The organism is Rhodopseudomonas palustris, assembly GCF_013415845.1.
GTDB lineage: Bacteria > Pseudomonadota > Alphaproteobacteria > Rhizobiales > Xanthobacteraceae > Rhodopseudomonas > Rhodopseudomonas palustris_F.
The window spans coordinates 4,378,057-4,435,727 of sequence record NZ_CP058907.1; the positions used below are offsets into that span (position 1 = coordinate 4,378,057).

Genomic DNA, 57,671 nt, shown 5'->3' on the forward strand with positions numbered 1-57,671 from the left:
CGCCTCGAAGAGGCCAGCTCAGAGACGACCCGCGCGGTGCTCGATGCCAGCGAGCGGCTGACCACCAGCCTCAACTTCAAAACCGGCCATGTGCATGCCGAGTTCGTCGAACTGGCCGATCGCGTCCACGACATGATGAACGAGCGGCTCGACCGTATCACCACCGATTTCGAGCAGCGGTCTTCGACCATCATCGACGGCATTTCGGAGCGCACCGAGCAGGTGCAGGATTCGCTGAAGAACTCCGGCGACTCGCTGCTGCTCGAACTCGAGCTACGCAGCACCGATCTGGTCAACAAGATCGACGACGCCGGCCATCGCCTTGCCGATCAGATCCTGACCAGCGGCGACAAGGCGAGCGAAGCGCTCGACGTCACCGTCAACACGCTGGTCGCCAAGGTCGTGAGCCAGACCGAAGCGACCCACGACACGCTCAGCATCCAGATGAGCGCTTTCGACGACCTGGTGAAGCTGCAGGGCACTGAGCTCGCCGAGAAGTTCGCGCGCGACAGCGGCACGCTCGGCGCGCTGATCACCCGCCACATCTCCGAATTCGACCGCACAGTGAAGACGTTCGGCGGCGAGATCGTCGAGCGGATGGGCCAGCGCACCCAGGACATCAACGAGACCCTGAAGACCTACGTCGACAATTTCGATCAGCGCGTCGCCACCGGCTCGGGCGAAATCACCGCGCGGCTGGACGACCGTCTGCATCAGTTCGAAAGCCTGTTCGACACCCGCGTCGGCAGCCTCGACGGCGCGATCGACAACCGCCTCAAAGCGCTCGACGACACCGTCGGAAATCATCTCAACTCGCTCGAACGCATCCTCGACACCCGCACCGAAGCCGTCACCGGCAACATCGACGGCCGGATCGAGAAGCTCGCCTCGACGCTGTCGACCGGCGCCGCCAACGCGGTGGAAGCGATCGACTCGCGGATCGTGCAACTCAACACCACGTTGTCGACCGGCACCTCGAGCGCGGCGGACATCATCGACGGCCGCATCGCGACACTGACCACGACGCTGTCGACCGGCGCCGCGAACGCCGTCGAAGTGATCGACGACCGCATCACCACGCTCACCACCACGCTGTCGACCGGTACCGTGCAGGCGATCGAAGCGATCGACTCCCGGCTCACCCACCTCACCCACTCACTCACTGACGGCACCGCGCAGGCGATCGACGCGATCGACCGCCGCATCGGCGCGGTCACCGAGACCATCGACAGCCGCACCGCCAATCTCAGCACAACCGTCAGCGCACGCTTCCAGGAGATCCACGACGGCCTGGAAAACCGCGTCACTGCGGTCATCAACGACGTCGACCTCCGCGTGTCGCAGTTCGAGGATCTGCTCGGCTCGCGCATCGAAGCAGTCGCCGGCCGGTTCGAGAGCAGTGGCCGCGAGGCCAGCGAGATGCTGATGACGCGTGCCGAAGAGCTGTCGCAGGGCATCAAGACCAACGTCGCTGACGCCGAACGCACCCTCACCCACCTGGTGGTCAGCACCAGCGACACCATCCGCAGCAGCACTCAGTCGGCGCGGGAATCGATGCTGTCGGTGTCGAACGATGTCGGCGCCCAGCTGCAGGTCACCTCGGCGGAGATCGAACGCGCACTCACCACGGTCGGCACCACCGCGGCTGCCACCGTCGTGTCGAGCGCGACCGAGGCTCAGGCCAAGCTGACCATGGTGTCGAGCGAAGCCGTGATGCAGTTCCGCTCGCTGTCGGACGACATCGAACGCACGCTGTCGGCCGCCGGCACTGCCACCGTCGCCACCGTGCTGGCCGGGGCCCGCGAGGCTCAGACCACGCTGGTCGCGACCTCCACCGACGTCACCACCCAGGTTAAGTCGCTGGCGTCCGACATCGAGCGCACCCTCAGCGAAGTCGGCGGCCATGCGGCTGCGTCGCTGCTCGGCAGTGCCCGCGAGGCCCAGACCACGCTGACCTCGACCTCGACCGAAGTCGCCACTCAGGTGAAATCGCTCGCCTCGGAGATCGAGCGCAGCCTGACCGAGGCCGGCGGCAGCACCGCCGCGTCGGTGCTGAGCAGCGCCCGCGAGGCTCAGAACGCCCTCACCACCACGTCCGCCGACGTCGCCAATCAGGTGAAGTCGCTCGCCGTCGACATCGAACGCACCCTCACCGGCGCCGGCGACACCACCTCGGCCTCAGTGCTGGCGAGCGCCCGCGAAGCTCACGCCACGCTGGTGTCGGCATCGTCCGAAGTCACCGGCCAGATCCGCTCGCTGTCGACCGACATCGAACGCACGCTGTATGCGGCCGGCAACGCCACCGCCGAAGCCGTGCTCAGCGGAGCCCGGTCGGCGCAGTCCACCCTGGTCTCTGCCTCGGAAGAAGCCTCCGACAAGGTCAAGTCGCTCAGCGCCGACATCCAGCGCACGCTGGTCGAGGCGTCGTCGGAAGCTGCCAACCAAGTCACGACCCTCACCGCCGACGTCGAACGCCGGCTGTCCGCCTCCGGCACCAACACGATCGAGACCATCGTGGCTGGTGCGCGTGAAGCGCAGAACACCCTGGTGGCGACCTCGACCGAAGCCGCCAACCAGGTGAAGTCGCTGGCCAGCGACATCGAACGCACGCTGACCGCCGCCGGCAGCGCAACCGCCGGCACGCTGCTGGCAAGTGCGCGCGAGGTCCAAACCACCCTGGTGTCGACTTCGACCGAGTCGGCCGATCAGGTCCGGTCGATCGCCGCCGATGTCGAGCGCACGCTGGTGGCCGCCGGCCGCAGCACCGCCGACTCGATCCTGTCGAGTGCCCGCGAGGCGCAGACCTCGCTGGCCACCGCGTCGGGCGAAGCCGCCAACCACGTCAAGTCGCTGGCGATCGATGTCGAGCGCACGCTGACCAGCGTCGGTGCCGCGACCGCCTCGACCATCCTCGACAGCGCCCGCCAGGTGCAGTCGACGCTGACCACCAGCTCGGTCGATGCCGCCGGCCAGATCAAGGCGCTCTCTGCCGAGATCGAGCAGACGCTGTCGGCTGTGACCGCCAACACCACCGACCACATCCAGGTCAGTGCCTCGGCGGCCCAGGCCACCTTGGTGGCGATGTCCAACGAGGTCAGCGCCAAGATCAAGTCGACCTCGGCCGACGTCGAGCGTTCGGTGTTCGCAGCCAGCGGCAGCTTCGGCTCGACGATCACCGCCAAGAGCGAGGAGATCGTCGGCTACGTGCAGCAGCAGGCCGAGCGGCTGTCGCAGATCATCGACGGCAAGCGCGGCGTGCTGGTCGAAGCCATCGCCGGCAAGACCAACCAGCTCACCGTCGAGATCGACCGCGTCACCAGCGATGCGCTGACCGCCATCGAGTCTCGCGGCAAGACCTTCTCGAACTCGATCCTGACCAACGGCACCGAGGTCGCCCGCTCGATCACCGGCGCCGGCGATCTGGCCACCAACGCGATCAACAAATCGCTCAAGGACCTCGACCTCGCGTCGCGGTCGGCGATCGAACAGTCGCGGCAGGTCTCGATCACCGCGGTCACCGAGATGCAGGAGACCAGCAAGATCCTGCGCACCGACACGGTGGCGCTGTTCGAGCGGCTGCGTGAAGGCAACATCCTGCTGCAGGAAGTGCTCACCGGCGCCCACGAGAACCTCAACTCGCTGGAGCGCGCGCTGGTCACACGCGTGGCCGACTTCGTGACCACCATGAACGAGGTCAACGCCCGCAGCGGTGCCGCGACCCAGACGCTGGAAGACCAGCTCACCGGCTTCCACACCAAGACCGCTCGCGCGCTGGAAGATCTCGGGGCGCTGTCGGCGCAGTTCGAAGCGCACGGCCACGCATTGGCCGAGGCTGCCGACCTGCTCGAGCACAGCAACCGCCAGGCCTCGACCTCGGTCAGCGATCGCAAGGAAGCGCTGGAATCGCTGGTCACCACCCTCGATCTGCGCACCGCCGATCTCGACCAGCGGCTTGGCCGGTTCACCAGCCTGCTGGATGAATCGCTCGCCGCCGCCGAGGAGCGCGCCCGCGACGTCGCGCGGATCGTCGCCGAAACCGCCGGTGCCGGCTCTGCCAGCATCACGCAGCAGTTCGAAGCAGTGCGCAGCGCGGCCGAACAGGAGCGCCGTCTCACCGTCGAGGCGATGCATCAGGTGTACAAGCAGGGCACCCAGGAAGCCGACGCGCTGTTCAAGCAATCGGCCGATCGCTTCACCTCGATCGTCCAGGGCATCAAGCAGATGGCCGCCGAGATGCAGCACGAGCTCGAATCCACCCGCGAGGAGCTGCGCCGCGGCGTGCTCGAAATCCCGCAGGAGGCTGCCGAGAGCACCGCGCAGATGCGCAAGGTGATCGTCGACCAGATCGAGGCGCTCGCCGAGCTCAATCGCATCGTCGCCCGCCACGGCCGCGGCATGGACGTGGTGACGCCGAGCCGCGCCGCCACGGTGACCACCCGCGAGGAAGAGCCGGTGCTGGCCGCCGCCAGCGTCGGACGTGCCGAAACGGTCGCCGCCCGCCCGGCCCCGCGCAGCCGGGAATCCAGCGCCGCGACGCTGCCGCCGCCGGACCTCGGCATGCCGGCCGGCCCGCGCCGCACCGAAGCGCCGCCGGTCGCGCCCAGCAATGCCGACCAGGGCCGTGACGGCTGGCTGTCGGAGCTGCTGAACCGCGCCGACACCAGCGCCGAACGCGAGCCGCCGCGCGGCCGCGCCGCCCAGCAGGCCCAGGCTGCGATGAGCGGCAATCCGCTGGAGTCGCTGTCGCTCGACATCGGCCGGCTGATGGACCGCAACCTCGCGCTGGAAATGTGGGAGCGCTATCAGCGCGGTGAGGCGAAGTCCTTCACCAAGCGGCTGTACACGCCGGCCGGCCAGAAGGCGTTCGACGAAGTCGCCCGCAAGTATCGCAGCGAGCGCAGCTTCAAGCAGACCGTCGACCGCTATATCGCCGAGTTCGAGCGCCTGCTCGACGAGGTCGCCCGCGACGAGAACGCCCCGCAAGCCCTGCGCGGCCACCTCTCGTCCGAGACCGGGCTGGTCTACACCTTGCTCGCTCACGCGGCCGGACGGCTGGGCTGATCCGTCGGCCTCGCGGCGCGGCAGGTAGCGATAACGATCCAAGCGGAGGCCTTGCGCCTCCGCTTTTTCATTGCCCGATGCAAACAGCCCCCCGGGAGCAAACTGATCCCAGTTAAGCGCCCCGCAAAGGTGGCCGGCCGTCGCTACATCAGATTACCAGACGGCAGGTTTTTCCCGGCACGCACTCACGCGCCAGAAACCACGGCAGAATCTTTACCGCTCTGCAGGCGGATATCGGTCGATCTCAAGTATCGCTTCTCGCACGGCGATCGCTTAGTTTGTCTCGCAAAGTAATAGATCGACTCACCTCGGCACCACCACCCTCAGCCGAGGTGACCAAGCGACCCGCAGCATTCCCCGGTCGCTCGACATCGACGCGTTCGTCCGTTTCGGCGTTCTGTTGTTGATTTCTCAGAGGCCACCGATGCCCTGCTCCCGCCGCTTCATCCTGAAATCGACCGCCGCCTGTGTGGTCGCCTCCGCAATTCCCGGTTTCGCGAATAAGGCTACCGCTGCACCGGATCTCGCCCGGCTCGACGCGCTGGCCCAGGCCGAACTCGTCCGCAAACGCGAAGTCAGCGCACTCGAACTGGTCGACGCCGCCATCCACCGCATCGATCAGGTCAATCCGAAGCTCAACGCGATGGTAACCGCGATGTTCGACCGGGCGCGCAAGGCGGCCCGCAAGCCGCTGCCCAACGGTCCATTTGCCGGCGTGCCCAGCCTCGCGAAAGACGTCAACGACTACAAAGGCGTTCGCACCACCTTCGGCTCCCGCCTGTTCGCCGACAACATCTCGACCAAGACCGAGCCGCTGCTGGCCGCCTATGACCGCGCCGGCATCATCTTCGTCGGCAAGAGCAACACGCCGGAATATGGCTTCCTGCCGACCACCGAGCCTTTGCTGCTGGGGCCCTGCCGTAACCCCTGGAATACCGAGCATTCGACCGGCGGCTCATCCGGCGGCGCCGCAGCGGCCGTTGCTGCCGGCATGGTGCCGTTCGCGCACGCCAACGACATCGGCGGTTCGATCCGTATTCCGGCGTCGTGCTGCGGCGTTTTCGGTCTCAAGCCGAGCTTCGGCCGAATCGACCTCGGCTATGCCGACGTTTCGGGCGTGATGGTGGCCGATCACATGGAGACGCGCAGCGTGCGCGACAGCGCCATGGCGTTGTCGATCACCGAAGCCACCGGCCGCAAGGCGGCCTTCGCGCCGATCGGCTACGTTTCCGGCCCCGGCGGCAAGAAGCTGAAGATCGCGCTGACGATGGACAACGCCCTCGGGGCGGCGCCGGCAGCCGACGTCAAAGCGGCGATCGAGCGTAGCGCGAAGCTCTGCGCCGATCTCGGCCACGAGGTTATCCCGGCCGCGCATCCGCTGGCCGGCGATCACCAGATCATCGAAGCCTACATCGCTCTGTTCGCCACCGACGCGGCAGCCCTGGTCAAACTCGCCAGGAAGCGCGGGTTTGATCCTTCATCTGTGCTGGAGCCGTGGACGCTCGGCAACGCCGCCGTCTTTGAGAAGCTGCCGAAGGACGCGGTGCAGAAGGCGCTCGCCTATCGGCTGGAGATCGTCCGCCGACTCGATGCGTTCTTCGCCAAATACGATGCATGGCTCACCCCGGTGGTCGATCGCGCGCCGCCGAAACTTGGCGAACTCGCGCCCACCATCCCCTACGCGACATTGCGCGAGCGCTCGCTTGCCTACGCGTCCTACACGGCTCTGCATAACTTCGCCGGCACACCGGCGATGTCAGTGCCGTTGTTCTGGAATGATGCCGGCCTGCCGATCGGCAGCCAGTTCTCCGCCGCGCGCGGCGGCGAGAAGACCCTGCTGGAACTGGCGTATCAACTTGAGGCGGCGCAGCCCTGGGCCGCCAAATATCCGCCGGTGTTCGCCGGATAATTGCTTTCTGAATCTACTGCTGCGGCCGGTGTCGCTGCTCGACGCGGGCTGTGGCAAATGCTGCTCGGATGAGCGCAACAAAAGCCAGGACTTGCGTCAGGAACGGCTTACCCGGACGCAACTGCGCTCGTCCGCGCTATAATTTGGTTTTCGTTGGGCCTTTGATGAAACTGGCCGATTCCACTATCTCGTCTCACATCAAGACGCCCTTCAGCTTCTGGGCCACCTCAATCTAGGACGCACCATGCCTTCCGAACACCGCTCACCTCGCCTTGCCGTTCTGATCGATGCCGACAACGCGTCCGCAAAGATCGCGGACGGACTGTTCGAGGAGATCGCGAAGATCGGTGAAGCCAGCGTTCGCCGGATTTACGGCGACTTCTCCACCCCGCGCTCGAAGGGCTGGGCCGATATTCTGGCGAAACACGCCATCATCCCGCAGCAGCAGTTCGCCTACACCACCGGCAAGAACGCGTCCGACATCACGCTGGTGATCGACGCGATGGACCTGCTTCACAGCGGACGCTTCGAAGGGTTCTGCCTGGTCTCGTCTGACAGCGACTTCACCCGCCTCGCCTCCCGGATTCGCGAGCAAGGCGTCGACGTGTTCGGCTTCGGCGAACAGAAAACCCCGGAGAGTTTCCGGCAGGCATGCCGGCGCTTCGTCTACACCGAGAACTTGATCGCCGGAGCGACCGACAGCAAAGGCACTGCGTCACCTGCGAAACCGCTTCAACCGCCGAGCGCCGCCACGCCGATCATCGAGCGGGTGATCAAGCAGATGGAAAGCGAAGACGGCTGGGTGTCGCTCGGCGAAGTCGGCAAGCATCTTTCCAATCTGGCCTCCGACTTCGATCCGAGAACCTTCGGCTTCCGCAAGCTGAGCGACCTGGTGCGAAAGACCAACGCGTTCGAGTTGGAGCAGCAGAACGGCCACTCGATGCGGATTCGGCTGAAGCCGACCGGTGCACCGGCCGCCAAGACGACGTCTCCGAGGAAGCGTCCGGCGAGACAGGAGACGCGCCGCACCGGCGGTGTGGCGTCCTGACCGTCCAGCGCGACGATCACAGATCAGCTCGGGCGCAGGTCTTGGTCCCAGCAAGCGTCGGCCGGCCGCGAGAAGCGGCGGCCGCGACTTGAGACGTCAGCGACGGCCCGGATCCGAGCCCAAACTATTCACTCTCGTCATCGCAGGCTTATCCCGGCAGACGGCTTCCCTGGCCGATCGCAGGGGATCTTCCCGAACGCCCTTACTACTGCTGCCGACGACGCGGCGGGCGCGGCTGTTCGGCGCGGGCGGCGGCCGGCGGCGCCGCGGCGGGCTGTTCCTGCTGAGCGGTGTTGCTCGGGCCGAACAGCACCCGGGTCGGGTTGCGGTCGAAATTGTTCACCGCGCGGCTGATGTCGGCGAGCGTGCGGCGGCCGTCGAGGATCAGCGTGGCCGAGCGCTTGTCGAGATTGTCGGCGAGTTCGCGGAACGACTTCACTGCCTGAAACAGCTCGCCGCCATCCTTGCCGCCGGCCAGCGCGTCGATGCCCTGCATTACGCTGTCGGTCTTGGCGATCACGCCGTCGACCCGCGACATGATGCTGTCGATCTTGTCGGAGCTGCGCGCCAGGCTTGAGGTGAAAGTCTGCAGGTTCTCCAGCGACGTCTTCACCGACTCCTGGTTCTCCGACACCAGGCGGTTGACGTTGCGCAGCGTCGCCTTGATGGACTCGGAAATGTCCTGCAGCAGCTCGGGATCGGCGGTCAGCACCGGAGTGCCGTCGTCGTCGAGCGGTACCGGCGGCGCGGTCTCAGAGCCGCCCTTCAGCGAAATCGCCGCAACACCGGTCAGGCCCTGAAATTCCAGGCCGACCTGGGTGTCCTTGCGGATCGGAGCGGTGTTTTCGACCATCGCCAGCGCCACGACGCGGCGCGGATTGTCGAGCTTCACCGACACCACCTCGCCGACACGGACGCCGTTGAAATTGACGCTACCGCCGTTGCGCAAGCCCGATGCCGCCCCCTCGAACACCACCCGCAGCGGGCTGCGCGCCTTGGTGGTGTGCAGGCTCTGAAACCATAGCACGAACCCGAACGCTGCGGCGATCACCGCAAGGGTGAACGTCCCGATCAGGAAGTAATTCGCACGCGTTTCCATTCGCCTTTACTCCACACCAGTTCGCGGCGCCGTCGGCCCGCAGCACGCCGCGTCCCGCAGCAGGCTTTGAGCGCAGATTGCGGAAGCAAAACGACGCACCGGCGGCGCGACGACCGAAATCTTCCCACGCACCTCGATCATGGCGAACCGACCACCGCGCGGGCACGCTTGCCGTGAAAATAAGAGCGCAGCCACGGGTGCTGCGACGCCTGCATGTCGGCGATGGTTCCGGCCGCGATCACCTTGCCGTCCCCCAGCACCGCGATGCGGTCGCAGGCGGTATGCAGACTGTCGAGGTCGTGAGTTACCATGAAAACCGTCAGCCCCAAAGTGCGCTGCAACGTCCGCACCAGCTCATCGAACTCGCCGGCGCCGATCGGATCGAGGCCTGAGGTCGGCTCGTCGAGGAACACCAGTTCCGGATCCAGCGCGAGCGCGCGGGCCAGAGCCACCCGCTTGATCATGCCGCCGGACAGTTCGGACGGATAACGGTCGATCACTTCCGGCTTCAGGCCCACCATCACCAGCTTGGCGATAGTGATCTCATCGAGCAGCCGCTGTGACAGCTTCAGATATTCGCGCACCGGGAACTGGATGTTCTGGCGGACCGTCAGCGAGGAAAACAGCGCGCCTTGCTGGAACAAAATGCCCCAGCGCCGTTCGATGCCGCGCCGGTCCGTCTTGTTCGCCTTATCGAGGTCGATGCCGAACACCTCGATGTTGCCGCTGAGCTTCGGCACCAGACCAATGATGGTGCGGGTCAACACCGACTTGCCGGCTCCGGACGGTCCGACGAAGCCGAGAATCTCACCGCGCCGCACGTCGAGATCGAGCCCGTTCAACACCCGCGTCGTACCGAACTGCACGGTGACGTCGCGTACCCGGATGATCGGATCGGCCACTTCCGCCATCGTCAGATCCCGATCCCAGCGAAGAAGATCGCGAATACGCCGTCCATCACGATCACGAAGAAGATGCTCTTCACCACCGAGGCGGTGGTGTGGCTGCCGAGCGACTCAGCGCTGCCCTGCACCGCCAGCCCCTCGACGCAGGCAACGATGCCGATAACCACCGCCATCACCGGCGCCTTGATCATGCCGACGGTGAAGTGGTCAATCGAGATCGCGTCGCGCAGACGCAGCAGGAACGCCTCGGGATCGACGCCGCCATACATCCACGCGACCAGACCACCGCCATACAGCGCCGACATCGCGCCGAGGAAGGTGAGGATCGGCACCGCCAGCACCAGCGCGATCAGCCGCGGCACGATCAGCACGTCGATCGGATCGAACCCCATGGTGCGCAGGGCGTCGATCTCCTCGCGCATCTTCATCGAGCCGAGCTCGGCCGTGTAGGCGCTGCCGGAGCGGCCCGCCACCATGATCGACACCAGCAGCACGCCGATCTCGCGCAGCACCAGCACGCCGAGCATGTCGACCACGAACACGTCGGCGCCGAACTTGCGGAAATGGAAAATGCCCTGCTGGGCGATGATGCAGCCGATCAGGAAGGTGATGAGCACGATGATCGGCACCGCGCGCCAGCATACCTGCTCGAGGTGGTGTACGGTCGAAGTCAGCCGGAACGAGGTCGGCCGGACCACCACCCGCAGTACGCCGGCCAGCACCGCCCCCATCATGCTGATCAGCGCCACGATGTCGTCGATAAAGGCGTAGATGGTGCGGCCGAGCCGTTCGATCGGCGCGCGCAGCGATCCGCCGCGCCGCGGCTCGGGCCCGGCCTCACTGACCTGCCGCACTTCGTCGACCAGGCTGGCATAGTTGGTCGACAACCCGGCGATCCGCGCCTCTGTACCGTCCTGGCCGAGATTGCGCCGCAGCCGCTCGATCAGCCAGGCTCCGAAGGTGTCGAGCCGCGCGATACCGGACACATCGATGGAGACGTTCGGCTTGCTGCCTCCGAGCTGTTCCGCTTCAGTGACCAGCCGCTCCAGCGCCGGCGCGAACCGCGCCGTCCACGATCCCGACGCGCACAGCGCAAGCCCTTCCCCACGCGCGATCCGTTCGAGCGACGGATCGCCCTCCAACGCTATCTGCTGTGTCATTTTGAGCCAATCCGAGTTCGAACGCCGCCTTGCGGGCCAAGCTCATTACCAGCCATACTTGACAGCTCCGGGCAACCCTCGGTTTGAGCTGACAAGGCCTGCAAATGAACTCCCTGATAGCGCCCGAACTGACCGGGCGCATCGAACGCTGGCCGATCGCCGGCGCCTTCACCATCAGCCGCGGAGCGAAGACCGAAGCGATCGTCGTGGTGGCCGAGCTGCGCTGCGGCGACCATGTCGGCCGCGGCGAATGCGTCCCCTATGCGCGCTACGGAGAGACGCCGGAAGCAGCGCTCGCCGCACTGGAGGCGATGCGCACGCCGCTCGCGGGCGGTCTCGACCGCACAGCGCTGCAGGCTGCAATGCAGCCCGGCGCCGCGCGCAACGCACTGGACTGCGCCTTGGTCGATCTCGAAGCCAAGATGAGCGGAAAGCGTGCCTGGGAGCTGTTCGGCAGCGCTGCGCCAAGCCCCACCACCACCGCCTACACCATCTCGCTCGGCACTCCGGAAGCAATGGCCGAGGCCACGTGCAAAGCGGCGTCGCGGCCGCTGCTCAAGATCAAGCTCGGCGGCAACGGTGACGACGCACGGATCGCGGCGGTGCGGCGCGCCGCGCCGAACGCCGAACTGATCGTCGATGCCAACGAAGCCTGGACGCCGGACAATCTCGCCCGCAACCTCGCCGCCTGTGCGGATGCGGGGGTGACGCTGGTCGAGCAGCCGCTGCCGGCAGGTCGCGATGAAGCGCTGGGCGCAATCGCACGGCCCATCGCCGTGTGCGCCGACGAGAGTGTACACGACCGCACATCTCTCGCCGCGCTGCGCGGCCGTTACGATGCAGTCAACATCAAGCTCGACAAGACCGGTGGGCTCACCGAGGCGATGGCGATGGCGCAGGACGCGCGAGCGCTCGGACTGCAGATCATGGTCGGCTGCATGGTGGCCACCTCGCTGGCGATGGCGCCGGCGATGCTGCTAACGCCGTTCGCCCGGTTCGTCGATCTCGACGGCCCGCTGCTGCTGGCGCGCGATCGTGACGACGGCCTGCGCTACGACGGCAGCACGGTCTATCCGCCCGAACCGGCGCTGTGGGGCTGATCGACGCTCGCCGGTGCAAGCAGCCGGCGACGCATCAGCACCAGCACAATCGCACCCGCCAGCCCCATGACCGCCATCATGTCGTAAACGGCGAGGCCGTAACGGGCGAACACTGCGCCGGAAGCGATCGACGCAGCGCTCATCACAAAGCCCGCGGCCGCAGTGTAGTAACCCTGCCCGCGGGCGATCACATGGCCGGGCACGTGGCGCACCAGCAGCCCCATGGTGCCGACCTGAGTGAGGCCGAAGGTGAAGCCGTGAAGTAACTGCACTGTGGTGAGCACCGGCAGCGACGGATCCTGCGCGGTGATCGACCAGCGCAGCACCGCGCTCAGCGCGCCGCCCAGCATCAGCCACACCGGCGACCAGGTAAACCGCGGCGACAACGCGAACACCACGATCTCGGCGACGACGCCGAGCACCCACAGCACCGAAATCGTCGTGCCACTGAGACCGGCGCCCTGCCAGACGATCGACGCGAACGTGTAGTACGCGGCATGGCTACCCTGGATCAGCGCCGCCGCAACCACGATCGTCAGGAACGTCGGATTACGCAGCAGCGACGCGCCGCGCTGCGGCGTCGCCGATTTCACCGGCGCATCCAGCGGCCGCAAGCCAAAGCCGGCCAGCGCGCCGACCCAGGCGAATGCGACGATCAGCCAGATCAGTTGCTCCGCCGCCACCAGATCTGCCAGCACGCCGCTTACCAGCGCGCCGGCGATGAACGCCGCCGAGCCCCATAGCCGCAGCGGTCCGTAGTTGAGCCCATAGCGAGCCACCGCCTTCAGCGCGTAGCCGTCGGTCAGCGGTACGATCGGCGTCCAGAAGCAGGCGGTGAGCACGAACACCACGAAGATCAACAGCGGAGCACGTAGAATCCCGAGGAGGGTGAATCCGAGGGCCGTGATCACCGCGGTGATGATCATCGCGGCGCGGATCGCGTTGCGCCGCTCGGCTGCGGCGGTGATGAAAGGCAAAAGCGTGAAGCGCGTCACCGCCGGCGCGGCGATGATCACGCCGATCCAAGAAGCCTCGATTCCAACGGCTTTCAGCCACACCGTGAAGAACGGCAGGTACGTGCCCGCGACCGTGAAGCTGGTCGCGTAGAACACCGCGAGCCGAGACGCGAATCGCTTCGCATCCGGTGATGGGATGGGGATTTGTGATTCGGGAGACATCAATTCAATTGCGATTCGACGCGGATCGTGGTGATCGTTATCGTGACGCGCAGTGAATTGTGCAACGAGTCCCTTGATGACCGACGAAGCCTTCGCCCTTTCGCCGATCTCCGCCCGCCCGGTGATGCCGAGTGATGCGGACTACGATGCGATCCGCGAAGCCTTCATGGAGACCTCGCGGGGGCGCTGGTTCCTCACCGAATACGCCAAGCGTAACCGCAACGCCGACACCAGCATGGTGCTCGACGCGGTGGCACGGATCGAGCAGACCCTCGCCGCGCAGAAGCAAGCCCAGGCCGAAGCCGCCGTGGAGTCGCTGGCGGCGATCCGGGCGGTGATCGGCGAGGCACGCGCCAGCGTTGCCAAGGCGATCGCGACGCTCGACGACACCGCGACTCTGGTGGCTGCGCATCGCGGCGCCCGCGCGATCAGCGAGGTCGCTTCGACCTTGCGCGAATGCGGCGCCGACTCCCGGATCTGTGATCTGCTCGACCAGCAGGTCGCCGCGATCGACAGCGGCCACCGGCTGGTCGCGGGAATCGACCGCGATGCGATCGACGCGGCGTTCGATCGGATGCTCCAGCACGTCGCGGCGATCTCGGGCGCAGCTCCCGAAGCCGCGGCGAGCCCCGCCACGCCGGAGACAGTAGCCGCAGCGGCGCCTGCCACCGCACCGGTGGTGGACGAACCTGCCCCGCCGCAGGCTTGCGCTGAGCCCGAAGCGGTCGCACCGCAGCCAGCCGCGCCTGAGCCCGTTGCGCCGCAGGCGGTTGCTTCGCAGGCCGTCGCTCCCGAGGTTGCAGAACCGGCTCCCGCCCAGCAGGCGCAGACCGCCCCGGCGCTCGTGGTGGTCAAGGGCGCGCCGTCGGAAGAATTCGAATTCGTCGAAGCCGAAGACCAGACTCCGGCACCCGCTGCTGTCGCAGCGGCGCCCGCCGAAGCCCCTGCCGCAGTCAGCGCGGCTGAGCAGTCAGACGCCGCCCACCTGCTCGACGAGGTGGTGGCGCTGGACGCAGAGGGTCTCGAAGACGACGCGGTGCTCGATCTGGTCGCCCGCGAGATGTCGGCGCCCGAAGTCTCAGCGCCGTATCGGCCCGAGGACGACGCCTACGCGGCGGCCGCGGCAAGCACCGCCGCGGAAATCGAATCCGACATCGCAGCCCTGCAGCAGGCGCTGAGCGAAGAGATTGCAGTGTCGCCGGAGCCCATGGCGATCGACGACACGCCGGCGTCCGCCGCCGAGGCGTTCGACGCTGAGCCGGAGCCTGAACCGGCGTTCGATCCGGTCGGCGAAATCGGTGAAGCCGCCCCCGTGGTGGCAATGGCCGAGCCGATCGCCATCCATGCGGCCGCTGCACAGGCGGCAATGGCTATGGCGGCCGTCCCCGGCGAAGCCGTCGCGGCGGCCCCTGCGTCGCTCGGCGCTGCGGCGATCGCCAATGGCGCGGTCGCGGCCCCGCCGCCGATGCGCAGCGACGCCCTGGTGCCGATCCGGCGCATGAGCCAGGCCGAGAAGGTCGCGTTCTTCTCGTAATCAGCAGCGTCGGCGCGAAGGCGCCAAAATCAGGCGATCAGGCGGCTGAACAGGTCGGCATCGACATTGCCGCCCGACAGCACGATCGCGACGGTCTTGCCGCGGACGTCGAGCTTGCCGGCGAGCAATGCCGCGAGCGCCACCGCTCCACCCGGCTCCACCACCAGCTTCAGCTCGCGGAATGCGAAGCCGACCGCAGTGCCGACCTCGGCATCGGACGCGGCAACGCCGCCGGCGAGCAGCACGCGATTGATCGCGAAGGTGACCTCGCCCGGGATCGACATCATCAACGCATCGCAGATCGTGCGTCCGCCGGCCGGATTGGACTCGCGGCGTCCCGCCACCAGCGAGCGGGCGTGGTCGTCGAAGCCCTCCGGCTCAGCCGACATCGCCAGCGCCTGGGGAAACCGCGCCTTGACGGCAAGCGCTGTGCCGGCGATCAGCCCGCCGCCCGAGGCCGGCGCCACCACCAGATCCGGCGCGAGCCCCAGCGCAGCAAGGTCCTCGGCGATCTCGCGGCCGACCGTGCCCTGCCCGGCGATCACCATCGGATCGTCGAACGGCCGCACCAACGTCGCGCCGCTGCGCTCGGCAATGTCGCGAGCGATCGCCTCGCGATCCTCGCGGTCGCGATCGTACAGCACCACCTCGGCGCCAAAGCCGGCGGTGCGCTCGCGCTTGGAGGCCGGCGCATCCGACGGCATCACGATGGTGGCGTGGACGCCGAGCAGCTGCGCCGCCGCGGCGACGCCCTGGGCGTGATTGCCGGAGCTAAATGCCACCACGCCACCGCCCCGAACGTCCGGCGGAATCGAGGCCAGCTTGTTGAAGGCACCGCGAAACTTGAATGAGCCGGTGCGCTGCAGAACTTCCGGCTTGAGGAAGACGCGCGCGCCGGCGGCGGCATCGAGCGCCGGCGACGACAGCAGCGGCGTCCGCACCGCGACCGGGGCGAGCACCTCGGCAGCCGCATCGATATCGGCGACGGAAACGGGCAGCACAGCGGAATGGGTCATGGCCGGCATCTAACGCCCCGCAACACGCGCCGACAAGGTGCGATGATACGTGTATGCGTCAGGCGACCAAGCGATGCGGCTTGGCGGCGTGCGGGTCAAGCCGCGCCGGCTCCAGCATCGAGACGCGGCGAACGTTGTCGATGAAGGCGTGGGCCGAGGCTTCCCAAGTGTGATCGGCGGCGAACTCAAGGCACGCCTCGCGCGAAATCTCCAGGGCGCCGAGACACGCCGCGCGCAGATCCTCGCTCAGCACGCCGACCGGGGAATCACCGATCACATCGCGCGGCCCGGTTACCGGGAAGGCCGCGACCGGTACGCCGCTCGCCAGCGCCTCGAGCAGCACCAGGCCATAGGTGTCGGTCTTGCTCGGAAACACGAACACGTCGGCGGCGGAATAGACCTTCGCCAGAGCCTCGCCCTGCTTGGCGCCGAGGAACACCGCACTCGGGAAGTCGCGCTCCAGCGCCGCGCGCGCCGGGCCGTCACCGACCACCACCTTGCTGCCGGGTAGGTCGAGCGACAGGAACGCTTCGAGGTTCTTCTCGACCGCGACCCGGCCGACCGACAGGAACACCGGCCGCGGCAGCTCGAGATCGGCATCCTCGCGCGGATGGAACAAATGCCCGTCGACGCCGCGCGGCCACAGCACGACGTTGCGGAATCCGCGGCCGCGAAGCTCGTCGGCGAGCGCCGGCGTCGCTGCCATCACCGCATGGCTGGCGCCGTGAAACCGGCGCAGCAGCGACCACACCCAGGATTCCGGGATCGGCGCGCGGGCCGACACGTACTCAGGAAAGCGCGTGTGGAAGCTGGTGGTGAAGCGCAGCCCGCGCTTGCGGCAATAGCGCCGCGCCGCGAGCCCGATCGGGCCTTCGGTCGCGATATGGATGCAGTCGGCATGCGCGGCATTGATCAGATGCGCGACCCGGATCGGATTGGGGATTGCGACCCGCAGATCCGGATAGCTGGGCAGCGCCACCGTCGGGAACGTCTCGGGCGTCAGAAACACCACGTCGACGCCGAGCGACTTCGCCGCTTCGGCCATCATCGTCAGCGTCCGCACCACGCCGTTAACCTGCGGGTGCCATGCGTCGGTCGCGATCAGGATGCGCATCAGGCGGCCCGCGCCGCGACCGTCGGCACCGGTAGATTGCGCTTCAGCAGATCGGTCCAGGTGATGATCTCGAACCGGCCGTCCTCGTGCTCGGCGAGCGCGGTGCAGCTTTCGACCCAGTCGCCGCAATTCATGTAGTTGATGCCGTGAAAGTCGCGGATCGCAGCGGTGTGGATGTGGCCGCAGATCACGCCGTCGGTGCCGTGACGGCGGGCTTCCTGCGCCAGCGTCTCTTCGAACGCGCCGATGTAATTCACCGCGTTCTTGACCTTGTGCTTGGCCCATTGCGACAGCGACCAATACGGCACACCGAACCAGCGGCGGAACGCGTTGACGACGCGGTTGAGCCGGATCGCGAGGTCGTAGGCCTTATCGCCGACATGGGCGAGCCACTTGGCGTTCTGCACCACGAGGTCGAAGATGTCGCCGTGGATCACCAGATAGCGGCGCCCGTCGGCGCCGGTGTGGATCGCGTTCTCGACGACCTCGATACCGCCGAAATGCGTGCCGTAGTAATTGCGCAGAAACTCGTCGTGATTGCCTGGCACGTAGATGATGCGCGCGCCCTTGCGGCCCTTGCGCAGCAGCTTCTGCACGAAGTCGTTGTGCGACTGCGGCCAGTGCCAGCTCGATTTCAGCGCCCAGCCGTCGATGATGTCGCCGACCAGATAGATGGTGTCGGCATCGTGGACGCGGAGGAAGTCGAGCAGCAGATTGGTCTGCGATCCTCGCGCACCGAGATGGACGTCGGAAATGAACAGGGTGCGAAAGCGTCGTTCCGGACCGTCGTCGCTCATCGGTCTTGTCCCATCCAAGGCCGCCCGCAGGCGGCGACGTTTCGAACCTGCCCTCAGGCCGCCATCGGCGTGGGAGTCCGCTCGAAACACACCAGCGTGTAGATGCCGAACGGCTTCAACTTGCGCCGCTCGACCAGGATTGCGTCGGAGGTGGCCTGCGCCCAGGCCTGCAGCCGCGCGAACGGAAATTCGGGGCGCAGCCCCAACCCGCGGGTCTTCTGCGCCGCCCAGCGTTCGACCGCGGCGGCAACACCGACTTCGGAGTACAGATGATTGACCAGGATGATGCGGCCGCCCGGCTTCACCACGCGGTGGCACTCCGACAGCACCTGCTCGGGATTGGCCACCAGCGTGATGACGAATTGCGCGACAACGCAATCGAACGTCGCGTCGGCGAACTCCATCGCGTGCGCATCCATCTGGCGCACGTCCTTGACCCACGGATAACGACCCGTCGCCATCTTGGCGCGCGCCTTGTCCAGCATCGGCTCGCACAGATCGATACCGGTGATTTCGGTCGAGGCGTCGTAGTCGTCGAACGACAATCCGGTACCAACGCCGACTTCGAGAATCTTGCCGCCGTGCGCGCGCGCTTCAGCCGCCGCCGCGCGCCGCCCCTTCACCATCACCGGCCCGCACACCGCGTCGTAGATCGGAGCCCAGCGAGCGTAGGCGGTTTCAATCAGGGACTTATCGAGATCGGGAGTCATCGGTTCCGTTCGAATCGTAAATTACTTACGAATTCGGATTATCAGCGGAGTACGACGACTGGACGACAGCGCACGGTCGGCCGGTTTGGGCCTTAGTCGAAGCCGTGGAAATGATGGATCGGGCCGTGGCCATGCCCGACCGAAAGCCGATCCGCAGCTGCGATGGCGGCGCTGACCCATTGCTTGGCGGCGGCCACAGAGGCCTGCAACGACTGGCCTTTCGCCAGATTGGCTGCGATCGCGGAGGACAGCGAGCAGCCGGTACCGTGGGTGTTGTTGGTGACGATGCGGGGTGCGGACAGCGCCTGCACCTCGGTTCCCACGAACAGGTAATCGGTGCTGGCCGGTCCGGTGCCGTGCCCCCCTTTGATCAGGACCGCTTCGCAGCCGAGCGCGAGCAGATGCCGGCCCTGGCGTTCGATTTCGGCCGGCTCGTCGGCGACCGGCTCGTCGAGCAGCGCGGCGGCTTCCGGCAGGTTCGGCGTGATGATCCGGGCGCGCGGGATCAGCACTGTGCGTAGCGCGTCGACGCAGTCGTCGGCGATCAACCGATCGCCCGAGGTTGCGACCATCACCGGATCGAGCACGACGTTGGCGGCGCGCCAGCGATCCAGCCCTTCGGCGATCGCGGCGATCACCCCGCGCTGCGCCACCATTCCAATCTTGGTGGCGGCGACGTCGAGATCGCTGAACACCGCATCGATCTGCGCGGTGACGAACGCGGCCGGCACGTCGTGGATCGCGGTGACGCCGCGGGTGTTCTGCGCGGTCAGCGCGGTGATCACCGAGGCGCCATAGACGCCGTTTGCGGAAAACGACTTGAGATCGGCCTGAATGCCGGCGCCGCCTCCGGAGTCGGAACCGGCGACGGTGAGTGCGATCGGAATGGCCATCAACGTGCTCGATTGAAAAAGAGGCGGACCGGCAACCGATCGCCGTGGTAGCGCGCCCGCGGCGCAGCGGCAAGAGCTTGCGCCGACACGGTGTTTTAGGCTTGATGGCGCAAATCAAGCTGCCGGAGAGACCCGCGATGGTGCCGTTTTTCGTCCAGATCAAATGCCAGCTCGGCCAGTCTTACGCCGTCGCCAACGCGATCGCCGAATCCGAGATCGCCTCGGAGATCTATTCGACCGCCGGCGACTACGACCTGCTGGTGAAATTCTACGTCGATCGCTCCACCGACATCGGCCATTTCGTCGCCGACAAGGTCCAGGTGATCCCCGGCATCAAGGACACCCACACCATCATTACCTTCAAGGCGTTTGGCCCGAAGTGATCGCAGATCACTCGGCCTTGGCATTGCGCGGGGGCCGGACCGGCCCCTGCACCGGCGGCAGCGACTTGATGTAGGCCGCGATCGCCTCGCGGTCGTCCTTGCCGAGCTGCGAGGTGTTGCGGATCACCTGCGCCATCGAGCCGCCGGCGCTGTCGCCCTCCGGCGTCATGCCGGTCTCGAGGAAATAGGCGATGTCGCCGGCGCTCCAGTCGCCGAGCCCCTTCTGGCTGATGTTCGGCACCCAGCCCCTGCCTTCCGGATCGGGCCCGCCGGCGAAGCGCTGCGCCGCAACGATGCCGCCGAGCGCATTGCGCGGGCTGTGGCACTCGGCGCAATGGCCGAAACTGTTCACCAGATACGCGCCGCGATTCCACTGCGCCGATTGTGCCGGATCGGGCGTGAACGGCGTGTCGTCGAAGAACAATAGCTTCCACAGCCCGACCGCGCGGCGGATGTTGAATGGGAACGGCACCTCGTTCGGCGGTGCCCGGCCGGCCACCGGGGGTAGCGTTTTGATGTAGGCGAACAGATCGCGGACGTCGTCTGGCCGCGCGTGCGCGTAGGATGGATACGGAAACGCTGGATAGAGATGCACGCCGCCCGGCGCCGTGCCTCGCATCACCGCGCTGACGAACTCCGCCTCGGTCCATTTTCCGATGCCGTCGTTCGGATCCGGCGAGATGTTCGGCACGTAGAACGTGCCGAACATCGACTTCAGCCCCAGCCCGCCACCGAGCCGGGTGCGATCGTCCTGCTTCGGCGTGGCGTGGCATTCGGCGCAGCCGCCCGCGTAGAACGCGGTGCGGCCATTCTCCAGATTGGCGGTGCGCGCCGGCAGCCGGTCGGCCGACACCGTGGCCGGCATGGTGAGCAGCCAGAACGCAGCGACCGCAACGATCGCCGCGACCAGAGTTACGGCTCCGATTGTTCTGGCCACAGCCGGTCTCCGCTGCCGACGGCGCGCGCCGCGTTAGCCTTCCTTATCGCGGAAGTTCTCGTGGCAGTTTCCGCATGCCTTGCCGATCGGCTGCATCGCGGCCTTCAACGTGTCGACGTCTTTGATCTTGCCCTTGGCGCCGTCGACCGCCTTGGCGAAATCGGCGATCTCGGTGTCGAACTTGGCGCGCTCAGCCCAGATCTTCGGCGATGAGCTGTACTTGCTGTCGAACGGCTTCAACCCTTTGACGCTGTCCGGAAACAGCTTCGGCAGATCCTTGGCAGTCTCGTCGAACTGCTTCAGCGCCGCATCGACCGCGGCTTGATCGTAGGGCTTCTCGCCCTTGGCGATGGCGCCGAGCACCATCATGTTCCGGCCGTTGTCCTTCATCAGTTTCTGGGTCTTATCGACCAGATCCTGCTGCGCCATCACGGCGCTCGCCGTCAACACCAGGGCTCCGGCAACGATCACAGTGCGTAACATCAAGACGTCCTCCCGCTTGGTTGTTTTCAACTCCGTCACGCGCCGCCGGTTCGGCAGCCTTCATCAGTAGCTTGACGCCACTCTTATCGATCCACTCCGACAGCCGGCCGCGTCACAGACGGTGCCGGCGCTCATGCTCGCGGATCGCCATCCACACCCGCTCCGGCGTGGCCGGCATGTCGATATGATCGATCCGATATTCACGCCAGAGCGCGTCGATGATCGCATTCATCACCGCCGGGCAGGAGCCGATCGCCCCCGCCTCGCCTGCGCCTTTGACACCCATCGGGTTGGTGGCGCAGGGCACGTTGTGGGTTTCGAAAGTGATCGGCGCGCCATCGGCCGCGCGTGGCAGCGCGTAGTCCATGAACGAACCGGTGATGAGCTGGCCGTCCTCGGCGTTGTACACCGCCTGCTCCATCAGCGCCTGGCCGATGCCCTGAATGGTTCCGCCATGGACCTGCCCGGCGAGCAGCAGCGGGTTCAACGTGACGCCGAAATCATCGACGATGACATAGTTGACGATCCTGATCTTGCCAGTCGCCGGATCGAGTTCAATCTCGACCAAATGCGTGCCGTTCGGATAGGTGCCGTCGGCGCTGGAGAACGCCGCGCTGGCGTTGAGCTTGGCCGGATCAACGCCGGGCCGCTTGGCGACATCGGCGAAGGTGATGGAGCGGTCGGTGCCAGCGATGCGGATGGTGCCGTCTCTGATTTCGAGGTCGGCGGCGCTGGTCTCCAGCGCGTCGGCCGCGATGTCGCGAAGCTGCTCGCCGAGCTGATGGGTGGCGCGCTGCACGCTGACGCCGCCGGACGGGATCGATGCCGAGCCGCCGGTGCCGAGGCCGGTGGCGATCCTGTCGGTGTCGCCCTGCACCACCCGCACCCGCTCCTGCGGCACGCCGAACTGCTCGGCGACGATCTGCGCATAAGCGGTCTGGTGGCCTTGCCCGCTCGACTGCGTGCCAATCAGCACAGTGATGTCGCCATCCGGATCGAGCACCACCTTGGCGGTCTCCTCGCCCATGGTGCCGCAGACCTCGACATAAGAGGCGAGCCCGATGCCGCGCACCAGCCCGTGCTTCTTGGCGGCCTTGGCGCGCTTGCCGAAGTCCTTCCAGTCGCCGATCTCCATCGCGCGCTTCAGATGCGCAGTGAAGTCGCCGGAGTCGTACACCTTGCCGGTCGCGGTCTTATAGGGGAGCTTGCGCGGCGGAATGAAGTTCTTGCGCCGGATCGCATCCGGGGACATCGCCAGTTTCCGCGCGCAGGCATCGACCAGACGTTCAACCACGTAAGCCGCTTCGGGACGCCCGGCGCCGCGATAGGCATCGACCGGTACGGTGTGGGTGAACACGGTGCGGATGCGGCAGTAGAACGCCTGGATGTCATAAAGCCCCGGCAGCATGCCGGCGCCGCCGTAGGGAATGTACGGACCGAAGGTCGACAGATAGGCGCCGACGTCGCCGATCAGATCGACGTCCATCCCGAGAAACTTGCCGTCTTCGGCCAGCGCCATCCGTGCCGTCGTGACGTTGTCGCGACCTTGCGAGTCGCCGACGAAGTGATCGCCGCGATCGGCGGTCCACTTCACCGTCTTGCGCAGCTTCTTGGCGGCCACCGCGAGCAGCGCGTATTCGCGATAGGGAAACAGCTTGGTGCCGAACCCGCCACCGACATCCGGACAGACCACCCGCATCTTTTCGACCGGGATCTTCAGCACGGTCTGGCACAGGATATCGCGCAGCCGATGGCTACCCTGGCTGCCGACCGTCAGCGTGAAGTGATCGCGCTTGGCGTCGTACTCACAGACCGCGGCGCGGGTTTCCATGTAGTTCGTGACAATACGCGGATTGACGATGCGGATTTCCGCGACCGCATGGGCTTTGGCGAACGCCTCTTCGGTTGCCTTCTTGTTGCCGATGCCGGCGTCGAACAGCACGTTGCCGGCATGGTCGGGCCACACCTGCGGCGCTCCCGGCTCGACGGCACGCGCAGCCCCGATCACCGCCGGCAGCGGCGACCACTCCACCGCAATCGCCTCGAGTGCATCGCGCGCATGCGCAATCGTGTCGGCGACCACGAACGCGATCGCATCGCCGACATGGCGCACCTCGTCGCGCGCCAGGATTGGATAGTCTGGCCCCTTGAACGGGGTGTCCGGCAGATTGAACAGGCACGGCAGGCCGCCGAGATCGGCAACGTCGTCCGCAGTCAAAATCGTCAGCACGCCGGGCAGCGCGCGCGCCGCCGTCGCGTCCAGCTTGAAGGTGGCATGGGCATGCGGCGAGCGCAGCATCAGCGCATAAGCGGTCGAGGCCGGAGCGACGTCATCGGTGTAGCGGCCTTTGCCGCGAATCAGAGGATCGTCCTCTTTGCGCAGCACGCTCTGACCGACACCGAACTTGGCGGGAGCCAACTTGGTTGGAACCATGGGTCGTCACCTCCGATGCGAGTTGGCATCATCTTGCAGCGGATCGATGACGGGAGCAAACGCGCCGGCGCAGGCATCGCGGCCGAACACCGAAATATGAACCCAGTGGCAACAATCTGCACATTGCGACTGCGGCGCGCGCCCCTGCGCGCCCGGCGCAAAAAGAAACAGGTGCATCGGTTGCCCGATACACCTGTTTGGAAGGTCGCGCAGGTCGGCGGACGTCTCCGCCAAATCGCGGCGAATTAGTAGCAGATCACCCGGCCGTAAACCGGATTGAACACGCACCCACCGTAGCCACGATAGTAACCACGGCCACGGCCGCGGTAATAGCCAGGGCCCCAACCGCGGCCACGACCGTAATAGCCGCGCCCACGGCCGCGACCACGGCCGCGCTGGGCCTCAGCCTTGTTGGTGCTGGCGGTCAGGAACAGCGCCGAGGTTCCGACGAGGCTGAAGCCGTAGATCGCGGTGAGCGTGACGGCGGCGAGAACGCGCGCCGTCCATCCCTTGCGGGCCTTGGAAGCAGTTTGAGCCATATGGATTCTTCTCCCGGTCGTTGAGCAGGTTACCGTCATGTCCCGTTGTTGGTGGGGTCGTGCGGGGAGACGGTTCAAATGCGCGGGGTCAATGCGTCCCCAGATCGGCCTCGGCCGTCAAGCTTATGATCAAGCTACGGTTTTGGTCAAGCCGCGATCGGCGCTGAACGCGACCTGAAGGTGCCAAACGTCGAAACCACAAGGTTGTTCCTTCGCCAGCGGCAGGATGCATTCGAATCGCGCGTGCAGTGCGGAATCGATCGACGATCATCTTCGGGAATGCCGTTTGCCGGGCGCGCGTCTCACCGATGTCCAACTTTGCTGGTCCAGCTATAGTGCCATTCAACTGAACCGCATTGCGATGCGGATCGACTGTCAGGTGACGACCCTCGCCTCACCCGCGCCGCTCGCGCGCACAACAAAGCAGCCCATGTCCCGTCAGCACACCTACATCCTCGGCCTCAACACCTACGACCACGACGTCAGCGCCTGCCTGTTGCGTGACGGCGAGATCGCCTTCGGCATCGCCAAGGAGCGCATCACCCGCGAGAAGCACGCCTCCGGGTTTTACAAGGAAGTCGTCGACTACTGCCTGAGCGCGGAAGGCATCACCATGGCAGACGTCGATCTGGTTGTGCGCAACTGCTACATCCTGCCGGTGCCGGAGATGGAAGACCGCCTGATCTTCCAGGACATGCCCGGCTTCCTGCCGGAACACGAGCGCGGCACGGCCCGCAGCCACCCGCTGTTTCGCAATCACACCAACAAGGTGGCGGCGATCTCGCATCACCTCGCGCACGCCTATAGCGCGTTCGCGCCGTCTCCGTTCGAAGAAGGCGTGGTGATGATCGTCGACGGCGTCGGCAGCTACCGGGCCGATGTCGACGAACCGTTTCCCGGCGACGACGCCTCGCCACTCGCCCGCGAATCCGAGAGCTACTACAAATTCAGCGGCACCAAGCTGGAATGCCTGAAGAAGGTCTGGATGGAGCCGGAACGCGGCTTCCTCAGCGACGAATTCTACAACATGCCGGGCCTCGGTGCGTATTACAGCCGCGCCTCGACCTACGTGTTCGGCGACTGGAATAAATGCGGCGAACTGATGGGGTTGGCGCCTTACGGCCGTCCCGACGCGATCCCGCCGATGCTGCAGTTCGAGAATAACAAGCTCACCGTACCGCGTTGGACGCCCGAGCTGAACCAGCCCTACATCATGGACAGCCCCGGCAAGTGGGAAGACAGCCCGTCGATGCGGCACTGGGAAGATCTCGCTTGGCGGGTGCAGGACGATACCGAGCGGGTGCTGCTGGAACGCGCGCGCTGGCTGCGCGAAACCACCGGCGCCAAGAACCTGTGCATCGCCGGCGGCGTCGCGCTGAACTGCGTCGCCAATGGCCGGATCGCCCGCGAAGCCGGTTTCGAGAATGTCTGGATCCAGCCGGCGGCCGGCGACGACGGCATCGCGATCGGCTGCGCCTATTACGGCCATCTGGTGATCCAGCAGAAACCGCGCGGCTTCGAGATGAAGCACGCTTACGTCGGCAGGCCCTATGCAGATGCCGAGGTCGAGGAAGCGACCCAGCGCTTCTTCGTCAAGCCGCAGATCAACGTTGTCCGCTCGAGCGAGGTTTATAAGGAAACCGCGCGGCTGCTCGCCGATCAGAAGGTGATCGGCTGGTTCCAGGGCCGCTCCGAGTTCGGCCCCCGCGCGCTCGGCCATCGCAGCCTGCTCGCCGATCCGCGCAGGGCCGAGATGAAGGACATCCTCAACAGCCGGGTGAAGCACCGCCAGCCGTTCCGCCCGTTCGCGCCGATCGTCTTGAAGGAGCGCGCGGACGAGATCTTCGAGGGCAAGGGCGACTCGCCGTTCATGCTGATGGCCAAACCGGTGGCGCCGGCCTGGCGCGACAAGATTCCGGCCGTGGTCCACGTCGACGGCTCGGCGCGCGTACAGACGGTGGACGAGGAGACCGCTCCCGACCTCTATTACATCCTCAAGGAATTCGAGGCGCTGACCGGCGTGCCGGTGCTGGTGAACACCTCGTTCAACATCAAGGGCGAGCCGATCGTCGAGACGCCGCGCGACGCGATGGCATGCTTCCTCACGACGGGGATCGACCATCTGGTGATGCACGACACCATCGTGTCGAAGAACAAGGCGCACCGCTTCATCAACCCGGTGCTGCAGGTGTATTCCGACGTCACCAATCTGGTGCGGTCGACCACCGCGGCTTGATCAGCCGCGCAGCAGGCGCTTGATCCAGCGCGGCCCGAACAGGATCAGGATTGCGGCGCCGTAGATGACGGCGCCGACCAGGATCAACAGCGCCAGCGCGGCTTCGCTGCGCAGTGCAGGCAACAATGCGAGATACGGCGGCGCCAACCAAGCGGTCAGCCACAACGCGGCGCCGAGCAAAACGCCGATGATGCCGAACTTCAGGATCGCGCGCACCAGCTCCCGATCGAACTCCAGATAGCCGGCACGCACCGAGAAGAAGATCACCAGCAACAGATTGATCCAGGCTCCTGCAGCAGTCGCGAGGGCCAGACCGACCTGTGCCAGCGAGCCCATCAGCGCGAATTTCAGCACGACGTTGGTGGCGACGCCGGTCAGCGCCGCCTTCACCGGCGTCGCAGTGTCCTTGCGCGCATAGAACGGCGCGACCGCGCTGCGGATCAGCACGAACGGGATCAACGCGATCGCATAGGCCGCCAGCGTGGTCCCGGCGGAGATCGCATCGGCGCGGGTAAAAGCGCCGCGCGCGAACATCGCCCGCATGATCTCGTCCGGCACGGTGAGGAAGGCCGCGACGAACGGCACCGAGAACAGCAGCGTGAATTCGAACGCGCGGCGCTGCGACGCCTTGGCGCCAACATCATCACCAGCGGTGAGCTGCCGCGACATCTCCGGCAGCAGCACGGTGCCGATCGCGATGCCGATCACGCCGATCGGCAACTGGTTGAGCCGGTCTGCATAGTACAGCGCCGACAGCGCGCCGGCCGGCAGGAAGGTCGCGATGATTGTGTCGGCGAAAAGCGCAAGCTGGGTGCCCATCGAACCAAGCGTCGCCGGGCCCAGCGCGCGGAAGAATGCGCGGACGTCCTCGTCGAGCTTCGGCCTGGCGAACCTCGGCAGGCCGCCATGCAGCGACAGGTCGCCGGCGAGCAGGAAGTACTGCAGTACACCCGAAATTAGCACCCCCCACGCGGCGGCGTGGCCGGCGCTCGGAAAGAACGCAGCGAGCGTCAGCGTTGCCATCATCGAGATGTTGAGGAAGATCGACGCGGCTGCCGCCGAGGCGAAGCGCTGCATCACATTGAGGATGCCACCGTACAGCGTCACCAGCGTGATCAGCAGCAGATATGGAAAGGTGATCCGCGTCAGCTCGATCGCCAGCGCGCGCTGCTCCGGATCGTCGGTGAAACCCGGCGCCAGGATGCTCATCATCTGCGGCATGAAGGCGAGCGCAACGGCGAGCAGCACCAGCTGCGACAGAAACAGCAGGGTGAAGATACGATCGGCGAACAGCTTCGCCGAGGCCTCGCCCTTCTCGCCGTGGACATGCGCATAGGCCGGCACGAAGGCAGCGTTGAACGCACCCTCGGCGAAGATCGCGCGGAAATGATTCGGCAGTCGCAGCGCGACGAAGAACGCATCCGCCACCGGACCGGCGCCGAGGATTGCCGCCAGCATGATGTCGCGGGCAAACCCGGTCAGGCGCGACAGTAGGGTGAAGCCGCCGACGGTGAAGATGCGCTTGAGCATGAGGCGCTTCTACAGGAAGTCGCGACACCGCAAAATAGGAATGGCTGGCTACGGTCCCCTCACACGGGAGTCATTCCGGGGCGCGCCCGTCAGGGCGCGAACCCGGAATCCCGATGTGGGTAAAGGCAGAGATTCCGGGTTCGCTCGCTCACGCGAGCGCCCCGGAATGACGACGGCTAAAGGCCTTACCGCCCCAGCGCGCCGCGCACGGCCTGGATCACGCGATCCTGCGTCGGCGCGTCGAGATAAGCGTGCATCGGCAGGGCGATGACGTCACGCGACAGCCGCTCGCACACCGGCAGGCCGCCATCGGCAACCGGGAAGCCGCGATACGCGGTCTGCTGATGCATCGACTTCGGATAGTAGATCGCGGTCGGGATGCCTTGCGCCTTCAGCGCCGCGGCAAAACCATCGCGATCGACGCCATGCGGCAGCCGGATGGTGTACTGCGCCCACACCGAGGTGCAGTCCTCGGCAAGCCGCGGAACGGTGACAACATCGGCGAGCGCCTTCGAATAGCGCTCGGCGACGACGTTGCGCGCCGCGATCTCGTCTTCGAAGATCGTCAGCTTCTGCAGCAGGATCGCGGCCTGAATGGTATCGAGACGGCCGGTGAGGCCGAGCCGGACGTTATCGTATTTGTCGCTGCCCTGGCCGTGGACGCGAACGCTCTTCAGCGCCTCGGCGAATTCGGAATCGTCGGTGAAGATCGCGCCGCCATCGCCGAAGCAGCCGAGCGGTTTGGCCGGGAAGAAGCTGGTGGCGGTGGCGAGGCCGAAGCTGCCGAGCTTCTGGCCGCGATGGCTGGCGCCAAAGCCCTGCGCCGCGTCGTCGAGCACGAACAGCCCTTCATCGGCTGCGACCGCGCCGACCGCGGTGTGATCGGCGGCTTGGCCGAACAGGTCGACCGGAATGATCGCCCGCGGCTTCAGCCCGAGCTTCTTGGCGGTACCGATGCCGCGCTTCAGCGAGGCGATGTCGATATTGAAGGTGACTTCGTCGACGTCGACGAACAGCGGCGTCGCGCCGGTCAGCGCCACCGCTTCACCGGTCGCGCAGAAGGTGAACGAGGGGCACAGCACCGCATCGCCGGGACCGATGCCCTTGGCCATCAGCACCATCAGCAGCGCATCGGTGCCGCTGGAGCAGGTCACGACATGGCGCGCGCCGGCAAACGCGGCAAGCTTTGCCTCCAGCTCGATCACTTCCGGACCGTTGAGGAACTGGCAATGGTTCAGCACCTTGCCGACCGCCTCGTCGATGCCGGCCCCTAACCTGCGGCGCTGAGCGCCGACATCGATGAAGGGCACCGGGTCGTTGCGGAGATGCTGATTCATGGGTCCTTGCCGGGTTCGGATGACGGGAAAGCGCTGAGGATCTATGGCGTTTTCGGTCTAGCCGGCGGCGCGGCGCGGCGCGGCAGCGGTCGCCGCGGGCCGGGCGGGCTGATCGAGACACTGAATCGCGATTTCGAGGCTAGCGACGCCCTCCTCGCCAGTGACGGCGGGAGGACCGTTGCTGCTCACCGCATTGACGAAGGCAATCAGCTCGGCGCGCAGCGGCTCGTCGTGCCCGACCGGAAGATGCCGCATCGAATAGCTGCCGTCGGCCTTGAAGCCGAAGCACTCCGTGACCTGACGGGTCAGCAGGTCGCCCATCACATATTTGCCGCGGGTCGCGACCGTCACGGTGCGCGCCTTGAACGGGGTCAGCCAATTGGTGTTGATGTGGGCGAGCACGCCCGAAGCGGTGCGGAACTGCAGCAGCGCGATGTCCTCGCGCTCGGCGATCGCGCTCGAAAGCTGCGGCTGCACCTCGGTGATCTCCGAGTCGGTGAACCAGCGGATCAGGTCGATGTCGTGGACGGCCAGATCGATCACCACGCCGACGTTCGACATCCGCGGCGGGAACGGGCCGACCCGAGTGATGCCGATCGACAGGATGTCCTCGTCGCGAATCGCCTGCTTGATCGCCGCGACCGCCGGATTGAAGCGTTCGACATGGCCGACCATCAGGGTGACGCCGGCCTTCTCGGCGGCGGCGACGATCTCGCGGCCTTCGGCCACCGTCGAGGCAATCGGCTTCTCGACCAACACGTGAATACCGCGACCGATGCAGGTCAGCGCCACTTCGTGATGCAGGTGGGTGGGGGCTGCGATGGTCACCGCGTCGACCCCCGCCAGCAGCAATTCGTCAAGCGTTGCGAAGGTCTTACAGCCGATCAGCTCGACCGCGCGGTCGCGGTGTTCCGGTAGCGGATCGACGATCCCGACCAGCGAAACGCCCGGCAGCCCAGCAAGCACACGCCCATGGTTGGTGCCCATCACCCCAGCGCCGATTACGCCGATCCGGAGCGAGGGGGTTTTGGCCGTTTCAGTGCTGGAAGTCATGGCATCGCGCCTTGGAAATGGAAGGTGCGGCTTCCTAGCACGCGGCCACAGATGTGGCGAATGTTCGGGAAACCTACCCAAACACGTTTTGATTCAATTGATTACACGGAAGGCCTGAGCTGCGAATTAGATGCAGGAAACTACACCCTGTGGTAGTCGCGAAACCATCTTACGAAAGCGCGGACCCCGTCCTCGATCGGGGTCGAAGGCCGGAAGCCGACGTCCCGGAACAGGGCTTCGACGTCCGCAAACGTCTCCGGCACGTCGCCTGGCTGCATCGGCAGCATCTCCTTGATCGCCGGACGCCCAAGCTCGCGCTCAAGCAGCGCGACCACATGCATCAACTCTTCCGGGCTGTGGTTGCCGACATTGTAGACCCGAGCGGGCGCACCGCCGTTCTGGCCGGGCTCGGCGGTCGGCACCAGCGTCATCAGCTTAGTCACGACGCGGGTGACGTCATCGACGAACGTGAAGTCACGCCGCATTTTGCCGTGGTTGAACAGCTTGATTGGACGCCCTTCGGTGATGGCCCTGGCGAACAGGTAGAGCGCCATATCCGGCCGGTACCATGGTCCGTAGATCGTAAAGAACCGCAGGCCGGTGGTCGGCAGCCGGTACAGATGGCTGTAGCAATGCGCCATCAACTCGTTGGCTTTTTTGGTCGCCGCATACAGGCTGATCGGGTGGTCGGTCGGATCATCCACCGAGAACGGCAGCTTGGTATTGGCGCCGTAGACCGACGACGAGGACGCGTAGATCAGGTGGCTGCAGCCATTGTGCCGGCAGCCCTCCAACACGTTGAGGAAGCCTTCCAGATTGGAGTCGGCATAATCGTGCGGATGGCTGAGCGAATGCCGCACCCCGGCCTGGGCAGCGAGGTGGATCACCACGGGAAAGCGGTGTTTTGCGAACAAGTCCGCGATCGCCGCCCTGTCGGACAGATCGGCACGCACAAAGCTGAAACCGGGATAAGGCGTCAGCAGATCGAGCCGGGCCTGCTTCAGCGCCGGGTCGTAATAGTCGTTGAGGCTGTCCAGGCCGACCACCACGTTGCCAGCCTCCAGCAACTCGCGGGCGACGTGATACCCGATGAAGCCTGCCGCTCCCGTGACCAGGACCGCTGTCTCTGCCATCTCGTTTCCGCCCCTCGCGATCCGATGCGCGCCTGTTTAGCCAACTGGCTGCCACAGCGGCAAGGGGAACCGAGGCGCTATTGCCAGATCGGACGCAAGTCCCTACCAAGGCGGCGGCTTTCGCAATGGCCGGGCGCCGCTCGCTCTTGACGATCTGTTAACTTCCGACCCAGCGATCTCTCATGCGCCGGTTTCTGCTTTCAGCAGCCAAGATCCTGGTTTCAGCGGCGCTCTTGTATCTAGCGCTCCGGAAGACCGATTTTGCCGCCCTCGCCGTACGGATCGACGCGACCAGCTTGGGCTGGCTGGCGGCCGCGGTCGCTGCCACGATCTTCCAACTGTTCGTCAACGCCGTGCGCTGGCGCGCGATCGGTGCGTGCTGCGAAGCACCGCTGACGACCGGACGATCGATGCGCTACGCGATGATCGGTTCCTTCTTCAATCAGACGTTGCCGTCCGCAATTGGCGGTGACGCGGTGCGGGTCTGGCTACTTGCGCGGGCCGGCGCCGGTTGGCGCGCCGCCACCTATTCGGTGTTCGTCGATCGGGCGACCGGATTGATCGCCTTGTCGGCGATCATCTTTGTGACACTGCCGTGGACGCTGCGATTGATCGACAATGCGGACGGCCGTCTCGGATTGATGCTGCTGGATTTTGCCGCACTCGGCGCCGGCGTCGTGTTCCTGACCTTGCCGTTTCTGCGGTTTGGCTTGCTCGACCGGATCTGGGCCACCCGCCATATGCGTGGCTGCTCCGAAGTCGCCCTGAAAGCTCTATCGTCTCCGAAAAGCGCGGCGATCCTGATCGCCACTTCTTTGATCATTCCGATCCTTGCGGTGGTGATCGCCTGGTGCGTGGCTCGAGCGATCGAATCGCCAAGCAGCTTCGTGCAACTGTTCGAACTCGTCCCGCCGATCATGCTGATCACCATGATCCCGATTTCGATCGCCGGCTGGGGCGTGCGCGAAGCCAGCATGGGATTGGCGTTCGGTTACGCCGGCCTCAACCCCAGCGACGGCGTGGCAGTGTCGCTGCTGTTCGGTGCCGTGTATTTCGTCGTCGGCGGCATCGGCGGGCTGATCTGGATCATGAGCGCCGAAAAAGCCGCAAAGGGCGATGCGCCGATCGAGGTTCCGGAGTAGCGCGATGCGCAGCGTCACAGGTGACAAAATGTCCTTCACTGCCAGGCTGAGCGACTAATGGGAACAAGCCTGGTCGCGCTGCTCGCCTTTATGTCCGCAACATTCGGATGCGCCTTACTCACCTGGGCGCTGATGCCCCTATTGGCCCGCTACGCGCTGGCCCGCCCGAACGCGCGCTCGTCGCACAAGATTCCAACACCGCAGGGCGCCGGAATTGCAGTCGTCGCAGCGACGCTGGTCGTCACCACATTCTCTGTCGGACCGACAACTCCCGCGTTCCTGGGATTAATCCCGCTGTTCGTTGCAGCAATCGTGATCGGAATTGTCGGCGCGGTCGACGACATCCGGCCGATCCCCGTGCTGCCACGGTTTGCGCTCCAGGCACTGTGCGTCGGAGCGGTCGTGCTCACATTACCCTCCGACCAGCAGATCATCCCCGCCCTACCGCTGTGGCTCGAACGCGCGGCGCTGCTGATCGGCGGCTTGTGGTTCGTTAACCTTGTCAACTTCATGGACGGGCTCGACTGGATGACGGTCGCCGAAGGCGTGCCGGTGACGGCCGCCCTGGTGGTTCTCGGCTTGCTCGGTGCGCTGACGCAGTCCCCTATGCTACTTGCGGCTGCGCTCGGCGGAGCGCTCCTTGGTTTCGGGCCTTTCAATCGGCCGGGAGCTGCGAAAGTCTTTCTTGGCGACGTCGGCAGCTTGCCGATCGGGCTTCTCCTCGGCTGGTGCCTGCTGCAGCTCGCCTTGCAGGGACACGTCGCGGCGGCACTGCTCTTGCCGCTGTACTACCTCGCCGACAGCACCCTTACGCTGCTGCGACGGGTGCTACGCCGCGAACCGTTCTGGCTAGCGCACCGGTCGCATTTCTACCAACGAGCCACAGACAACGGCTTTTCCGTCCGCGAGGTTGTTGGGCTTGTCTGCCTGGCAAACTTGGCATTGGCAGCGCTAGCGGGAATATCAATTGCACTGAATTCCGGCGCCGCTGATGGCATACTAATTGGTGTAGGCAGCGCAATGGTCGGGGCTCTGTTGATGAGGTTCGCACGCTGTAAGGGCGTGACGCTTTAGTTGCACGCCTCACTACGACGCTATAGCGTTCGGTTCGACCCGAAATTCAGGCACCGCCCCTTTCAAGATCGCGAGAACCTCGTCGTGGTGCCCTGCTTTGATCGCGCTTTCGAGTGCGGCGAGTCCTTCGCGCAGCGCTGGCAAAGGCAGTTCGTTTGGACACGCTGCCATAATGCCCGGAATGCCGATCTGCGTGGTGGGTTCATGTTCGGCGAACAGAATTTCGTGCAACCGTTCACCCGGGCGGACGCCGGTGAAAACGATCTCGATGTCGTAACCGGGCTGCAGACCCGACAGCCGGATCATCCGTTCTGCCAGTTCGACGATCTTCACCGGCTGGCCCATGCTCAGCACGAACACAGACGCCTCGGCATGCTTTGACCTAAGAGCGTGGGTCGCAGCAGTGATGACAAGATCGCAGGCCTCGCGGATGGTCATGAAGTAGCGCACCATGTCCGGATGCGTCACTGTCACCGGTCCACCGGCTTCGATCTGCGCCTTGAACTTCGGCACAACCGAGCCGTTCGACGCCAGCACGTTGCCGAACCGCACCGAGATCAGCCGCATTGCCGGCTTGTCACCCAGAGAAGTGGTGAGTTCACGATCGAGCGCCTGGCAATACAGTTCGGCGAACCGCTTGGTGAGGCCGAGCATCGACACCGGCTCGATCGCCTTGTCGGTCGAAATCATCACCATCGCCTCGGCGCCGGACGCTCGCGCCGCATCGGCCACGTTGACCGAGCCGAAAATATTGGTCTTGACGCCCTCGCCCCAGTCGCGCTCAAGGATTGGCACATGCTTCAGAGCGGCGGCGTGGAACACAAGATCAGGTTTGAAGTCGTTAAACAGCTGAAATATACGTGCGCGATCGCGGATATCTGCGATCCGGCCCTCGATTTTTGTGCTGCTCGCTCGGGCAGCTAAGGCTTCGGTTGCAGCGTAAAGCGCGGGTTCCGAATGCTCGATTACCAGCAACCGGGCGGCACCAAAAGTGGCGACTCGGTCGCACATTTCGTGCCCTATCGACCCCCCGCCACCCGTAACCGCGATCGCTTTTCCGCGAAGCAATTCCTCCAGTCTGGAGTAGTCGATATTAACACTGGGCCTCAGCAAAAGATCCTCGACAGCAACCGGTGCCAAGCGCGGTGCGTCGCGGCTTTCTTCGAGCGAAGGCAACCGACTGACTGTGAGTCCCAGCTTGCGAGCCTTCATCAAAATCGCCTCGGGCTCAGCGTCTTTCTCAAACGCTGACGGCGTCATCACCACATGGCGGATCGGCCTATTCCGACCAGCAAAATCCTGCACGACATCCGCCAAATCGTCGAGCCCACCAAGCACGGGAATGCTGCGGATTGACTGCCCCCGATCAGATGACGCGGGGGACAAAATGCCGACCGCCCAAAGTCTGTTGACCGCTCCACTTTCAATACCTCGCAGAAACACCTCTGCATCAGCAGCCCGGCCAACCAATAGCGTCGGCGCTGCATCCGTCCGGCGAGCCTTGTTTCGCGTGCGGGTGTAGCGGAAGTAGCGATAAGCGAGGCGGGAACCTGCGAGGAAGAACACCTCGAGAAACCAATACAAAACGATCGTGGTTTTCCCGAGGAAGAACGCACCGTAGATATTCGGCGCAAGAAAAATGTAGTCAAGCACCAGAAGTGCAACTGTCAAAGTGGTCGCTGCTCTCAAAATGTTGAGCAGGTCAGGAATCGAGATGAAACGCCACTTGGTCGTGGTTAGCTGAAAAACATAGCAAACAAAGAAACTGAAGAAGACGAAGTAGGGCAGAACGTTCAGCAACAGCGGCAGACGATCGACCAGATTCTCGCCATCGAACCGAAGATAAAAACTGAGAAGGACTGCCGCTGCGGTAGCCAAGGCATCGTGGGCAGCGATCAGCCAATTCCGATACGAAAACGAAGAAATAGGTGCCAACATCGCCCGCCCTGCAATCAGATAGTGTGAATAGTTATTGCCCCTCGCGCGCCCGCGCCACCAGTGAGGTGGTACTGAAACCCGGCAGCACGTCGACCAGCAGCACGTCGCCCCCCTTGGCCGCAACGATCTCGTGGCCGACCACCTGCTCGCGGGTGTAGTCGCCGCCTTTGACCAGGACGCTCGGCTCGATCCGCGTGATCAGCCGGAGCGGGGTATCTTCTTCAAAGATCGCCACCAGGTCGACCGCTTCGAGCGCGGCCAGGACCTCGGCGCGGGCGCGTTCGTGCTGCACCGGCCGGCTTTCGCCCTTCAGCCGGCGCACCGAGGCGTCGCTGTTCAGCCCGACGATCAGCCGATCACAAGCACCGCGCGCTGCGGTCAACACCTTGACGTGGCCCGGGTGCAGAATGTCGAAGCAGCCATTGGTGAAGCCGACCCGAAGACCTTCGCGGCGCCACTGCTTCAGCCGCTCGTCGAGCTCGGCATCGCTGCCGATGATCTTCTCTTCCGCCGCCAGCGAGGCATGCGGCAGGATTCGCCGGCGTAGTTCGGCCGGCGTCACCACCGCGGTGCCGTTCTTGCTCACCGCGACCGCCGCTGCCGCACTCGCCGCGCGCATCGCGGTGGCCCAGTTCGCCCCGGAAGCCAACACCACGGCCAGCACAGCCGCCACCGTATCGCCGGCTCCGGAGACGTCCCGCACCTTTACCGGCAGCGCCGGCACATGGATCGGTTCGCCCCCGCGCGGCACCAGCGTCATGCCGTGCTCGCTCTTGGTCACCAGCATCGCCTCGCATTCGGCGAGCGCCATCGCATCCTGAGCCGCCGTGGCAATCTCGTCATCGGTTGCTGCTGCGCTTCGCGTCGCCGCGGTGAATTCCTTGCGGTTCGGCGTCAGCAGCGTGGCACCGCGATAGATCGCGAAGTTGGCGCTTTTCGGATCGACGATCACGCGCTTGCCGAGTTTTTTGGCGGCATCGATCGTGTCGCGAATAACCCGCGCCGTCAGCACGCCTTTGGCATAGTCGGACAGCAGCACGATGTCGGCACGGGCAAGCTGCGGCAGGATCGCATCGAGCAGGCGTTGCTCGACGTCCGTAGCGGCCGGCGCCGCCGTCTCCCAATCGGCCCGCAGCATGTGGGTCGAAAAGTGCTCGGAGACGAACCGCACCTTGCGGGTGGTCGGCCGCGACGCATCGCGCACCAACACCGGCTCGATCCGTGGCTCGCTGCCGAGTTCGGTTTCCAAAAGACGCCCGGTAGCGTCATCGCCGATCAGGCCGACGAAGATGCAGCGCGCACCAATCGCCGCGATATTGCGGGCGACGTTACCGGCGCCGCCGATATTGGTTTCGCTGCGTTGAACCGCGATCACCGGAGCCGGAGCTTCCGGAGAAATCCGCGACACCTCGCCATAGACGAACTCGTCGAGCATCAGGTCGCCGACGCACAGGACGGTCTGACGAGCGATCGCTTGCAGCAGGGCGTCGAAGCTGAACATCCGAATCCAAACGGTTGCGTGCGATCAGCGGAAACGATCGCTGCGGTCGAGGTAACCAGTGACGTAAGACGTGACCGCCTCTTCGAGCGGGGTGAATCCGCCATTGTAGCCAGCGGCACGCAGCCGGTCGCCCTCGCTCTGGGTGAAGTATTGATAGCTGCCGCGAATCTGTTCCGGCATGTCGATGTACTCCATCTGCGGCGGCGTGCCGAGCGCCGCATAGGCGGCCAGGATCAGGTCGCGGAAGCTCCGGGCATGGCTGGTGCCGACGTTGAAGATGCCGCTGACGCTAGGCGAAGCGAACAGCCACATCATCACCCGCACTACGTCGTCGACATAGATGAAGTCGCGGCGCTGGTCGCCGTCGGCAATACCGTCGCGGTGCGACTTGAACAGCTGGACCACCCGGCCGGACTTGATGTCGTCGAACCGCCGCGCCAGCACGCTGGCCATGGTGTCCTTGTGGTATTCGTTCGGGCCGAACACATTGAAGAACTTCAGGCCGGCCCATTGCGGCGGCAGCTTGTGGCCCTTGGCGGCGCGCTCGGCGACCACCAGGTCGAACAGATGCTTGCTCCAGCCATATAGGTTCATCGGCCGCAGCTGTTTCAGCGCGGCCAGCGAGAAATCATCGTCGAACCCGTGTTCGCCGTCGCCATAGGTCGCCGCCGACGAGGCGTAGATCAGCGGCGTGCCGGTCTCGGTACACCAGTCCAGCAGCCGCAGCGACAGCCGGAAATTGTTCTCCATCACCATGTCGCCATCGGTGGCGGTGGTCGCGGAGATCGCCCCCATGTGAAAGACCGCATCGAGCTTGCGGCCTTTCAGCCAGTCGGCGAGTTCCGCCGGCGGCACGAAATCGGCCAGCTGCCGCTTGGCGAGGTTCTTCCACTTGCCGTCGTGGCCGAGAAAGTCGGACACAGCGACGTCGGCCCGACCGGCGTCGTTCAGCGCCGCGACCAGATTCGATCCGATGAACCCGGCGCCCCCGGTGACCAGCAGCATGACTTCTCCGCCTCGATTTGCGCGGCCACCTTTGCCCCACTCCGCCCGGGCAGGCAACTTCAACTCTGAATTGCTGTGAATGCGGAATGGGCTCGGCGCGAAATGCCGGCTGGACGCGGGCCGCCGCAGGCGCTAACCGGCTGGGCCGATCAGCCCCTGCTAGGCAGGGCAACAGAACAAGCGATGAATTACGAATCACTCAAAGCCAGCCTGGCGACCGCGCCGGACCGCAACGAGACCAGCCCGGTGCTGCTGGTCCCGTATATGTGGATCGGCGATTTCGTGCGCTGCCACACCGTGGTGCGGGTCCTGAAGGACCGTTGGCCGAACCGGCCGGTCGACGTTCTCACCACCACGCTGTGCGCGCCGCTGGTCGACTACATGCCCGGCGTCCGCCAGGGCATCGTCTGGGACCTGCCGCGCAGCAAGATCTCGCTGTCTGAAGAGCGGGCGCTGGCGGCGAAGCTGCGGCAGCAGGGCTACGGCGCCTCGGTGGTGATGCCGCGCACCTTCAAATCCACCATCGCCCCTTGGCTTGCCGGTATCCCGAAACGCACCGGCTTCATCGGCGAGGTCCGGTTCGGCCTGCTCAATGACTGGCGGCGCGGCGAGAAGGCGCTGCCGCGGATGATCGACCGCTGCGCCGCGCTGGCGCTGCCGCCCCTGCCCGAACTGCCGCTGGATTGGCCCGAACCGCAGCTTCAGGTGCCGGAAGCCGAAATCGCGGCCTGGCGGCAGGCGAACGGCCTGTACGGTCGGACCGTGGTGGCGCTCGCGCCCGGCGCCGTCGGGCCGGCGAAGCGCTGGAGCTATTACGTCGAGGCGGGCAAGGCGCTGGCCGAGCGCGGTTTTGAGGTCTGGGTGGTCGGCGGCCCGGGCGAAACCGTCAAGGCGCAGGAAATCGTCGCGGCCGGTGGCCCGAATGTCCGCGACCTCACCGGCACCAACCTGCGCAACGGCATCCTGGCGCTGGCGGCGGCGGACCTGGTGATCTCCAATGATTCCGGGCTGCTCCACGTCTCCGCGGCGATCGGCAGCCGGACCATCGGCATTTTCGGCCCGACCAGCCCCTGGCATTACGCTCCGCTCAACCCGATCGAGACGGTGATCCAGGCGCCCGGGGATATCCCGTGCCGGCCCTGCCACAAGCCGATCTGCCGAATGGAGCACCACCGCTGCATGCGCGACATCGCGGTCGAGGACGTGACCACCGCGGCGCTGCAAGCGCTGCAGGCCGCCGGCATCGCACCGGCGGTCTGAGCCCTTGGGTTGCGCCGGCCTCCGCCCTGCGCTTTACCAGGGCCTTGAGCTTCAGCCTTCAGGTGTGACGTGAGCCAGGACAAGATCGCCGCCCATTTCCAGCTCTCGCTTGCCGCCATGACTGCGGCCGCCGGCGATGCGGCTCTGCTGGCGGCGTCGCGGGCGATCGCGGCGGCATCGATCAAGGCGCTGAAGCAGGGCCGCAAGATCCTGCTCGCCGGCAATGGCGGCAGCGCTGCCGACGCCCAGCACATCGCCGCCGAGATCATCGGCCGCTACAAGCGCGAGCGCGCTGCCTGGCCGGCGGTGGCGCTGACCACCGACACTTCGGCGCTCACCGCGATCGCCAATGACTACGGCTTCGAGCGCGTGTTCGCCCGGCAAGTCGAAGGTCTTGGCCAGCCCGGCGACGTCTTCATCGGCATCACCACCTCCGGGCGCTCGCCCAACATCCTCGCGGCGCTCGAGGTGGCGCGTCAACGCGGCCTCGTCACCGTCGGAATGACTGGCCCGAGCGGCGGATCGATGGGCGCGCGGTGCGATCATCTCCTGGTCGCGCCTGGACCCGAAACCGCATTGGTTCAGCAGATCCATCTGATGGCCGCGCATGCGATCTGCGACGAGATCGAGGTCGCGCTCGGAACGCCAGCGCCATGACTGCGTCCGCGCCGTGCCGTCCCGCCGCCTTTCTCGATCGCGACGGCGTCATCAACTACAACGATCATTATGTCGGCACGCGCGAACGCGTGCGATGGATGCCGGGCATCGCCGCGGCGATCCGGCAACTCAACACGGCCGGCTACTACGTCTTCATCATCACCAACCAATCCGGCGTCGCGCGCGGCATGTTCAGCGAGGACGACGTCCGAGCCTTGCATCGCTGGATGCTGGATGAGTTGAATACCCAAGGCGCGCGGATCGACGATGTGCGGTTCTGCCCGCATCATGTCGAAGGAACGCTCGACGCCTATCGGGTGGCCTGCGAGCATCGTAAACCGGGCCCGGGCATGATCCTCGATCTGGCCAAGACTTGGCCGGTGGACATGACGCGCAGCTTCGTGATCGGCGACAGCGCAAGCGACGTTGAAGCCGCGAAGGCTGCCGGCATTCCCGGTTTTCGCTTCGAAGGCGAAGACATCGACGTCTTCGTCAAACAGGTTCTGATCGAGATGCAGCGCGCCGCTGCATCCAACTAACCGAGTAGCTGCTCCGCCGCCTCGATCGCCTGCCGCGCCGAGGGGCCACCGCTCTTGCCGCCGAGCACCCGCAGCGGGCCGCTGCCGACCGGGCCTGTCAGTCCTGGATCGGTCGCCACATAGATACCGACCAGCGGCACCCGATACGCGGCGGCCAAATGCAGCAGGCCAGTATCAACCCCGATCACCACCATGGCGCCGGCGATCACGCCCGCGGTAAGATCGAGCGACTGACGCGGCAACACGCGACTTCCGGGAATCGCGCTCGACAGCCGTTCGGCGGTCTGCCGCTCGGTCTCGGTGCCCCACGGCAGCACCGGCTGCAGCCCGCGGCCCTGCAGCCAGCGGCCGGTTTCGATCCAATCCTCGGCGCGCCACTCTTTCGACACCCGCGAGGTGCCGTGCAGCAGCAACGCGTAAGGCGTATCGCCGCTCCGGGCCGGCTTGATCAGCCCGTAGTCGATCTCGTCCACCGGCTGATAGCCGAGCGACAGCCCGGTGAGGGTGCGATTGCGTGTGACCGCGTGCAGCGATCGGCTAACGCCGTGACGAACGGTGTAAAATCGCGACGCCAGCGGCTCACGGATGCTCTGCGCGTCGTAGCCATGGCGCTCGCCTTGCGCGAGCCGGGCGATGATCGCCGAGCGGATCAAGCCCTGGGTGTCGATCACCTTGTCGAATTCAGGCTCACGCAAGCGGGTGTTGAAATCGCCGATCTCGCGCCAGGTGGCGCGACTCGCCAGATGCGACCGCCAGCGCCGCGTCGCCACCTGGATCACCTCGGTCACGGATGGATGCAACCGCGCCAGCGGCGCGAACGCCTCCTCGACCACCCAGCTCATGCGCAAGCCCGGCAGCGCGCGCGCAGCGTCCGCGATCGCGGGCATTTGGTGCACCACGTCGCCGAGTGAAGACGTCTTGATGATGAGGATGTCCGACATTGACGCAAAAGGCCCGCAATTGCGCGGTCCTCGTTACAGGATTGACAACCATAGAGTCGAATCCCCGGCAAAAACGCTGGCAATTCGCCGCTGAGGCCGCCCCGCTATACCGCAATTCCATTGTTTGTCGACAGCCTGGCGCAAATGCGCGAGACGAACCAGCACCTTGGACGGAAACCACGATGACCGTACTCGTCACCGGCGGCGCCGGTTACATCGGAAGCCACACGGTTCTGGCGCTGGTCGAGGCCGGCGAAAGCGTGGTGGTGATCGACAATCTCTCCACCGGCTTTTCGCGGTTCATGCCTGAAGGCGTTCCACTGTTCATCGGCGATGCCGGCGACGAAAATCTGGTCGACGGCGTGATCGCATCGCATCGCGTCGATGCCATCATCCATTTCGCCGGCTCGGTGATCGTCTCGGATTCGATGCGCGATCCGCTCGGCTATTATCGCAACAACACCTCGACCTCGCGGAGCCTACTCAGCGCAGCCACGCGGCGTGGCGTCAAGAACTTCATCTTCTCCTCGACCGCTGCGGTGTACGGCAATCCCGACCACATTCCGGTCGGAGAAGATGCGCCGACGCGGCCGCTATCGCCCTATGGCCGCTCCAAGCTGATGACCGAGATCATGCTGCATGACGCGGCGGAGGCCTACGGCGTCAACTACGTGGCGCTGCGCTACTTCAACGTCGCCGGCGCCGATCCGTTGGGCCGGGTTGGTCTCGCCACCGAGGGCGCCACGCACCTAATCAAGATCGCCGTGGAAGCCGCGACCGGGCAGCGCAGCCGGATCGACGTCTACGGCACCGACTATCCGACGCCGGACGGCAGTTGCATTCGCGACTTCATTCACGTCACCGATCTTGCCGAAGCGCACGGCGCCGCGCTCGGTTACTTGCGCGCGGGTGGCGGCCCGGTGACGCTGAACTGCGGCTACGGCCATGGCTATTCGGTGTTCGAAACCATCGACGCGGTGAAGCGCGTCGCGGGCCGCAACTTCGCCGTCGCCGCGGCACCGCGCCGGCCCGGCGACATCATGACGATGATCGCCGACACCAACCGAATCCGCCGCGAGCTGGATTGGACCCCGCGCTACGACGATCTCGACACCATTGCGGCACACGCTTTGGCATGGGAGGAAAAGCTCCTGCGCCAGCGCCAAGCGGTTGAATTGCAAGCAATTCCGGCCTGACAGCAAGTTTGATTCCTCCGTTTTGGCTTGAAAATCCGGCCCATCGGGGGCAAGGACTCCGCCGAGACGCACGCCTTCCTCGCGCGCGACCCTTGTCCGACGCCGTCGATGGAACGCGGGAATGACCGAAGCCCCACGCAAGATTACTGACGACCCGTATGGTGCGTGGCACCTCATCCGCCGGCTGGTGATGGAACAGGCGTCCGCCTATTGGCGGCGCTACGCGCTCGCCTTCGGCCTGATGGCGATCGCTGCCGCGGCGACCTCCGGCTCGGCCTTTCTGCTCGGCAAGGTGATCAACCAGGCCTATGTCGACCGCGACCTCCAGGGCATCATGTTCTGGTCGATCGTCACCCTTGTGGTGTTCAGCCTGAAGGGCGCGGCGACCTACGGCCAGTCGGTGATCCTCACCCAGATCAAGAACGCGATCCTGGCCAACAATCAGCGCCGGATGTTCCACAAGCTGATGAGCGAGAGCATCGGCTTCTTCTCGCAGCGGCATTCATCCGAGTTCCTCGCGCGCCTCACCGCCGGCGCCAACTCCGTCACCGAAGTGCTCAACCTGCTGATCAATGCGATCGGCCGCGATCTGTTGTCGCTGATCGGCCTGGTCATCGTGATGGTGGTTCAGGATCCGTTCATGGCGCTGTTCGGCCTTCTGGTCGCGCCGCCGGCCGCGTTCGTGGTGCGTAAGCTGGTGAAGCGCGTGAAGGGCCTGGCGCTGACGCAGTTCACCGGCAACGCGCAGATCCTCGAGACCATGCAGGAATCGCTGCAAGGCATCCGCACCGTGAAGGCGTTCTCGCTCGAAAAGACCATGAGCGACCGGATCGACGCCAACATCGCCGCGGTGCAGGCCAACGCCGACAAGATGGCGAAGGTGTCGAACCGCTCCAGCCCGCTGATGGAAACGCTCGGCGGCTTCGCGGTGGCGGCGTCGCTAATGTATGGCGGCTACCGCGTGGTCGCGACCGGCGCGACGCCCGGCGAGTTCTTCTCGTTCCTGACAGCGTTCCTGCTCGCCTATGAACCGGCGAAGCGGCTGGCGCGGCTCAACATCGAACTCAACAGCGGCCTGGTCGGCGCGCGGATGCTGCTCGAGATCATCGACAGCCCACCGAGCGAGCCGGACGACAGCCACAAGCCGGCGCTGGAACTCACCCAGGCGCGAGTCGAATTCGACCACGTCTCGTTCGCTTATCGGCCGGACGAGCCGGTGCTGAACGCAATGAGCTTCGCCGCCGAGCCCGGCAAGATGACCGCACTGGTCGGCCCTTCCGGCGGCGGAAAGTCGACGGTGCTGGCGCTGCTGCTGCGCTTGTACGAAGTACAGTCCGGCGAAATCCGGATCGACGGACAGTCGACCTCGACCGTGTCGCGCGAGTCGCTGCGGCGGCAGACCGCCTATGTCGGCCAGGACGTCTATCTGTTCCGCGACACCGTCCGCGCCAACATCGCGTTCGGCAAGCTCGGTGCCACCGAGGACGAGATCGTCGCCGCCGCCAAGGCCGCCTGCGCACACGACTTCATCATGGGCTTCCCGCTCGGCTACGACACTCCGGTCGGCGAACACGGCGCGCAACTGTCCGGCGGCCAGCGCCAGCGCATCGCGGTCGCCCGCGCGCTGCTGCGCGATGCCCCGATCGTGCTGCTCGACGAAGCCACCGCCGCGCTCGACTCTGAGTCGGAGAAGCTGGTGCAGGAGGCAATCGATCGTCTTGCCCGCGGCCGCACCACCATCGTGATCGCCCACCGGCTGCACACCATCATGCATGCCGATTCCATCCTGGTGGTCGAAGCCGGCGAGATCGTCGAACAGGGCCGCCACGACGACCTGCTGCGCCGCAGCGGCCGCTATGCCTCGTTCTTCCGGCTGCAGCAGCGGCATGCCGCGCCGCTGGCGCCGGCCGACGCCACCGCCTAACCTGATCGGACTTCCCCGCGCCACTCCCCGCCCCCTCACCCAAAGCTTGCGAAAGACACTCATGAGCAATGCTGGTTTCGTGATCGCCCCACCGCCGCAGCCCACTCTCGCCGTCGCTGGGACAAGCGACCGCTTTCCGGTCCGCCGGATCTGGTGTGTCGGCCGCAACTATCTCGAGCACGTCCGCGAGATGGGCAATGACGAGCGCCAGCCGCCGTTCTTCTTCGCCAAGCACGCCGACATGGTCACGCCCGACGGCGCCACCATCCCGTATCCGCCGCTGACCAAGGACCTGCATCACGAGGTCGAATTGGTGGTGGCCCTGAAGAGTGGCGGGCTGAACATTCCGGTCGAGCGCGCGCTCGATCACGTCTGGGGCTATGCGGTCGGCATCGATCTTACCCGCCGCGACCTGCAGATCGCCTCGCGCAAGAAGGAGCAGCCCTGGGAGATCGGCAAGTCGTTCGACGCCTCAGCTCCGTGCGGCGCGCTGCGCCCGGCCTCCGAGATCGGCCATCCGGCCACCGGCAAGATCTGGCTGTCGGTCAACGGCACTGAGCGGCAGACCGGCGATCTGTCGGAGATGATCTGGAACGTTCCGGAGATCATCGCGAAACTGTCGGGGCAGGTCGAGCTCGCCGCCGGCGACATCATCATGACCGGTACCCCAGCCGGCGTCGCGGCGCTGTCCCCCGGCGATGCGATCGCCTGCGGCATCGACGGTATCGGCACGCTCAACGTCACGATAGGCTAGTCGGCCTGACCGGGTCGGCCGATCGACCGTTAGCCGTTAGCCCGGCGATCCGGCTGACATCGCCGTCGCGGCCTTCGAGATAGATCAGCGTCGGCCGCAACACCGTGTAGCCGAGGCGATGGGCCGCGCAGGCCGCGATCACGCGCACGTCGTCGGCGCCCCAGTCGCGAATGAAGGCGCGCTCTCCACGGTCGCAGGCGTGCAACTCCACGGCTCGGCTCGGCGGAACGAATCCGGGATTTGATTCGCTGCTATTAATGGCGGTTGAACAGCAGGAATAAGGGCGCGATCGCGCAAAAGCCCCAGCGACCGAGCGAGCGCAACGATCGGCAGACTGCGTCAGAGGGAGCCCCCTGGCCGCTCCGTCCGAAAGCTGTTCGGTAGCGGAATGCTCTGGAGAACCAATCTGACCTGTCGAAGACTGCACACTTCATGCTTGCGGATGAATTTTCAATGCCGCAATGATTGCAGTGAGGAGTGACGTTGGGTGATGAAGGCTGAAAGTGAATTCGCCGAACTTGCAGCTGACAGTGCGAGTTCGAGTGCGCAAGACCAAACCGTAAAGATCGAAGCCAATCTGGCTGAGAAATTCACCTTCGCCTCGCATCAGAATTCGATTCCCGTCCTCCGCGCGGTTGCGATCAGCAACGCGAGCCAAGAGCCGCTAGAGAGGCTGCGTCTGGAGCTGGTTTCTAGCCCCAAATTTCTGCGGCCAAAGACCTGGACGATCGACAGGATTTTCGCGGGCGACCGACATACGCTCAGCGACCGACGCGTGGATCTGGATCCCTCTTATCTGGCCGGCCTTGATGAAGCCGAGGCAGGTGACATCACCTTGCGGCTGCTGCAGGCAGATACCCTCATTGCTGAGGTCGTCCGTCCAGTGCGCCTGCTGGCCCGTGATGAATGGGGCGGCGTGTCTGACATGGCACAGCTCCTTCCGGCGTTTGTGATGCCGAACGACCCGACAATTCACAGGGTGCTGCGATCGGCAGCCGAACGCCTTGCCTCGCATGGCCACTCATCGGCCCTGGACGGCTACCAGAGCAACGATCCGAAGCGCGCCTACATGCTCGCGGCAGCAGTCTATTCGGCGATCGCGGCACTGGGACTGCACTACGCCGAGCCGCCTGCCAGTTTCGAGAAGCGCGGGCAGAAAGTGCGCGGACCGAGCAAACTGATCCAAGACCAGCTCGGGACTTGCCTTGACGTTACGCTTCTGTTCGCTGCGGCCCTAGAGGCCGTCGGTTTGAATCCTGTCACCGTCTTGCTCGACGGACATGCGTTTGTCGGTGTGTGGCTCGTTAAGCGCACCCTGCCGAAAACCATCGAAGACGATGTTAGCGAACTCCGCAAGGCAATCGCTGCCCGCGAGTTTATCGTGTTCGAAACGACCGGGGTCACGCACCGACCTGCGATGACGTTCGAACAAGCCAGGAAAATCGGCGAAGACAAACTCAAGGAAGAAGCGCTGCAGCCCTTCGTGGCCGCAGTCGACGTGGCGCGCTCGCGCTCGTCCGGCATCTTGCCATTGGCATCCCACACGCCGAGGACGGAGGCGGTGGTCGATGAGGAGGAGACGTCCGCCGAACTCCCTCTGCCCCCCGAACCAGACATTCTCTCGCCGGCCGACCAAATCGACGAGAAGCCGACCACGCCGGAGGGACGTATCGAGCGCTGGCGATCTCGGCTGCTCGATCTATCGCTCCGCAACCGCCTGCTGAATTTTTCCGAGGGCAAACGGGCGATCCCCTTTGTATGCCCCGATGTCGCCTATCTCGAAGATCGTCTGGCCGAGGGAGCTTCGATCAAGATCATTTCGCTGCCCCAACAGAATCCATTGGGCGATCGAGACGCCTCCCTGCATCGCGATCGGCGCGGCGACGACCTACATCGGACGTTCGCGGCTGAAGCGTTGAAGCGAGATGAACTCTCCTCCAAGCTCGAGCCCAAGGATCTGTCGGCCAGGCTGACCGATTTGTATCGTCAGGCTAAGAATGACCTGACCGAAGGTGGTACCAATACGCTTTATCTCGCTGTCGGAATCCTGAAATGGAAGAAGACGCCGGCCGACGAGAGAACCTATCGCGCACCGCTACTGTTGCTGCCGGTGAAGCTCGAACGCTCGGGCGCGTCCGATCGCTTCCGCCTGAAATTTCACGAAGACGAGCCACAGCTGAATGCGACCTTGCTGCAATTCTTGAAGCGGGATTTCGACGTCTCGCTTCCGGACTTTCGCGAAGGCCTTCCGAAGGACGACAAAGGCATCGATGTTTCGAAGGTGCTCGACAGCGTGCGCCGCACCGTGCGCGACGTCCCGGGCTTCGAAGTCGTCGACGACATTGCGCTGTCGACCTTCTCTTTCGCCAAATATCTAATGTGGAAGGATCTGACCGACCGCGTCGCGGCGCTGCGGCAGAATCGTGTCGTTAAACACCTGATCGATAATCCCGATCGGATACTCGACGGCGCTGACCAGCCATTTCCGGATGCAGCCGATATAGATCGGAAGTACGCCTCGGCCGATCTGGTGTTGCCACTTTCGGCGGACTCGTCTCAGATCGCCGCATGCCTCGCTGCCGCGCAGGGGCGGGACTTCGTCATCATCGGTCCGCCCGGCACCGGCAAGAGCCAAACGATCGCCAATATGATCGCGATGTGTCTGGCCGCAGGCAAGACCGTGCTGTTCGTCGCAGAGAAGACGGCGGCTCTCGACGTCGTGTATCGGCGTTTGCGGGAGCACCGGCTTGGCGACCACTGCCTTGAGCTGCATTCCAGCAAAGCGGATCGAAAGCACTTCTTCGGCCAATTGAAGAACTCGTGGGAGAAGCGCGCGGCCAATCGCGAAACCCAATGGGTCACGCTCAATCATCGGCTGCAGATCCGGCGCGACGAGCTGAACGCTTACGTCGATGCGCTGCATCGCCAGTCACCGAATGGACTGACACCGTACGCCGCGATCGGCATCGCGACTCTCGGACAAGACGACTATGCGCCGAAGTTCGAGTGGACAAGCAAGGACACCCACGACGCGAAGGCCTACGCGGAACTGCAAGACCTAGCCGGCGACCTCGGTCGGACTTATGCGGCCGTGACTGTCCGTCCCGTGCTCCGTCTGCTGCATGTTGAAGAATGGACCAATGCCTGGCAGGAAAAGCTGCTGACGGCAGCACGGGCTCTCGCGCGGGCCGCCACTGCAGCGCGTACGGCGCTAGCCGGGATCAGTCCCCGCCTCGGGCTCGATGGCTTACAGGACTGCCGTGCCGACGGCTTGAAATACTTCGCCGACCTCGCGCAGGATCTGATCGCAACCTCCGGCGAAAATCACACGATCATTCTGCATCGCGACTTCGCCGCGCTGGCCCGCGCACTGTCCGAGCTTGAAACAGCGATTTCTGCCTACCGCCATAGTGAAAGCGGCCTGTCGGTCCGCTACGCGCCCGACACCGTGGCACGCATTCCGATCGCCGAGATCGAGCGCGACTGGCATGAAGCGAAGGCAGCCATGTGGCCGAAGTCCTGGCTCGCGACGCGGCGCGTGAAACGGCTGCTCGGATCATACGCCGGAACCAAGACGACAGACCCCGCCACCGACATTGAACTGCTCCGGGATCTGCAAGCAAAGCTTCAATCGATCCAAAGCAATGCGATCGCCCAAGCCCCGCTGGCCTTCAACGGCCTCGATACCGACTGCAAGGCGCTGACAGACCATCTGGAAAAGGCGGAACGGCTACGGACCTCGCTGGTTCAGCTCGGTGAGTTTGCCGGCGATGTGCAAAAGGTCGCGGCCAGCATCGCCGCCAACCTGAAGGGACAGGTCAACCAGCCGCAGCTTTCGGCCGCCAGGGACTATCTGGCCCGCTACCAGGAATTGAAGGCTTGCATCGCCAACTTCGAAGAAGCGGCCGGTCTGCCGCTTGACCGCAACGACGATGACTTTCTCAGCACCGTCATTCGGCAGATGGACGAGATAGAACATGCCCGCACGTTATTCCGCGATTGGTCATCGTGGTGCTTGGTCCGCAAGCGCGCCATCGCACGCGGACTGGCTCCTCTGGTGCAAGCTATTGAGACCGGCGCCGTTCCGACCGACCGCAGCGTGTCGGCATTCAGGCTTGGCTACGCGCGCTGGTGGCTGCCGCTTGCGATCGACGATAGCGCAGAGCTCCGGAACTTCCGCCGCTTTGCACACGAAAATGCGGTCGAGGATTTCAACGCGGTCGATGACCTCGTCCGCGCCCACGCCAGCGATAAGATCGTCAGTGCTTTGGCGCATGGTCTTCCGTCCTCCGAGTCGGTGCCTCGGCAATCCGAACTGGGGCAGCTGCGGCATCAGATGGGCCTGAAGCGGCCAAGCCGTTCGATCCGCGAGATGATCTCCGCGATGCCGGAAAGTTTCGGCAAGCTCGCGCCGTGCGTGCTGATGTCACCGCTGTCGATCGCGCAGTATCTTCCACCCGATCAAGCGCTGTTCGACATCGTGATTTTCGACGAGGCATCACAGATCGCCACCTGGGACGCGGTCGGCGCGATCGCGCGCGGCCGGCAGACGATCATCGTGGGCGATCCCAAGCAATTGCCGCCGACGAGCTTCTTCGGTCGGGTCGACGATCAAGATGACAGCGTGCCTGAGTTCGATCGGGATCTCGAGAGTATCCTCGATGAAACGCGGGCTTCAGGGCTCCCTGTTCGGCACCTGCGGTGGCACTACCGAAGCCGCCATGAGTCCCTCATCGCGTTCTCCAACTGGCACTACTACGACAATCATCTCGTCACTTTCCCGAGCCCGGTGACGGAGGATCGCGCAGTCTCGCTGAACCTTGTTCCGACCGGAATCTACGATCGTGGCAAGAGCCGCACTAATCGTGAAGAAGCACGCGCAATCGTCACCGACATCCGAATCAAGCTGAAGAGCTGGCTCGGCTTGCCGGAGGCCGAGCGCCCAACTGTCGGTGTCATCACGTTCAATGCCCAGCAGCAGGCGTTGATTCAGGACCTGCTCGACGAGGTGTGCCGTGCGGATCCCGACCTTGAATGGTTCTTCTCCGACGACCGGATCGAGCCGGTGATCGTGAAGAATCTCGAGAACATCCAAGGCGATGAGCGCGACGTGATCTACTTCTCGATCACCTTCTGCCGCGATGCCGCCGGGAAGCTGCCGATGAATTTCGGCGCCATCAACAACGACGGCGGCGAACGGCGACTGAACGTGGCGGTCACGCGCGCCCGAAGTGAACTGAAAGTGTTCTCGGGCATCCGGGCCGACGACATCGATCTCGACCGCAGCAAAGCAATGGGCGTGCGTCATCTGAAGGCGTTTCTCGACTACGCGGCGCGTGGCGCGATCGCACTGCCCGCGCAGGACGAGGGATCGCTCGGAGAGACCGAGTCTCCATTCGAGCAGGCAGTGGCGATCGCGCTCGAAGCCCGCGGTTGGCAGGTGGTGACACAGGTCGGTGTATCCGGCTTCCGGATCGATCTTGGCATACGCCACCCCGATCATGCGGGGCTGTATCTCGCCGGCATCGAATGCGACGGCGCCACTTACCATAGTTCCGCGACGGCCCGGGACCGCGACAAGGTGCGCGAGCAGGTGCTGCGTGGTTTGGGCTGGAATATCCTGCGGATCTGGTCGACGGACTGGTGGTTCAACGCGACCGACGCGATCGAGCGTATCCATACAGCCTTGAACGATTTGTTGGCGGTAAGCCGCGCCGACCTAGGCAATACTGAATACGCCGGTGAATCGGCGGACGGCAGCACCGGCAGCTTTGCGGACGAGATCGACCTCTCGGTCGATATCTTCGACACACAACAGTCGGAGGGGCAGAAGAAAGACGGTGAGCCCCCCTGCGCCGCTGACGACGAAGCGGAGCCTTCGCCTTCGCCCGCGCAGCAGGTGAGCGAAGCTCGGATTGCGTCGGTCGGTCATGCCGCTAAAGAAAGCCGCACAACTTTCCGCATTGTCGATCTCTCCGGCTTCAAGACGGAGGCGGATCGCTTCTTCGAGTTTTCGTACCGTCCGACGATCGAGGCACTGATCGATGCCGTGATGACCGCCGAAGCTCCGGTGAGGGAGGACGCCCTCGCTCAGCGCATCGCACGGGCGCATGGCTGGCTGCGGACGGGCGCGCGCATTCGCGATCAGGTGTCACGTCACCTTGAGAACTACGAGCAGACGAACGAAACGCCCGGCTCGTTCCTGTGGCTGCCGGGCACGGTGACTGAACGCCTTACTTTTCGCAGGCCTCACGGCCCCGATCACCGCCGACCTCTGGCTGAAATCGCTCTCGCGGAATTGGTCGACTTTATCCTGGCGCACACGCATGCGCTCGACGAGGACGACCCGCCCCTGGTCTATGCCCGACTTCTGGATATCGAAAGACTGGCGGCTCCATCGCGGGAGCGGCTTCAGGAGGCGATCGAGAAAGCCCTAACACTGAAGGACTGACGCCACTCACCTCATCGTCGCCGCCTCGCAGCGCGGCGTGAGGGCTGGCACCAGGGTCGGTGCGGGGTCGTGGCAGGCGCGGCAGATGACGCGGTTGCGGCCGGCGTGTTTGGCATCGTACAGCGCCTGGTCGGCGGCTTTCATGAGATCCGAGACGTCCTTCATGCTCGGCAGCGCGGTTGCGACACCGATGCTGACGGTGGCGGGGATCGCGTGCGAGGCGACCACCAGCGCGTTGCCGGCGACCTCGCGGCGCAATCGCTCGGCGACGACTTCCGCCTGCGCCAGATCGGTTTCCGGCAGCAGCAGCGCGAACTCCTCGCCGCCGAGCCGCGCCAGCACGTCGCAATCCCGCTTGCAGTCGCGGGCCAGCCTGGCGAGATGCACGATCATCTCGTCGCCGACCTGATGACCGAAGCCGTCGTTGATCGCCTTGAAGTAATCGATGTCGATCATCAGGAACGACATCGGCCGCTCGTAGCGGCGGGCACGCGACCATTCGCGGTCGGCCAGCGTCAGGAAGTGACGGCGGTTGTACACGCCGGTCATCCCGTCGGTCGTCGCCAGACGCTCGAGCTCCTCGGCGTTACGCACGATGTCGGTGACGTCGCTGTAGATCAGCATCCGGCCGCCGCCGGGCAGCACCGCGAGATGACAGCGCAGCGCGGTGCCGTCGGTCATCGCCAGATCCATCGGCTTCGGATCGCCGGATTGCACCCAGGCCAGCCGCCGCGACACGTAGTCCTCGAGATTGACGGCGACCGCCTGCGCGGAGGCCGCCAGCATCTCGGCGTAGAGCGGACGGTTCTGCCGGATCTCCTCGGCGCTGTTGGCCCTGAACATCACATGCAGCACCGGATTACTGTAAACGGCGCGCAGCTCTTCATTGAGGATCAGCAGCCCGGCGTCGACATTGTCGAGCGCTGCATACAGCGTCTCCAGCGCCTGCCGGGCCTCGGCCAGCTCGCGCTGCAGCCCCGCGATCTCCGGCTCGTCCGGCGATCCCGCGCTGTGATGCGTTTCCTCAGGTCGTCTCTTGTGCATTGTCACGCCTCCGGGACGCGCCAGTGACTCACTTACACCACGGGTTGCACGGCAGCGGACAACAACTGATGAACTGCAAAGCAGCATTTCGGCCGCGTGGTTAATATACAATAAAGTTGGTGGCAGCAGCGCATCACCAACGGCGGCACATCGTCCGCGAGAAGCTCGACGTTAGATTCAATTACCAGCGATCAGATAATCGGCTCATGTCACCGATCCTTGATACCCCCAGGATCGACGGTGTGAACCAGTTCACAGCACTGCGTGCCGTCTCGAACTACAGTGAGCGAAGTAGCTGGTTCGGGAGCGAGCATCATGGATACGATCAGGCATTTGACGCAACTCATCGAGCGGATCGGTCTTGCCATGGCAGGGCTTGCTTGCGGCACATTCGTCTCGGCTTCGGTCGGTCATGCCGACATCGGCGTCCTTCAGTCCGAATGGGCGTCGCTCGCGATCGTGCTGGCAGGCGGGGTCGGCTTTGCCGCCGCGAGCGGACTTCAGTACGGCGAGAGACGACGCTCGGGAATCGATCCGGTTTGTCTGCTGTGCGCAACCGGCACGTTTCTGACCTCGGTCATGGCTTTGACATCGGTCGCCGTGCTCGTCATAGGCGCAGACCCTCCGGCCGTTTGGCTTTCCCTGCTTGCCGCCAGCTGGATCGGCGGAGTGGTCCTGCAGATCGCGGCGGCGGGGGTGGCGCGCTATGGTGAGGTTCGACCGCCTCGGCGGTCGAACCTTGTGGCGCCCAGTCAGCTTCGCGACGCCGCCTGAGGCCCGCCGGCTTCTCGTCCAAGAGACGACAAGCAACAATCAGCCTTCACCCGCAACCGCGTGGAGGGCGTCAGGCTGAACGATCTCCAACGTCTGCGGTCCAAGCCTGATCCACCCTTGCGAGGCCCAGCGCGCCAGCAGCTTGTTGACGCTTTCGCGCGACATGCCGGCCATCTCGCTGACCTGCTGCTGCGTCAGCTGGAGACGTAGCGGAGCCCGATCGGTGTCACGCTCTGCCAGCCGCATGATCGTGCCGGCGAGCCGGGCCGACATCGACTGCAGCATCAACCATTCGACCTGCTGGCTGGTCGCGCGAACCCGCCCACAGAGCAGAACGATGAGCTTCATCATCAGCTGCGGCTGCGTGTCGATCAGTTCGAAAAGATCTCGCCGCGCGATCGATAGCAGAACGGAGTCGCTGTGGGCGATGGCGTCCGTTGTCCGTGGCAGCCCATCCAGCACGGCCACCTCGCCGAAGACCTCGCCACTGCCGATCAGATTGAGCATCGCGGTGCGTCCATCGGTGGAACCCGAGCTCACCCGGATTGCGCCTTCGACCACGACAAACAGAGCATTCGCGTCGTCTCCCTTGAGGAAGACGGTTTCTCCGCGGCTGAACCTGACGAGACGGGCGGCGCGACAGAGCTGGTCGAGCGCTTCGGGCGCAAGATCCTGAAACAGCCGTTGGGCACGAACGACATCAGATGTCTTGGTCGACCTGCGGCCCAGGTTCGTTGTCATCGACGTCATCATTCTCTCGACGGGCCTCGGTCACCAACGAGACGTCAAGCCCGCTCCGCCTAGCACGCCACATCGCGAGGACCGCTCGCCGGCACCAGAGCGGAGCTCTACGCTCCGCTCTGCCATCCAGAATGGTTGTCACAATGCCAGCTGGATCACCCCAGCCGATCGGCGCAGCGGACCGGCTGATAGATCTGCTGACTATTTGCGGCACCGCGCTCACGATCGCGATAGCTCGACAGATCGTGGATCAGACGGGCAAAATCAGAGCCCGCGTGCATCGCATCGTTGAACGTCTGCAGCGCCGCCAGCGTCCGGAATGCCCAGATCGTGCGGTAGAGGCCACTGCCCTTCTCGCTCGTCGACGAAACGGCGTAGGTCCCGCGATAGGTGATCCCTTCCGGAGTCACATGGTCGAGTTTCTGCTCATTGGCAATCAGCCATTTCCGAAACTCGTCATGCTTGTTGAACGGAACATCGTAGCCCCATTCGATCACCAAAGCTCCCAGCAAGACACTGTCGTTCAGGAGACTCTCGATCTCCTGCTTGCCTTCACCATGCTTGAGCAGATCGCAAAACGGGAAGAATCCACCCGATCGAACCTCCGGCTCGATTGCCGCAACGGTCGGGGACACCAGCGTTTCGCCAGCGATCAAACTGGCAGCCAGTCCGGAAGACTCGATGTTGGCCATGATCAATCTCCTTGTTGTGTCAGTTCGATCAATCCCTGTTCCTGCAATCGTTGAAGTCCAGCTCTGAGGTGATTTCGTGCCTCCTCCTCCGGGTTCTTTGTCGCAACCTGTTCAACGTATTTTTGCTCGATCTGCTCGGCGGTGCTGCCGTCGCAGAGTTCGAGGATGAACCACGCGTTGAGATTCAGCATGAAGAGCTTCGGCGGATCCGGCCGAAACACTACGCAGCTCTTCATTTCCTTAAGTGGTCGCAGTCGGAGGTTTTGGGTGTGGTTGTAACAGCCATTCGGGTAGGACACGCAGGTCTACTCCCCTGTTCAGCACCTTGTCGAACGGATCGGGGGCGTCCCAAGCCCCGTGAAACGCATAGGCCGTCGCACGGCACCCCCCGTGCGAACCCTGGCTGGATGCACAACTCGGACAGCTATCCGTAACGCGCCCGGATCTCAGTTCCCGGTAAAGCGGATGCTCCCAGGTCTCCATGAACGAGACCCGCTTGATATTGCCGTAGTTGACGTACTCGCGCAGATAAGCGCAGCCGATCGAGTCTCCGAATGCATTCACCGCCGCCATCTGCCAGCAAGAATTACCGTCATTCGGATGCCACGACTGCATCAGCTTCATGCCGGAAGGCAGGCGAAGCGTATCGAGCGCCGCATGCATCTCGTCCAGGGACAGCGCAAACTCAGCCCAGCGATACTTCATCCGGCCAAGCGGATAAGGGCGCAAAACGCCGGCAGTTTTGACACCAAGCTCGTCGGCAAGATCGATGTAGCCTTGAAGATCGGCAACGTTCTTCCGGTTGAGGATGCACAGGGTCTGCACCTCGATGCCGGCCTGCAACATGGATCGGATCCCATCGCAGGCGCGAGCGTGGCTTCCGGACACGCCCGTAATTTCGTCATGCACCTGCGCCCGGGAGCTGAATAGGTCAACCAGCACGATGCCGACCCGGATGCCCCTCAGGTATCGCGCCGTCTGCGGCGTGATCAGCGTGCCGTTGGTCCGCACCTCCGTAAGAAAGCGACCCGAGGCCGACGCCAAAAACGGCAGGAAGTCCGGCCGATGAAACGGCTCACCGCCTTCGATGTAGAGATAGATGACGCCGAGTTCGGCAATCTCATCCAGAAAGCGTGACCACTCTTCACCGTTCAATTCCGAACCCGCCTTGGCAGGCGAGCAATCGGAATAACAGTGCTGACACGCGAGGTTGCAGGTCTCAGTAAAACAGATCGAGAGCTTCAGTGGCCTCTCGAGGGCAAATGGATTCTCGATTTGCGCCATGGCCGTGAACCATTTCGCTGTGAGATGAACGAATCTAAGCCCCTGTCGTCCAATGTTCGATCGTTAGAGATGGGAGTGAGCAAATCATACTATCGTCTAAATAGCAACGGACACTAATCAGTATGCGTTGCTCTGCCTGCGGCTTGTCGGCCCCGACGGAGGCGAGCTTCTGCCCACGATGTGGCGCAAAGCTCAGCCTGCATTGCCAGAGTTGCGGATTCCGAAGCCCACTCGGGTCGCATTTCTGTGGCGGCTGCGGCGCTTCACTGGTCGAGGCTTCTGGGCCGACCGTCACCAGCGCGTCAGGAGGTATTGCCGCCGATCGCGATCAGCGGCCCGAGCGGCGTCAGGTGACGATTCTGTTCGTCGATATGATCGGCTCGACCGAAATGTCGGTCCGTCTCGACGAAGAAGAATTCAAGGACATCATCTATCGCTACCGCGATATCTGCGCGAACGCGGTACGTCAGTTCGATGGCTGCATCGTCCGCTATATCGGCGACGGCATCCTTGTGTGTTTCGGTTTTCCCTTCGCCCATGAGGACGACCCGATCCGAGCCGCACGCGCCGGCCTTGCACTTCTCGATAATCTGCAACGCCTCAATTCCGAGCAAGAGACGAAGGCGATCCAGGTGCGGATGGGCATGCACACCGGCATCGTCATCGCGGGCGACCTCAGATCCTCGGACACTTTCGAGGCAATGGGGATTCTCGGCGAGACCCCCAATATCGCCTCGAGGGTGCAGAACCTCGCCGCCCCCGATCGTCTGGTGATCACCCTGGAAACCGCGCAACTCCTCGGCGAACGGTTCGACCTTATCGATCTCGGATTGCAGCAGGCGCGCGGCGTCGATGGTCCGTTGCATCTGTTCGAGGTCGCCGGGGAGCGGACTGAGGCGACCAGGGAACGGCCTCCTGCCAGCCACAAGATGATCGGTCGTCAGCAGGAACTGGCGCTGTTGCAGGACCGCTTCTTCCGCGCACAGGACGGTGAAGGCCAGGTGGTGCAGATCACCGCCGAAGCCGGCGCCGGCAAGACGAGGCTGGTGCGGGAATTCAAGGCACGCCTCGATCCAGCGGCGTTTCTGCCGATGACCTGCTACTGCTCGGCATACAGCCGCTCCAGCGCATTCTATCCGATCATCGAGATGATACGTCGCGTCGT

At 64.7% G+C, this 57,671-nt stretch carries 46 protein-coding genes (2 of these 46 only partly in view); 18 read left to right on the forward strand and 28 right to left on the reverse strand.

What is annotated here, in order from left to right; genetic code table 11:
* The 3 genes from HZF03_RS19985 to HZF03_RS19995 form a co-directional block, all read left to right on the forward strand.
* Positions 1 to 5,061 carry the 3' portion of an apolipoprotein A-IV repeat region-like domain-containing protein gene (locus HZF03_RS19985; protein WP_119019925.1) on the forward strand. 1,017 nt of this gene lie to the left of the window's left edge, so the window shows 5,061 of its 6,078 coding nt (coding positions 1,018–6,078); its start codon lies off the left edge, out of view; the stop codon is at positions 5,059 to 5,061.
* Between the two features lie 424 nt (positions 5,062 to 5,485).
* Entirely contained in the window at positions 5,486 to 6,970 is a 1,485-nt protein-coding gene (locus HZF03_RS19990) for an amidase (RefSeq protein ID WP_119019924.1), read from the forward strand.
* Positions 6,971 to 7,214: 244 nt separating this feature from the next.
* Complete coding sequence (locus HZF03_RS19995; protein ID WP_119019923.1) at positions 7,215 to 8,018, forward strand: NYN domain-containing protein; 804 nt, start codon at positions 7,215 to 7,217, stop codon at positions 8,016 to 8,018.
* A 205-nt stretch (positions 8,019 to 8,223) separates the two neighbouring features.
* Here the strand turns inward: HZF03_RS19995 and HZF03_RS20000 are convergent, their stop codons facing one another.
* The 3 genes from HZF03_RS20000 to HZF03_RS20010 all read right to left on the reverse strand — a co-directional run bounded on the left by HZF03_RS20000 (position 8,224) and on the right by HZF03_RS20010 (position 11,182).
* Positions 8,224 to 9,117, reverse strand: a complete 894-nt coding sequence (locus tag HZF03_RS20000) for an MlaD family protein (protein WP_011159497.1) — start codon at positions 9,115 to 9,117, stop codon at positions 8,224 to 8,226.
* Positions 9,118 to 9,254: 137 nt separating this feature from the next.
* The gene (locus HZF03_RS20005) at positions 9,255 to 10,028 is read right to left on the reverse strand and encodes an ABC transporter ATP-binding protein (protein ID WP_011159498.1); all 774 of its coding nucleotides are present in this window, start codon (positions 10,026 to 10,028) and stop codon (positions 9,255 to 9,257) included.
* Between the two features lie 2 nt (positions 10,029 to 10,030).
* Positions 10,031 to 11,182, reverse strand: a complete 1,152-nt coding sequence (locus HZF03_RS20010) for an ABC transporter permease (RefSeq protein WP_011159499.1) — start codon at positions 11,180 to 11,182, stop codon at positions 10,031 to 10,033.
* A 104-nt stretch (positions 11,183 to 11,286) separates the two neighbouring features.
* Here HZF03_RS20010 and dgcA point away from each other — a divergent pair, with 104 nt between their 5' ends.
* On the forward strand, positions 11,287 to 12,282 hold the full coding sequence (gene dgcA, locus HZF03_RS20015) for an N-acetyl-D-Glu racemase DgcA (RefSeq protein ID WP_119019922.1): 996 nt from the start codon (positions 11,287 to 11,289) through the stop codon (positions 12,280 to 12,282).
* On the opposite strand, the gene HZF03_RS20020 is transcribed toward dgcA, so the two are convergent.
* Entirely contained in the window at positions 12,252 to 13,460 is a 1,209-nt protein-coding gene (locus tag HZF03_RS20020) for an MFS transporter (RefSeq protein WP_011159501.1), read from the reverse strand. The genes dgcA and HZF03_RS20020 overlap by 31 nt on opposite strands.
* Positions 13,461 to 13,536: 76 nt before the next feature.
* On the opposite strand from HZF03_RS20020, the gene HZF03_RS20025 reads away from it, so the two are divergent.
* Positions 13,537 to 14,994, forward strand: coding sequence for a hypothetical protein (locus HZF03_RS20025; protein ID WP_119019921.1), 1,458 nt, complete (start codon positions 13,537 to 13,539; stop codon positions 14,992 to 14,994).
* 29 nt (positions 14,995 to 15,023) lie between these two features.
* Here HZF03_RS20025 and HZF03_RS20030 read toward each other — a convergent pair whose 3' ends face one another.
* The 5 genes from HZF03_RS20030 to thiD form a co-directional block, all read right to left on the reverse strand.
* A complete protein-coding gene (locus tag HZF03_RS20030) occupies positions 15,024 to 16,019 on the reverse strand; it encodes a threonine/serine dehydratase family protein (RefSeq protein ID WP_119019920.1) in 996 nt (331 codons plus the stop codon).
* Between the two features lie 49 nt (positions 16,020 to 16,068).
* Positions 16,069 to 17,124 carry a glycosyltransferase family 4 protein gene (locus HZF03_RS20035; protein WP_119019919.1) on the reverse strand — a complete coding sequence of 352 codons (1,056 nt, stop codon included), beginning with the start codon at positions 17,122 to 17,124 and terminating at the stop codon, positions 16,069 to 16,071.
* Positions 17,124 to 17,921: a UDP-2,3-diacylglucosamine diphosphatase gene (locus tag HZF03_RS20040; RefSeq protein WP_011159505.1), complete on the reverse strand. Its 798-nt coding sequence runs from the start codon at positions 17,919 to 17,921 to the stop codon at positions 17,124 to 17,126. The genes HZF03_RS20035 and HZF03_RS20040 overlap by 1 nt, the downstream gene beginning before the upstream one ends.
* A 53-nt stretch (positions 17,922 to 17,974) precedes the next feature.
* Positions 17,975 to 18,631, reverse strand: coding sequence for a class I SAM-dependent methyltransferase (locus HZF03_RS20045; protein WP_011159506.1), 657 nt, complete (start codon positions 18,629 to 18,631; stop codon positions 17,975 to 17,977).
* Positions 18,632 to 18,723: 92 nt separating this feature from the next.
* Positions 18,724 to 19,524, reverse strand: coding sequence for a bifunctional hydroxymethylpyrimidine kinase/phosphomethylpyrimidine kinase (gene thiD / locus HZF03_RS20050; RefSeq protein ID WP_119019918.1), 801 nt, complete (start codon positions 19,522 to 19,524; stop codon positions 18,724 to 18,726).
* Positions 19,525 to 19,661: 137 nt separating this feature from the next.
* Between thiD and HZF03_RS20055 the strand changes: the two genes are divergently transcribed.
* Entirely contained in the window at positions 19,662 to 19,907 is a 246-nt protein-coding gene (locus tag HZF03_RS20055; RefSeq protein ID WP_012497307.1) for an Lrp/AsnC ligand binding domain-containing protein, read from the forward strand.
* Between the two features lie 7 nt (positions 19,908 to 19,914).
* Here the strand turns inward: HZF03_RS20055 and HZF03_RS20060 are convergent, their stop codons facing one another.
* The 5 genes from HZF03_RS20060 to HZF03_RS20080 all read right to left on the reverse strand — a co-directional run bounded on the left by HZF03_RS20060 (position 19,915) and on the right by HZF03_RS20080 (position 24,300).
* A complete protein-coding gene (locus HZF03_RS20060; protein WP_179906201.1) occupies positions 19,915 to 20,844 on the reverse strand; it encodes a c-type cytochrome in 930 nt (309 codons plus the stop codon).
* 33 nt (positions 20,845 to 20,877) lie between these two features.
* Positions 20,878 to 21,327 (reverse strand): c-type cytochrome, encoded by a 450-nt coding sequence (locus tag HZF03_RS20065; RefSeq protein WP_011159509.1) that lies wholly within the window; start codon positions 21,325 to 21,327, stop codon positions 20,878 to 20,880.
* Positions 21,328 to 21,439: 112 nt separating this feature from the next.
* Positions 21,440 to 23,761, reverse strand: a complete 2,322-nt coding sequence (locus HZF03_RS20070; RefSeq protein WP_119018092.1) for a xanthine dehydrogenase family protein molybdopterin-binding subunit — start codon at positions 23,759 to 23,761, stop codon at positions 21,440 to 21,442.
* 6 nt (positions 23,762 to 23,767) lie between these two features.
* Entirely contained in the window at positions 23,768 to 23,938 is a 171-nt protein-coding gene (locus HZF03_RS20075; protein ID WP_158255403.1) for a hypothetical protein, read from the reverse strand.
* 68 nt (positions 23,939 to 24,006) lie between these two features.
* Entirely contained in the window at positions 24,007 to 24,300 is a 294-nt protein-coding gene (locus HZF03_RS20080; protein ID WP_012497310.1) for a hypothetical protein, read from the reverse strand.
* A 430-nt stretch (positions 24,301 to 24,730) separates the two neighbouring features.
* Here HZF03_RS20080 and HZF03_RS20085 point away from each other — a divergent pair, with 430 nt between their 5' ends.
* Entirely contained in the window at positions 24,731 to 26,536 is a 1,806-nt protein-coding gene (locus HZF03_RS20085; protein ID WP_041810619.1) for a carbamoyltransferase family protein, read from the forward strand.
* Here HZF03_RS20085 and murJ read toward each other — a convergent pair whose 3' ends face one another.
* The 4 genes from murJ to HZF03_RS20105 all read right to left on the reverse strand — a co-directional run bounded on the left by murJ (position 26,537) and on the right by HZF03_RS20105 (position 31,589).
* Positions 26,537 to 28,066, reverse strand: a complete 1,530-nt coding sequence (murJ, locus tag HZF03_RS20090) for a murein biosynthesis integral membrane protein MurJ (protein ID WP_119018093.1) — start codon at positions 28,064 to 28,066, stop codon at positions 26,537 to 26,539. It abuts the gene before it with no gap.
* 185 nt (positions 28,067 to 28,251) lie between these two features.
* The gene (locus tag HZF03_RS20095; protein WP_119018094.1) at positions 28,252 to 29,403 is read right to left on the reverse strand and encodes a DegT/DnrJ/EryC1/StrS family aminotransferase; all 1,152 of its coding nucleotides are present in this window, start codon (positions 29,401 to 29,403) and stop codon (positions 28,252 to 28,254) included.
* A gap of 57 nt (positions 29,404 to 29,460) precedes the next feature.
* On the reverse strand, positions 29,461 to 30,456 hold the full coding sequence (locus HZF03_RS20100) for a Gfo/Idh/MocA family protein (RefSeq protein WP_011159515.1): 996 nt from the start codon (positions 30,454 to 30,456) through the stop codon (positions 29,461 to 29,463).
* A gap of 140 nt (positions 30,457 to 30,596) precedes the next feature.
* Positions 30,597 to 31,589 carry an NAD-dependent epimerase gene (locus tag HZF03_RS20105; RefSeq protein ID WP_119018095.1) on the reverse strand — a complete coding sequence of 331 codons (993 nt, stop codon included), beginning with the start codon at positions 31,587 to 31,589 and terminating at the stop codon, positions 30,597 to 30,599.
* 182 nt (positions 31,590 to 31,771) lie between these two features.
* On the opposite strand from HZF03_RS20105, the gene HZF03_RS20110 reads away from it, so the two are divergent.
* Together HZF03_RS20110 and HZF03_RS20115 are read left to right on the forward strand one after the other, a co-directional pair.
* A complete protein-coding gene (locus HZF03_RS20110) occupies positions 31,772 to 32,731 on the forward strand; it encodes a lysylphosphatidylglycerol synthase transmembrane domain-containing protein (protein ID WP_119018096.1) in 960 nt (319 codons plus the stop codon).
* A 57-nt stretch (positions 32,732 to 32,788) separates the two neighbouring features.
* The gene (locus HZF03_RS20115; RefSeq protein WP_119018097.1) at positions 32,789 to 33,805 is read left to right on the forward strand and encodes an MraY family glycosyltransferase; all 1,017 of its coding nucleotides are present in this window, start codon (positions 32,789 to 32,791) and stop codon (positions 33,803 to 33,805) included.
* Positions 33,806 to 33,817: 12 nt separating this feature from the next.
* Here HZF03_RS20115 and HZF03_RS20120 read toward each other — a convergent pair whose 3' ends face one another.
* From HZF03_RS20120 to rfaD, 3 genes are read right to left on the reverse strand one after another with little or no spacing between them, the layout of a single operon-like run.
* A complete protein-coding gene (locus HZF03_RS20120) occupies positions 33,818 to 35,743 on the reverse strand; it encodes a polysaccharide biosynthesis protein (RefSeq protein WP_119018098.1) in 1,926 nt (641 codons plus the stop codon).
* 31 nt (positions 35,744 to 35,774) lie between these two features.
* On the reverse strand, positions 35,775 to 37,244 hold the full coding sequence (rfaE1, locus tag HZF03_RS20125) for a D-glycero-beta-D-manno-heptose-7-phosphate kinase (protein WP_119018099.1): 1,470 nt from the start codon (positions 37,242 to 37,244) through the stop codon (positions 35,775 to 35,777).
* Positions 37,245 to 37,268: 24 nt separating this feature from the next.
* Positions 37,269 to 38,249: an ADP-glyceromanno-heptose 6-epimerase gene (gene rfaD, locus HZF03_RS20130; protein WP_119018100.1), complete on the reverse strand. Its 981-nt coding sequence runs from the start codon at positions 38,247 to 38,249 to the stop codon at positions 37,269 to 37,271.
* A gap of 183 nt (positions 38,250 to 38,432) precedes the next feature.
* On the opposite strand from rfaD, the gene waaF reads away from it, so the two are divergent.
* The 3 genes from waaF (at position 38,433) to HZF03_RS20145 (ending at position 40,705) form a co-directional block, all read left to right on the forward strand.
* Complete coding sequence (gene waaF, locus HZF03_RS20135) at positions 38,433 to 39,509, forward strand: lipopolysaccharide heptosyltransferase II (RefSeq protein ID WP_119018101.1); 1,077 nt, start codon at positions 38,433 to 38,435, stop codon at positions 39,507 to 39,509.
* Positions 39,510 to 39,578: 69 nt separating this feature from the next.
* Positions 39,579 to 40,166 carry a D-sedoheptulose 7-phosphate isomerase gene (locus tag HZF03_RS20140; RefSeq protein WP_119018102.1) on the forward strand — a complete coding sequence of 196 codons (588 nt, stop codon included), beginning with the start codon at positions 39,579 to 39,581 and terminating at the stop codon, positions 40,164 to 40,166.
* Complete coding sequence (locus tag HZF03_RS20145; RefSeq protein WP_119018103.1) at positions 40,163 to 40,705, forward strand: HAD family hydrolase; 543 nt, start codon at positions 40,163 to 40,165, stop codon at positions 40,703 to 40,705. The genes HZF03_RS20140 and HZF03_RS20145 overlap by 4 nt, the downstream gene beginning before the upstream one ends.
* Here the strand turns inward: HZF03_RS20145 and waaC are convergent.
* Positions 40,702 to 41,646, reverse strand: coding sequence for a lipopolysaccharide heptosyltransferase I (gene waaC, locus HZF03_RS20150; protein WP_119018104.1), 945 nt, complete (start codon positions 41,644 to 41,646; stop codon positions 40,702 to 40,704). The two genes, HZF03_RS20145 and waaC, sit on opposite strands and share 4 nt — an antisense overlap.
* A 182-nt stretch (positions 41,647 to 41,828) precedes the next feature.
* Here waaC and galE point away from each other — a divergent pair, with 182 nt between their 5' ends.
* The 3 genes from galE to HZF03_RS20165 all read left to right on the forward strand — a co-directional run bounded on the left by galE (position 41,829) and on the right by HZF03_RS20165 (position 45,520).
* Complete coding sequence (gene galE, locus HZF03_RS20155; protein ID WP_119018105.1) at positions 41,829 to 42,842, forward strand: UDP-glucose 4-epimerase GalE; 1,014 nt, start codon at positions 41,829 to 41,831, stop codon at positions 42,840 to 42,842.
* Between the two features lie 121 nt (positions 42,843 to 42,963).
* Positions 42,964 to 44,766 carry an ABC transporter ATP-binding protein gene (locus HZF03_RS20160; RefSeq protein WP_119018106.1) on the forward strand — a complete coding sequence of 601 codons (1,803 nt, stop codon included), beginning with the start codon at positions 42,964 to 42,966 and terminating at the stop codon, positions 44,764 to 44,766.
* A gap of 61 nt (positions 44,767 to 44,827) precedes the next feature.
* A complete protein-coding gene (locus HZF03_RS20165) occupies positions 44,828 to 45,520 on the forward strand; it encodes a fumarylacetoacetate hydrolase family protein (protein ID WP_119018107.1) in 693 nt (230 codons plus the stop codon).
* Here the strand turns inward: HZF03_RS20165 and HZF03_RS20170 are convergent.
* Entirely contained in the window at positions 45,507 to 45,731 is a 225-nt protein-coding gene (locus HZF03_RS20170) for a hypothetical protein (protein WP_234832208.1), read from the reverse strand. The genes HZF03_RS20165 and HZF03_RS20170 overlap by 14 nt on opposite strands.
* A 279-nt stretch (positions 45,732 to 46,010) precedes the next feature.
* On the opposite strand from HZF03_RS20170, the gene HZF03_RS20175 reads away from it, so the two are divergent.
* Entirely contained in the window at positions 46,011 to 51,971 is a 5,961-nt protein-coding gene (locus HZF03_RS20175; RefSeq protein WP_119018108.1) for a DUF3320 domain-containing protein, read from the forward strand.
* Between the two features lie 6 nt (positions 51,972 to 51,977).
* Here the strand turns inward: HZF03_RS20175 and HZF03_RS20180 are convergent, their stop codons facing one another.
* Positions 51,978 to 53,015 carry a sensor domain-containing diguanylate cyclase gene (locus tag HZF03_RS20180; RefSeq protein WP_119018109.1) on the reverse strand — a complete coding sequence of 346 codons (1,038 nt, stop codon included), beginning with the start codon at positions 53,013 to 53,015 and terminating at the stop codon, positions 51,978 to 51,980.
* Positions 53,016 to 53,330: 315 nt separating this feature from the next.
* Between HZF03_RS20180 and HZF03_RS20185 the strand changes: the two genes are divergently transcribed.
* Positions 53,331 to 53,789, forward strand: coding sequence for a hypothetical protein (locus tag HZF03_RS20185; protein WP_119018110.1), 459 nt, complete (start codon positions 53,331 to 53,333; stop codon positions 53,787 to 53,789).
* Positions 53,790 to 53,828: 39 nt separating this feature from the next.
* Here HZF03_RS20185 and HZF03_RS20190 read toward each other — a convergent pair whose 3' ends face one another.
* The 4 genes from HZF03_RS20190 to HZF03_RS20205 all read right to left on the reverse strand — a co-directional run bounded on the left by HZF03_RS20190 (position 53,829) and on the right by HZF03_RS20205 (position 56,506).
* Positions 53,829 to 54,539: a Crp/Fnr family transcriptional regulator gene (locus tag HZF03_RS20190; RefSeq protein ID WP_234906863.1), complete on the reverse strand. Its 711-nt coding sequence runs from the start codon at positions 54,537 to 54,539 to the stop codon at positions 53,829 to 53,831.
* A gap of 146 nt (positions 54,540 to 54,685) precedes the next feature.
* Positions 54,686 to 55,222, reverse strand: coding sequence for a hypothetical protein (locus tag HZF03_RS20195; RefSeq protein ID WP_011159533.1), 537 nt, complete (start codon positions 55,220 to 55,222; stop codon positions 54,686 to 54,688).
* A gap of 2 nt (positions 55,223 to 55,224) precedes the next feature.
* On the reverse strand, positions 55,225 to 55,458 hold the full coding sequence (locus tag HZF03_RS20200; protein WP_012497333.1) for a PqqD family protein: 234 nt from the start codon (positions 55,456 to 55,458) through the stop codon (positions 55,225 to 55,227).
* A gap of 4 nt (positions 55,459 to 55,462) precedes the next feature.
* Positions 55,463 to 56,506, reverse strand: coding sequence for a radical SAM protein (locus HZF03_RS20205; RefSeq protein WP_119018112.1), 1,044 nt, complete (start codon positions 56,504 to 56,506; stop codon positions 55,463 to 55,465).
* A gap of 122 nt (positions 56,507 to 56,628) precedes the next feature.
* Here HZF03_RS20205 and HZF03_RS20210 point away from each other — a divergent pair, with 122 nt between their 5' ends.
* Positions 56,629 to 57,671, forward strand: the beginning of a protein-coding gene (locus tag HZF03_RS20210) for an adenylate/guanylate cyclase domain-containing protein (protein ID WP_119018113.1). 2,275 nt of this gene lie beyond the right edge of the window; 1,043 of the gene's 3,318 nt are visible here — the first part of the coding sequence; the start codon lies at positions 56,629 to 56,631; its stop codon lies beyond the right edge, outside the window.

Excerpts from the sequence above, each read along its gene's own strand:
- HZF03_RS19990 (WP_119019924.1), top strand. The coding sequence starts at position 5,486 with ATGCCCTGCTCCCGCCGCTTCATCCTGAAATCGACCGCCGCCTGTGTG.
- HZF03_RS19995 (WP_119019923.1), top strand. The coding sequence starts at position 7,215 with ATGCCTTCCGAACACCGCTCACCTCGCCTTGCCGTTCTGATCGATGCC.
- HZF03_RS20000 (WP_011159497.1), bottom strand. The coding sequence starts at position 9,117 with ATGGAAACGCGTGCGAATTACTTCCTGATCGGGACGTTCACCCTTGCG.
- HZF03_RS20005 (WP_011159498.1), bottom strand. The coding sequence starts at position 10,028 with ATGGCGGAAGTGGCCGATCCGATCATCCGGGTACGCGACGTCACCGTG.
- HZF03_RS20010 (WP_011159499.1), bottom strand. The coding sequence starts at position 11,182 with ATGACACAGCAGATAGCGTTGGAGGGCGATCCGTCGCTCGAACGGATC.
- dgcA (WP_119019922.1), top strand. The coding sequence starts at position 11,287 with ATGAACTCCCTGATAGCGCCCGAACTGACCGGGCGCATCGAACGCTGG.
- HZF03_RS20020 (WP_011159501.1), bottom strand. The coding sequence starts at position 13,460 with ATGTCTCCCGAATCACAAATCCCCATCCCATCACCGGATGCGAAGCGA.
- HZF03_RS20025 (WP_119019921.1), top strand. The coding sequence starts at position 13,537 with ATGACCGACGAAGCCTTCGCCCTTTCGCCGATCTCCGCCCGCCCGGTG.
- HZF03_RS20030 (WP_119019920.1), bottom strand. The coding sequence starts at position 16,019 with ATGCCGGCCATGACCCATTCCGCTGTGCTGCCCGTTTCCGTCGCCGAT.
- HZF03_RS20035 (WP_119019919.1), bottom strand. The coding sequence starts at position 17,124 with ATGCGCATCCTGATCGCGACCGACGCATGGCACCCGCAGGTTAACGGC.
- HZF03_RS20040 (WP_011159505.1), bottom strand. The coding sequence starts at position 17,921 with ATGAGCGACGACGGTCCGGAACGACGCTTTCGCACCCTGTTCATTTCC.
- HZF03_RS20045 (WP_011159506.1), bottom strand. The coding sequence starts at position 18,631 with ATGACTCCCGATCTCGATAAGTCCCTGATTGAAACCGCCTACGCTCGC.
- thiD (WP_119019918.1), bottom strand. The coding sequence starts at position 19,524 with ATGGCCATTCCGATCGCACTCACCGTCGCCGGTTCCGACTCCGGAGGC.
- HZF03_RS20055 (WP_012497307.1), top strand. The coding sequence starts at position 19,662 with ATGGTGCCGTTTTTCGTCCAGATCAAATGCCAGCTCGGCCAGTCTTAC.
- HZF03_RS20065 (WP_011159509.1), bottom strand. The coding sequence starts at position 21,327 with ATGTTACGCACTGTGATCGTTGCCGGAGCCCTGGTGTTGACGGCGAGC.
- HZF03_RS20070 (WP_119018092.1), bottom strand. The coding sequence starts at position 23,761 with ATGGTTCCAACCAAGTTGGCTCCCGCCAAGTTCGGTGTCGGTCAGAGC.
- HZF03_RS20075 (WP_158255403.1), bottom strand. The coding sequence starts at position 23,938 with ATGCACCTGTTTCTTTTTGCGCCGGGCGCGCAGGGGCGCGCGCCGCAG.
- HZF03_RS20080 (WP_012497310.1), bottom strand. The coding sequence starts at position 24,300 with ATGGCTCAAACTGCTTCCAAGGCCCGCAAGGGATGGACGGCGCGCGTT.
- HZF03_RS20085 (WP_041810619.1), top strand. The coding sequence starts at position 24,731 with ATGTCCCGTCAGCACACCTACATCCTCGGCCTCAACACCTACGACCAC.
- murJ (WP_119018093.1), bottom strand. The coding sequence starts at position 28,066 with ATGCTCAAGCGCATCTTCACCGTCGGCGGCTTCACCCTACTGTCGCGC.
- HZF03_RS20095 (WP_119018094.1), bottom strand. The coding sequence starts at position 29,403 with ATGAATCAGCATCTCCGCAACGACCCGGTGCCCTTCATCGATGTCGGC.
- HZF03_RS20100 (WP_011159515.1), bottom strand. The coding sequence starts at position 30,456 with ATGACTTCCAGCACTGAAACGGCCAAAACCCCCTCGCTCCGGATCGGC.
- HZF03_RS20105 (WP_119018095.1), bottom strand. The coding sequence starts at position 31,589 with ATGGCAGAGACAGCGGTCCTGGTCACGGGAGCGGCAGGCTTCATCGGG.
- HZF03_RS20110 (WP_119018096.1), top strand. The coding sequence starts at position 31,772 with ATGCGCCGGTTTCTGCTTTCAGCAGCCAAGATCCTGGTTTCAGCGGCG.
- HZF03_RS20115 (WP_119018097.1), top strand. The coding sequence starts at position 32,789 with ATGGGAACAAGCCTGGTCGCGCTGCTCGCCTTTATGTCCGCAACATTC.
- HZF03_RS20120 (WP_119018098.1), bottom strand. The coding sequence starts at position 35,743 with ATGTTGGCACCTATTTCTTCGTTTTCGTATCGGAATTGGCTGATCGCT.
- rfaE1 (WP_119018099.1), bottom strand. The coding sequence starts at position 37,244 with ATGTTCAGCTTCGACGCCCTGCTGCAAGCGATCGCTCGTCAGACCGTC.
- rfaD (WP_119018100.1), bottom strand. The coding sequence starts at position 38,249 with ATGCTGCTGGTCACCGGGGGCGCCGGGTTCATCGGATCGAATCTGGTC.
- waaF (WP_119018101.1), top strand. The coding sequence starts at position 38,433 with ATGAATTACGAATCACTCAAAGCCAGCCTGGCGACCGCGCCGGACCGC.
- HZF03_RS20145 (WP_119018103.1), top strand. The coding sequence starts at position 40,163 with ATGACTGCGTCCGCGCCGTGCCGTCCCGCCGCCTTTCTCGATCGCGAC.
- waaC (WP_119018104.1), bottom strand. The coding sequence starts at position 41,646 with ATGTCGGACATCCTCATCATCAAGACGTCTTCACTCGGCGACGTGGTG.
- galE (WP_119018105.1), top strand. The coding sequence starts at position 41,829 with ATGACCGTACTCGTCACCGGCGGCGCCGGTTACATCGGAAGCCACACG.
- HZF03_RS20160 (WP_119018106.1), top strand. The coding sequence starts at position 42,964 with ATGACCGAAGCCCCACGCAAGATTACTGACGACCCGTATGGTGCGTGG.
- HZF03_RS20165 (WP_119018107.1), top strand. The coding sequence starts at position 44,828 with ATGAGCAATGCTGGTTTCGTGATCGCCCCACCGCCGCAGCCCACTCTC.
- HZF03_RS20175 (WP_119018108.1), top strand. The coding sequence starts at position 46,011 with ATGAAGGCTGAAAGTGAATTCGCCGAACTTGCAGCTGACAGTGCGAGT.
- HZF03_RS20180 (WP_119018109.1), bottom strand. The coding sequence starts at position 53,015 with ATGCACAAGAGACGACCTGAGGAAACGCATCACAGCGCGGGATCGCCG.
- HZF03_RS20185 (WP_119018110.1), top strand. The coding sequence starts at position 53,331 with ATGGATACGATCAGGCATTTGACGCAACTCATCGAGCGGATCGGTCTT.
- HZF03_RS20190 (WP_234906863.1), bottom strand. The coding sequence starts at position 54,539 with ATGACGTCGATGACAACGAACCTGGGCCGCAGGTCGACCAAGACATCT.
- HZF03_RS20195 (WP_011159533.1), bottom strand. The coding sequence starts at position 55,222 with ATGGCCAACATCGAGTCTTCCGGACTGGCTGCCAGTTTGATCGCTGGC.
- HZF03_RS20200 (WP_012497333.1), bottom strand. The coding sequence starts at position 55,458 with ATGAAGAGCTGCGTAGTGTTTCGGCCGGATCCGCCGAAGCTCTTCATG.
- HZF03_RS20205 (WP_119018112.1), bottom strand. The coding sequence starts at position 56,506 with ATGGCGCAAATCGAGAATCCATTTGCCCTCGAGAGGCCACTGAAGCTC.